Raw genomic sequence first — 57,671 nt, forward strand, 5'->3', positions numbered from 1 at the left:
TAGATGATTGAAAAAACTATGAAAATCAAAGACTTGATGAAATGCAAGGAGTTTTTAATGCATCAACAATTAACGCATGAAAAGAACACTTTGCAAAAATTAATGATGTAAATCAAATTGAAATTCAAGATACACTTTTAACTGATTTATATAATAGTGTGTCAAAACTTAAAAATGCCTTAATTGAAAATGTTGCTATACAAACAACTGATAGTTATTTAAAAGCAACAGATGTGCAAAAACAAGTTTACGATCGTGAAAAAGCACCAGCTGAAACACTTTTAAATAAAATTTTAAATGATGCATTAGTTCCTAGTGCAGACTTTAATACTGTAAGTTTACAAACTTTATTAAATGATACGGTTAATAAAACTTGACAACAAACTTTAATTAATCTAGAAAATGCAGTTAAAGCTTTACCACAAGTAGCTGATACATCACTTAAAGGAAAAGCTAAAACAGTTTTAGAGCAATGAACTACTTTAACAGGTGCAGAAAAAACTAGATATGTTAATAAGCTTGCTTTCTTACCTAGAAATGCCGAACAAGATGCTGTAAATAAAGTAGTTGATAATGCATTTAAAACAGCTAAAGCTGGGTTGCTAGAGTTGTGTTAAAACTTGAAAACCTAAATAATGTTCAAAAACAAGGTGTAATTCAAGACATCAAAGCTGCAGCACTTGCTGATTCATATTCTGATTCTAATTTAGCTAAGATTGAAGAAGTTGCTACTAAAGCAAATGATGAAATCGCTAAAATTATCCAAACAATTAATGCCTCAACAAACTTAACTGAAGCTCAAAAACAATACCAGCTTAAACAACTTAAATTACAACCAGTTAATAAAATTGATGAGTTTGCTAAAAATCTTGCTGAATTAGAAAGTGCGATGGAAGAAGCTCGTACAGCAATTGCTAAAAATAATGAAGAATTAAAACAAAGTACTAACTATCTTTTAGCTTCAAATCAAGCTGCTTATAATAAAGCTGCAACTACTTTGCAAAACTTAGTAGAAGGTAAATTTGGTAAGGATTTAACTGGAGCTCAAGTTAAAGATTTAGTAATTGACTTTAACCGTGCTTTTGAAGGTTTAGATGGTGATAAAAGACTGCAGACAGCTAAAGAAAATGCTGAAAAAGCTTTAAGTGATTTAAATAAATTATCTCCAGATTCAATTAATACTGCTAAAGCTAAAGTGCAAGCTGCCACAACATTAGAAGAAATTGAAGAAGTACTTAATAATGCGGTTGATACAAATACTAGAGCTAACAAATACTGAGATTTAATGGAAGAATACGAAAAAGTTAAAGAATCAGAAGTTTATAAAAATGCTGAGAAAAAATATCAAACAAACTTTGATAATGCTTTAAAAAATGCTAAGTCTATTTTTAGCCCTGAAACTCACTTATTAAATGTTGGATATGGTATTTTCGAAATGCAACAACTTGAACATAGAGTTATTATGGCTTATGAAATGTTGCTTACAGATTTTGAGCAATATAAAAAGAATTATGCAGATAAAATTAAAAACTTAGATTCTTTATCTGAAGGACAAAAACAAGCTTTAATCGATCAAATTAATGCTATTACTGTGGATTCATATGAAAACCGTGTAGCTGTAGCGAATGTTTATTCTCAAGCAGACTTTTTAAACACTGCAATGAAAGATATGAGAGCGCAACTTCCTAAAATGGTTGATAAAAATTCTATTCAATATAAAATTTCATCACCAGATGTTAAAAGTGCATATGACGAAGTTGCTGCTGATGTTGAAAAAGCTTTAGGAAATGATTCAAAAAATACAATTTTAGATCCTGCTAAAATTCAACAACTTACTAAAGATATTCCAACTAAATCTGCTGCTTTAAATGGTGAAGAAAATTACCAAAATAAAGTAATTAACCCAACTCAAGCACTTGAAAATATTTCTTCTGAAACAATGAATAACTTCCTTAAAAAAGCTGATGAACAAGCTGCTAAAAGTGATGCAACATTAGCAAAAATGGAAGAATTAGTTAGTCAATTTAAACAAGCTGATGCTGCAATTGGAAAGCTTAATCCATATCTTGACAAATGAGATGACTTACAAGATGATTTAAACTTTATCAACGCAAGTTCTGACCAAAAACAAGCTGTAACTGATGCAATTAACGCAATCAAAGCACAAATTGTAGCAGCTCAAAATTTACAAATTCCTAATGATGAATTAATTCAACAATTACAAGCTAATTATGATAAAGCAGTTGCTAATTTAGATGGATACCGTAATATGGCTAAAGAAGCGGTTGCTGAAGCTTTATATTTAGGCGAACAACAATCACAATTTGAATCTAAAGCTAACACAATGGACTCAACTGAAACAGCCTTTAATAACTTAATTAAAGAAATGTTTGCTCAATCACAAACTAACGTTAAAGCAATATTAGATACATCATTACTTAGTGATACTGAAAAAGAAGAATTTATTAAGGAAGTTGATGCTGCTCAACCAGCAGAAAGTAATCCAATTGATGAACCGCTTAGTGTCATTTATGATAAATATGCACAAATTGTTGAGGCACGTAAAAAATTAGCAGAAGCAATTCAAAACTCAAGTTTTTCCGATGCTACAAAAGAGCAATTAACTAATGAAGGTAAAACTTTAACTACACCAGCAGAAATTAATGAATTTGCTGATCGTATTTCTGATTTAAATATTGAAAAAATTAAAGCAGAAGAATTGCTTAAACAAGCTCAAGAAAATATTAAAGATCCTTTATTTAATTACTTTAATAAAGATGAAGCTACAAAATTACAAAATGGAGCAACTGATCTCGAACAAAAATTAAACGATCTAGAAAATGGGTTAACAGCTGCTAATATTAATCAAAAATTAAGTGATTTAACTACTTCAAGTACAACAGTTCAGACTCAAAATAACTTGTTTAACGCTCAAAAACAAAAGATTGCCGATGCATTACAAGTGGTAAATAATGCTTTATATTTAACTAATGAAGATAAAGAAACACTTAAAAATGACATTCCAAATATCGATTTTACAAAGGAAAATTGATTAACTGAATGACAAGATAAAGTATTTGCTCAGTCAGTTGCAAATGTAAATAGCTTAATTAATACATCTAAGTCACTTACACAAACAGAAAAAGATGAATTGTTAAATAAAGTAAAACAAGCTCAAGTGTCTCGTGACTTAGCTTTACCAGTTGATCAAAATTTAAAAGAAATAGTTGAATCAATTAAGCAAAAAGAACAAGCAAATGATGAATCATTAAAAGCTGGTCTTGGTAATTTACAAAATATTTCTCAAGCACAAAAAGATGCTTTCCAAGAGGAATTAGATCAAGCTCATACAATGGATGAAAAATTACAAATCATTCAGAATGCAAACAAGCTTGATGAAAAACTTGGACAAATCAATCAAGCTTTAAAAGATTTATCAGCTTTAGAAAAAGACATTAATTATACTAAAGCAGATCAAAACTTACAACAAGCAGTACAAGATGCTAAAAACGAACTTAATAATTTCATTGATAAATTAAATAAAACTCCAATTAAGAGTGCTGATGTCCAAGCTACAGTTGGTAATATTAATGGTTTAGAAACATCATTAAATAATGCTATTAGCAATTTAAATGGTTATAAAAACTTTACAACTCAATTAATTAATGCTTCAAATATTCTTTCTGATGAACAAAAGGCGAGTGCAACTAACTCATATCAAGAAAAATCACCATTTAGTAAATCAGAAATGATTGATGCTTTAAATAATGCAATGCAAGTTTCACGTGAAAATGTTTTAGCAGAACTTGATAAATTGACTAACCTTACTCCAACTCAAGTTGCTGAATATAAAGAACAAATTGTAAAAGCTACAATTTCAACAACCGATGGAGAAGCTTTTGATATCAATTTAGAAAATATTTTAGAAGCTGCTAAAACTACAAATGATGTAATTAACTCAGCTAAGGATCAAATTGATAAGTTACCTAACTTAACTGATTCCGAAAAAGAAACAATTAAAGATCAAATTAATAATGCTAACTCTAAAGAAGAAGTAGATAAGATTGTTGATAATGCAAATGGTTTAGATACTGCATTAGACAATTTAAACAAAGATTTAAATGATTATTTAAATACAGGTGATAAAACAAATGTTAATAAAGATTTAGAAGATATTAAAGATCATTTAATTAAAGATGAAAATGGTAATGTGGTAACTCCAATTGAAGATATTAATAATCTGGTATCAGCTGCTGATCAAGTACTTGATTTACAAAAAGCATTAGAAGAATACAAAGCTTCAAATCCTTCATTACCAAATTACAATCAAACTAAACAAAACTTAGTTGATGCTATCAATAAAGTCCAAACAGCAATTAATAATCTTAAAAATAATAACTTAGTTGGAAATCTTAAGGATACAGCTAATAAAATTATTGATAAACTTAATGATTTATCATCTGAAGGAAATAATCTTTTAGATTTAGTAAATAACATTCAAAACAAAAATGAATTAGGAACTAATTTAGCTTTAACTAATCAATCAGATTCATGAAGCACAGAACTTCAAGAATGATTAACAAAAAACAACTACTTTAACATTGTAAATAAAGTGGATTCAAAAATTACTAAAGCAGAAATTAAAGATTTAATCAATCAACTTAAAGGAATGAATACCCTTCCAAACGTAGTTAAAGAAGCTTTAATTAAAAACTTAGTTGACCTTGATTTAAGTCAAAAATTATGATGATTATTATCATTAATTCCTGTTGGATTATTAATTTTGGTAGGATTTTGATGATTAATTCTTGCAAAACGTAAGAAAAACGACGAAGAAGAACAAAAATAACAACTTTTTGAAAGTGAATAACTGCTAGTCAAGTTATTTGCTTTTTTTATTTATGCGGTTTTTAAAGTTATAAAATATATTTATATAAAAAACATTAAGGAATTTATAGGAGAAGTATGAAAACAAAATTTAAAAACTTGGTAATCGGTGCAGGATTAACAGTTGCTGCATTACCAGGGATGTCAGCCAGTGTAGGGTTGATGGCTACATCAGCACCAATTCATCCAGAAAATAGAATGGAATTACCAGAAGCATTCCAAAACAACTGAATTGGAAGCTCATTAGAAGAAATTGAACAAGAAGCTCAAGCAAAATTATTAGTATTAAAAGGAAATCCTTTTAACTCAGCTACTGTTACAAGTTTCTCAAATTACATTAATGGACTTAAAACTCCAGAAGAAGTTAAGAGTGTATTTAATTCGATTGTTAAATGAGCATGAATGGTAATGGAATTAAAAGAATATATATACGAAGAAGAAGAGTTTAAAGAAAATTCTAAATACTATAAAGAAGCTACAGAAGAACAAAAAGAAAAGTTTGATAAATCACTAGAAGAAGCTAAGAAATTTATTGCAGATAATTACTCAAATAACAACGAATCACAATATCCACCTGTTTTAGGTTCACAAACAATTGAAAACTTTATTTATACAGTGCACACTAAAAAAGTAGAAGATATTTATTTTGATTTATTAGGAGCTACAAATCCAATGCTACCTGAAGATCAAAGAGTTACTGCAAAAAATATTGCTATTAAAGCTTTAAATAAATGAACCACTTTATCAATGCAAGAAAAACAACCATTTATTCAAAAATTACAAGCACTTCAAGATACTGATACATTTGCTCAAACTACACCAATTTTAGAAGATGCATTCCAAAGTGCAATTCAAAGTGTAAAAAAACAAATTAATGGTTTAGCAAATTTAGGACAAACACAAAAAACTACATATGATACAAGTGCTGCACAAAAGAACTTAACTGAAGATTTCTTAGACACTAACTTAGCAGGTGTAATTCAAGATGCAATTACATTTAATGGTAAATTACAACCACTTAGAGACCTTGCACAAAATATCAATTTTAATGAAAAACAAAAACAAGGATTTAATGAAAAAATTGATGAACTTACACCAAGTTCAGATACTCAAGACCTTCAAAGCCAAATGCAAAATGTACAATTAAGTATGCAACAACTTCGTACTGCATTGCAAAATAATAATATTGATACTATTAAAGAATCTGCAGCATATAAATTAGCAACTAATAAAGCTGATTTTGATGCAGCGGCTACTAAGGTTCAAGGTATTGAAAATGGTACAGTTCAAAACTTTGATTTAATGAATTCTACAGATATTGATAATGCTGTTAAAGAATTTACAAACGCTATTGCAGCTTTAAATGGTAAATCAGTTTTTGAACAATATCAAAATGATAAAATTGCAGACGTTCAAAAATTAACTAATTTATCAACAGCTGCTCAACAAACATTCATTGATGCAATTAAAAAAGCTACTACTACAGCAGCAGTTGATGATCAAGTAACAAATGCTACTGCTTTAAATACTGAAGCTGGAAAATTAATTCAAGAATTAAAAAATTACACTACTCAAAAAGCTAACCAAAAATATACACACGCATCAGGTGCTTTAAAACAAGCATTCGATACACAGTATAACGATGCTGAAGCTGCATTAGGAAATACCGCTGAAAATCCTAATGTAAATAAATTAGTTGCTGGTAAAACAGTGGCTGATATTACAAAAATGTTAGATGATTTAAGTACAGCATTTAGCGCTTTAGATGGTGATACATTTGGACAAAAACAAACTGAAGCAACTCAAGCAATTAACAACTTAGGAAGTTTAAGTCCAGAAGCTAAGAAAAAATACTTAGATCAAATTAAAGATGCTACAAGTATTGATCAACTTGCTCAACCAGTTAAAGAAGCTACCGAATTAAATAAAGATGCTGAAAGTTTAATTAACAAAATTAATTCATACAATGAAGCATTAAAATCAGATGATTTTAAAAACGCTACTGAAGCTTCACAAAAAGCATTTACTGATGCAATTAAAGCTGCTCAAGACTTATTAAATAAAGATAATTTATTAAATCCAAATGTAACTTCAGACCAAATTATGCAAGCTATTGGTAATATGGCTAATGCAAAAGCTGGTTTAACAGGACAACCACTTGAAGATGTTCGCAAAGGTGCAAATACAACAATCGACGGATTAAAAGATTTAACTCCAGCTCAAAAAGAAGCTATTAAAGATAAAATTACAGCGAGTGAAAATGCTAAAGATATCGAAAAACTTGTAAATGATGCAAAAGCTTTAGATGTTGCAATGAACACATTAAATAATGCAATTAAAAAAGCAAATGCTGCTAAAAATTCACCAAGTTATACATATGCAACAAAAGATAATCAAGCAGCATTTGATAAAGCATTAACACCTGCTACTGCAATTGCAAATCAACCTAAAAAAGATGTTGTAGTTGATCCTGCTGCAATTACTACAATTACTAAAAACTTAATTGATGCTACAAACGCATTAAATGGAATGAAAAATAAATTAACTGAAACAGTTAACAATTCTCAAATTTTAACCAAAGAACAAAAACAAGAAGTGTTAAAAGGATTTAAAGATAAAGATCTTGTAACAAGTGAAGAAGCTAATACAATTCTTGATAACGCAATGAAACTTTCTAAAGAAGACGCAATTAAAAAATTAGCTGAATACAAAAATTTAACTAAAACACAAGTTGAGGATCTTACAAAGAAAATTAATGAAGCAAAATATGTTTTAACAAACAATAAAGAAGCTTTCGATCAAAATGTTAGTGATATTTTAAACACAGCTAATGTTTTAAATAATAATAAAGTAGATGTTAACCAAAAATTCCCTAACCTTTCAAATAAAGAAAAAACAGAAGTTATTAATCAACTTAATAATGCTAAAACACCTGAACAAGTAGACCAAATTATTAAAAACGCAGAAGCATTAAATGATGCTATTGATAGATTTAATAAAGACTTAAAAGATTACTTAACAACAGGTGATGCTACTAAGGTAGAAAAAGATTTAGCTGATATTAAAGCTCACGCAATTAAAGATAAAAATAATCAATATGTTACACCTGTAAACTCATACGAAAACCTTCTTGAAGCTGCTAAAGCGTTAGTAGCACTTAATAATGCCGGAACAGCTTATGCAAATGGTTCATTTACAGATAAAGATTATGCAACAAAATTAGAAGCACTTAAATCTGCTCTTAAAAATGCTAAAGATACAATTTATGGTGTTTCAGATTTAGGATTTGATAACGCTAATAAAGAAGCTGTTAGAACAGAATTACAAGAAAAAATGGACTACTATGATCAACTTGTTAATTTAGTAGGTGCAATTGCAGATACTAATAAATTATCAGCTCAAATTACATTTGATAAATTTGAACTTGTTTCAAAACAACCATGAATTAAATTATTAAAAACTACACTTGAAGATGATAAATATTTTGATTTAGTAAATAGTTCATCTGCTACAGCAAAACAAATTGCTAAAATTAAAACAGACATTGAAAAATTAGAAAATACACCAACTGTTGTAACTTCTGCATTATTAAGTAATGTTAAAGAAGTTGCACAATCTAAATCTAATTTATTATGATTATTACTTTTAATTCCAGGAGTAGCTCTCCTAGTTGCTGGTGGATATTTTGGATACAAAAAATTCGCTAAAAAAGATAAATAATTTTAGATATAAAAATAGCAAACTGTAAAAAGTTTGCTATTTTTTTCTATTTATTAACTTTAATTTTAATTTTTCCATCTTCGGATTTAATTTGCACTGTTTCATCTTCATCTTCAATTTCAATGTCTAAATTAAGATGTTTTAATGCTTCTAAATCTGAAATGACAGTATTATTACCTTTTAATTTTTTATATGTATAAATTTTCATAAATTCCTTTATTCACTTTCAAATGTGTAAAACTTTTTTATTAATAAAAAGCGAGTTATATAAATTGGATATTTTAATTTGCAAAAAAGTTGCAACAACAAAACTTCAATAAAAAAATATTAAGAAGTTTTGGTTATGTTCCGTTGCTTCTTAATATTTAAATTTTTTTAACTTGTTTTTAAATTACAAAATTTAATTAGAAACAACGCTCAACCTAAAAATTGAACGAATGATCATAAACTTATTCTTGTAATTCTTATTTCTGTTTAACATAACGTAAAAATTATAAGGAAAAATTATTTTAAACAACAAAAATGTATTTAATTTTCGAAATTTTTTTCTAAAAATGAAAATTTTATTCAAAAAACAAGCGAAGTTTTATTTTATATATACTAGTTTGAAAATTTTTGAACAAATTATTGCAAAAAAGTATTTTTACATTTTTTTATATTAAAATTATTTTGTAAGTTATCGAGTTATTAATACAGAAAGGAAAAATGAAATTACTGTGAAAAGTAGATAAAAAGAGTACTTTAACAATGCTGTTTTTCGTTCTACTATCAACTATACTAGCATCTGCAGAAACTTTGTTTTTTGCATATTTAATGCAGCTTTTTTCTAGTGTAGCAGATAAGCTGAGTTTAATTTACCAAGTATTTGGGTATATCTTAGCTATCTCGTTTTTATTATTATTAGTTAAGATCAGCAATGAGTTTTTAGAAAGATTTTTCTTAGTAAAAGCTCAAAAACATATTCAAAACACTTTAACAATTAGCTTATTAAATCAAAAATTAAGTGTTTTAAATGAAGTGGAACAAGATAAAGAATTTTATTTATTAACTACAGCGATTGAGCAGTACTGTAATCAATATTTATTACTATCATTTACACTTTTAAATAAGTTATTTAGCACTTTAGCTATACTAATTACTATTGCAGTGCTATCTCCAATTACATTATCATATACATTGCCTTTATTATTTATTTTAGCTTTCTTACCACTTTTATCAGGTGGACTTCAACAAGCTGTCGGTTCTATAACCAATACATTATTTCAAGAACCAGTGACAAAGAATATGCAATATTTAAATGCTCTTTATACACAGAGTATAAATGGTAATTAAGAAGCATTAAGTAAGTCTTTTGTATCAGACTATAAAAATAATTATTTCCATAAAATTTCTAAAATGGCTAATTTATACACATGAATGATGTTTTTCTTGCATAGTTCATCTGTTTTATATTTCACTTTAGTTACTGCTTTTTCAGTGTTAGTTGCAATTTATCAACCAACTTGATTAGCATTTAGTGTACTGGCAGTTTTAATTATAAAGAGTAATTCATTGATGTCTTCTTGTGCTAGTTTACTTGAAGGATTTTTCGGATTATTATCTCAAAAATACGCATTCAAATCAGCATTACAAGGTGCAGGTTTAGAAAAATTAAATTATCCTGAAAAAGCAAAAGAAGAACCAAAATTTGATTTTGAAAGTTTAGCAGTTGAAGGACTCAAAATTAATTATGATGAAAAAGAAATTAATTTTGGAAATCTTGAAATTAACAAAGGTGATAGAGTCTTATTAATCGGACCATCAGGATGTGGAAAAAGTTCGTTAGTTAAATTACTTAGTGGTTTATTAACATCAGACCAAGAATTTTTATTAAATAATCAAAAAGATGACTTGAATAAGTTATCAAATGAAATCTTTTTAACAGAGTCTCAGCACACATTTTTAAAAGATTCAATTATGAATAATTTAACTTTATTTGACGACAATAAAGTTGCAAAAGCAAAAGAATTAGTTGCTGAATTTAATTTATCAAATCTAGATTTAGAACAAGATTTAACAGAAGTAGAAAATAAATTTTCACAAGGTGAAGGACAAAGATTAATGATTATTCGTGCTTTATTAAGTGATAAAGATTTTCTAATTTTTGATGAAACATTTAGTAACATTGATGATCAAAATACTGAATTATTAATTGAGAAATTAAAAGATCTAAATAAAACATTAATTGTTGTATCACATACATTACAACCTGAATTACATGACAAATTTAATAAGGTTTGAAAATTAGAACAAGGAGGTATTTGTGCACTTTAATTGACATAAATATTATTGAAGAACTATCAGATACTCAATCCCTAACCTTATTATTCAAACAATTATTGTTGGTATTCAAGTTTTTGCAATGTGAGTATCATTTGATGTAATTAATAATTTACACTTAAATGAAATCAGCGGAATATTGGCACTTATTGGTATTTATATTGCTTTAGAAATTTTTAGAGTAATTATTTCTGCAATATCTCAAGGATTATTTGTAAGAACGATTTATGGAATGCATTTTGAGCTCAGGAATTTACTATTTACTGAACTAACTAAAATCCATCCAAAATCATTAAGTAAATATACAAATGAAGAATTAATGAATTGAATGGAAACTGATTTAAATATGGCATCTCAATATTTAGTGATTTGAAATGCTTTAGTTAGCACAGTTTTAAGCTTAGTTGGAGTTACAGTTCTTTATAGTTTTATCGGATGACAACTTATATTAGTATTCTATGGAGCTTCTATCTTACAAATTTTAATTAACACATTCTTTAAATTAAAAACAGCTCAAGTTCGTCCTCAATTAAATACAAATAAAGAGACTTTAATGGTTTACACTAATAATACTTTAGAAAACTTTAAAAACTTCATTTTTGCAAATAAAAAGGAAACAGCTGCTAATTATTTAGCAAGAAAATTAGTTCCATATTATAAAACTGAATTAAAACTTTTAAATAAAATTACAAAATATGAAAGCTATGAATATTTTGTAAACTGATTTTTTAAATTTATTGTTTTTGGTTCTGCTCTAGCTTTATTTACATATGGTTATATTGAAATCGGACTTGTTATTTTAGTATTTTTACACTATGAGACATTTGCAAGTGATATGAATTGATTTACATCAATAGTTGAAGGATTCGGAGTGCTTAGAAATCTTAAAACAAAATTCACCGATTTCTTTGTACAATTAATCTATAAAAATGTGTTACCAAAAGAAAAATTTGATACTTTAAAATTAGAAAATGTGGATTTTGGTTACGATGAAACATTTTTATTTAAAAATAAAAACCTTGTAATTAAACAAGGTGAAAAAGTTTGTTTACAAGGTGAATCTGGTGCTGGTAAAAGTTCATTAATTAAGTTATTACTTAACTTAGAAAATGTAAGTTATGGTCAAGTAGCGTTTAATAATAACATTTATCAAAACGACACTGATTTAAGTTTAAACTTTGGATTCATCGATCCAAATAGCAAGCTCCTAATTTCAAACAATTTAAATGAATTAATTTCAAATTTAGAAACTAAAGAAGAAACTCAAAAAATTAAAGAATTAAAAGAAATGTTTAATATTGATTTTGAAATTAAAGATACAGTTGATAGTTTATCAACAGGACAATACCAAAGATTATTACTTGCAAGTGCATTTTTCCAAGATAAAGATTTTTACATTTTAGATGAGGCACTAAGCAACCTTGATAAAGAAAATAGAATTGATATTTTTAATAAATTAATAAAAAGTGATAAGACCTTATTGTTTGTGTCTCATCACTTTAGTAAAGAACAACTTGAACATTTTGATCAAGTAGTAAAACTTTCAAAGAGTAAGTAATTAAGCTTGCTCTTTTTTGTGCTCTTCAACCACAGTATTAAGTTTTCTTAATCAGTGATTGAGACCACTTTTAGAAATAGTAATATTATGTTCAATTTCTAACATTTCAGATAATTCGCTCATTGAAGCCCATTTATTTTCGATTTTTAAATTAAAAAAGACTAACTGATTTTCATCAAAGTATCCTTCAAGATTATGTTCAAAAACATAATTAATATTTTCAATATGTTTTAATGAACTTTTTGCAATTTTTTGAATATTACTGATATCAATATTATTAATCCTGTTTGAAACGTTTTCAAAATCCTTTTGGATTCTTCAATTTTGTAATTTAAATCAAGCTTTTTTAGCTCCGATAGCAGATAAAAAATCTAATACTTTTTCTTGTTTTTTGACATAAATTATATGTTTATTATTACGTTGGAAATATTGAAAATTAAAGTCATATTCATTTAGCTTGTTCATAATTTGTAAAATATTATTTTGATAATGTGAAGAAATTTCTAAATGATATGATGTGGAAACTTTTGATGATATATTTCCACTACCACAAAAAACACCAGCAAAAAAGAAAGTTAAATAATCCTTGTAATCTAAATTATTACTTAACTTAAAATCTTTTTTTAGAATTTTAAATTTAGTTTTAGCGCGTTTTTCAATTTCAAAAGGAATGTGAGCTTTTGTTAATTTGTTGTAAATTTTATCCAAAATATATGGGTTCTTAATTTGCAATTCATATGTATCATCGAGATAAAGTGCATTAGAATAAATTAATCCATTAATAAAAGCATTTATTTCATTTTTGGTTGATGTATTATTCAAAATTTCACGTTTTATTTCTCAAGAAAAAGTACTTTTTATATTTTTATTCTGCTTCATAGTTTATGAATTATAAACAAAACCAAAAAAATATTGCATTTTTTGAAACTTTTGTTAATTATTAATTAATTTGTCCACCTGGATAGATACTAAAACTATAATTGTATTAGTGTCTTGAAAGGTGGTTTTCTTATGAAAATAGAAACTAGAACAGCGTATGAAGTACAAAGAATGCATAAATACGAAATGATAGGTAGATACTTTGAATTATCAAATCAAAAACTTGCAACAATGCTTAATGTTTCAACTAAAACAATACAAAGAATTAAAAAGGATATTTTAATCAAGAAAGAAACTAAAGAAATCTTTTATTCTTTTGTTCACGGAAATAGATTTAAGACAAAAGAAAATTGCGGAATAACCCAAGAAATTTATAACAACGCAGTCGACAAATATAACCAAATCAAGACTGCTATTTTTCCGCATCAAAATTCTACTTTTTCAGATATTACAGTAAGTGATTTCGTAGACAGATTAAATTTAAGCGAAAGACAGTTCTATTCAAAATCTCATTTTAAAAAGCTTTTACGTAAAAATGGGTTTGCTAATTCTTTTTCTCATAAGAAAACTAAAAGATATGCAAAGAAATTACTTCAAAACAAATTAAAACAAGAAGTGTCAAAACTAACAAAAACAGAAATCAACAGATTAACCAAAATTATCGAGCACATAAATCAAACAGATGAAAAAATAGAAAAGAGACAATATTTAAATATTAAGGAAAATAGAAAATTTGGAGAATTTATTGAATTAGATGCTTGTATCGAAGTGTTTTGAAATAACGAAACTGTGTCTTTATTTCACGCAGTAAATTCTGCAACTGGTAAATTATTAGCTATTCATTGTGAAAAAACCGAAACTGCAATAGGATATCAAAGACTACTAGATAAAGTTTTTAAAAAATATGGTTTTCCACAAAATATTTCAACAGATAGAAGAAGAAATTTTTGAATCAATGGTGAAACAATGACAAATTTTGAAAAAGCTTTAAATAAAAGAGGTATTAAGTTATTAACTTCAAGCAATCCAACGTTCAAACCTAATGTTGAGCGTTCTTTTCTAACAGCACAAATGAACTATCCTTTATTTTTTTACGAAAATCAAATAAATTCTATTAAGTCATTAAATGATAATTGAGAATTTATTGTAGATTTTTACAATAATAAATTCAATAAAAACAACATATCAAAATCAAATGTTTTTGAAAAAGGAAAGTTATTTGATGATAATCCTGATTTTTTAATAGAAATTAAAAGAAAAATTACATCTGGTGTTTTTAAAATGAACGGTAATTATTACGCACCTTTTGATAAAGAAGGGAAAAGAATTTATATCAGAAGTAGTGTCGAAGCAACATTGGTTACTGATATAAATCAAAAAATTTGATTTTTAATAAAAGGTCAAAAGTTTGATGCAAGAATACCAAACGGAAAACAATTAAGTGAACAAGAATTATGATCACTAGCTAAAAATTTAGATATTAATATTCCTTTAGTTCATGTTCTTTCAAATGAAATTAAGAAAACGAGAGAGTTCCATAAATTTTTACATAAAGTTAAAGAACTGTTGCAAAAGAAAAGAGAACTCCCTGACGAAATTCTCTTTAAAATTCAAAGTGTTCTTGAAAGGTTCTCTAGTTCTCTTGATAACATAGAAAACCAAATTAAATTATGCTAGAAATATCTAGCATTAATATGATATTATTTTTTTAATAAAACAGGTGGACAAAATAAATAATAATTCATAAAACAAAACCAAAAAAATATTGCATTTTTTGAAACTTTTCTATATTATATATATAGTAATTTGATAGTCTAAAATTGCTAAAAAAATAAATTAGTGAATTATTATTTAAAAATACGTTGTGTGTTATAATAATAAAGCAATTTAAAAACCAGATACATTTACATAAAATTAACGTAGGAGGATATTGTGAGACAAACTACAATTATTAACAATCAAACTGCTGACAAAAAATGATACGTTATCGACGCAGAAGGACAAGTTTTAGGGCGTTTAGCTGCTTATGTAGCTTCTGTTCTTAGAGGAAAACACAAACCTACTTTTACACCTAACTCAGATATGGGTGACAATGTTATCATCATTAACGCTGAAAAAGTTATTTTAACAGCTAAAAAAGAAGAAAACAAAGTTTACTATTCACACTCAGGGTTCCCTGGTGGATTAAAAAGTATTACAGCTGCTAAATTAAGAGCTAAAAGACCTACAGCTTTAATCGAAAAAGCTGTTAGCGGAATGATTCCTCACACAAAACTTGGAAACAAACAACGTCGTAACTTATTTGTTTACGCAGGCCCAGAACACAAACACGAAGCACAAAATCCAGAAAGATTAGAGGTTAAATAATATGGCAGAACAAGTATTATACCGTGGTTTAGGAAGAAGAAAATCATCTGTAGCACGTGTTAGATTAACACAAGGTACAGGAAAATTCTTAATCAACAATCGTGATGCACGTGACTATTTAACATCAGATATTTACCTTAAAGATGCAAACCAACCATTTGTATTAACAGAAACAGTTGGACAATTCGACGTTTCAGTTAATGTTGTTGGTGGTGGATTAAGTGGACAAGCTGGAGCTATTAGATTAGGTATTGCTCGTGCTTTACTTGAAGCTAGTGCTGACTACCGTGCTGCTTTAAAAGCTGCTGGTATGTTAACAAGAGATGCAAGAGCTAAAGAACGTAAAAAACCAGGTCTTCGTGCTGCACGTCGTGCAAGACAATTCTCAAAACGTTAATTTATTTTAATAATTTTCTTGTCTATTATACTAAATATAGTATAATAGACTTACATATGCGAGCGTAGCTCAGCTGGTTAGAGCACACGACTGATAATCGTGAGGTCGATGGTTCAAGTCCATTCGTTCGCACCATTTCATTAAATTGTCCGAAATCACCTTCTGGTGATTTTTTTGTGCTTTTTGCATAAAATTAATAGTTAGTTTTTGAATTTTTCTACTGAATTAGCATATGGTAATTTTTACATATTTTTATTAATATATTATTAAAATAGATAAATTCAGCAAAGCCTTTCTATATAATCTATATCAAATGAATAAAATACGAAAAAAATGAATTTATGGTTCTATTCTTGGTGCTCTTACTATCCTAACAGCTTCAGTTTCTACATACTTAGTTCTTTCGAAAAATAATGTAAGTAAGAGAATTAATATTCCAAATAAATTAAAAAAGACTCCTTATATGTTACAACAAGTAACTGAATATAACAAAAATGATTATGTTAAATATAAAGAATTAAATTATAGTCATACAACAAAAAGATTTATTGAATTTTCTTTAACTAATGATTTAGATACATTAGCATCTTTTTCTTTATTATTATACGAATCGAAAGATTTCGAGAATGCAAAAAAAATTAATAATCAATTTTTAAAAGCAGAATTAGAAAATTATGATTTTTATGAAATGCCACAAATAATCAAAATGTTATCTAATTATAAAGAAACAAATGCTAGTATAAATAACATTTTAGAAGGATTGTTAGATTCTCACTATGATTCATCATTAGGTTTCTTTAGAAAAGAGAAAAATATAATCACTGACCTAGATTATAGAATAACAACTGATATTCTATATGCTTTAAAAAAATCAGATTTTATTGATCTTTTTAGAAAATATAAGAATGATTATTATTTAATAAATTTTTATTATACTTTTAACAATTCAAAAAATCGTGTTTTAGAAGATACTTCTTTTTACGCCTTGTCATTAATAGATGATAACAATATCAAAAAAGAAAATGTAGAAAAAATTCAGAATTGAAAAACAAAAATATTTCAAGATCTTAATTATTCTAAGTTCAATAAACAGTTAAGAGAATTAAGTATTGCAGAGATAGATTTTATGTATTTTATATATGAAAAATTAAATAATTTGAATGTAGATACAAGTGAGTTTGAGATTTTTCTTAAAAAACCAGAGAATATTGATGAAAATTTGTTTTTGAAATTAATTAGTGCAGAATATCATTCTCAATGATTTGCGACTTTTTGAAAAGAATTAGATAGTCAACTCAAAAATGAGTATTTTAAGGCAATTTCTAATAATTCCAAAATATATGAGAAAACAAATGCAACATACATGTTTTACGCATCATTATTTAGTGGAGTGAATATTGTAGAGATGAGAAATTCTATTTCTAATTTAGTGCATAGTTTTAAAAATTACGATGATGTAACGCTTTTACTCAGAGATATAAAATACGTTTTAAAAACACAGTTTTACAATAAAAATTATAGAAGTTATGATTTAGATATTTTTTTAAAAAGAATTATTGATGAATTAGATTTGAAAAAGTTAAAACAATTACCTTTAACATCTCAGTTAGATTATCTATTTTCTTGTTGTTTGTCGAAATACCTAAATCCAGATTTAGATATTGAAATTAAACCAATTGATATTAATTCATTATTAAATGAATTGTCTTTACAAAAAGATTATCTAGATTTTGAAATATTAATAACTTTATATGATGTGTATATCTTTTTAAATAAAGAAATACCAAATTTATTGAAAGATAAAATTAATTTCGAAAAACACAACAAACAGAAAATTTTAGATATAAAAAATATAATAGACTTTTATTTTATAAATACAAAATAAAGTAGTGGATTCGTTATTGTGTCCACTATTTTATTTTTAATTATTGTCATAAAAATGATTTAGTTCCTGGGTTTCCGAGTTGTAACTAGGTAAAAATAAATACACCTAAAAAATAGGTGTATTCGTAAACCTAAAATAAAATTACTTGTACAAAATTGCATTTACAATATTTGATATTGTTTTGTAATCTTGTACTTGTTTTTTATTATCTTCATTTTCAATGAAAGTTTTTTCTACTTCTTTTGAGTTTATATACTTAACAAAATATTCAGCTGAAACAATAGCTTCAATAAATCTTTTGTTTGTGTAATGTTCATATAAAACTCCACTATTTTCCAAAGTTGAATTTACTAAATAAAGTGAGTATTTTAAAATAACTAACGACATAAAGCATAATGTAAAATGTGCGATGATGTGTTCATCTTTTCACACATACATTGGTCTAACTTCTAAAGCTGTTTTCAATGTTCTAAAGTTTTCTTCTATTTGTCATTGTTGACTGTAAATATCAATTATTTCAAACGGAGATAAATCAAATCTATTTGTCTCGTAAATGTAATAACCGTCATATTTTTCATCTTCTTGAATTTTTTCTACATCTAACTCATAGTAAGATTCACCAATTTGTTTGAAAAAACGACACTTTTTAGAACCGGTTAAGTCATTTGCATTAACATAACCATCTTTATTTTTTCTTTTGTTAAAATTGTTTATTAAAGTTTTTCTATCTTCTCTATCTTTTGCTGCACGACTTTCGCTGAAAGTAATAATTCTTTTTCTAACTTCACCGTTAGGTCTTTTACTTTTAAAAAGCGAAGCATATGTCATTTCTTTAAATTTAATATTATTTTTTTCGATGTAATCACTTTCATCCAAAACATATTCCTTAAACTTTTTACTACTTGTTTTTAGTCTATAAGAAATAATATAGTTAATTTTATGTTGCTCTAAAAAACAAATATTAGAGTTGATACTCATACCTTTATCAGCAATAATTGTGACATTTTGAATTTTGTAAATTGACATTATTTCCAACATAAAAGGTATCATTGTTTTGCAATCTGCAGTAGAACCCTTGAATACTTTAAAATGTATTGGTATTCCATTAATATCAGTCGCCATTCCGATCACAACTTGATCTTCTTTAAATTTTCCATCTTTTGAATAACCAGGATATCTTAAACCATCTCTTACAAAACTTTCAAAGTAAGTTGTGGTTGAATCAAAGAAAAATAAATTCACATTTCTATTTGTTAATTCACCTATTCTTTGGTTTAAATTAATTAATAATTGATCTTTTTTGTCGAAAATATAATCTAATAAACCGTAAAATGACGTTTTCTTAACATCTGGAGTTTCTACAAATTTATGTTTATTTTGAAAAATTCCGATCATACTTGTAGGGTCTAAAATACGTGAAGTAATTGTGTATTTCAACAATTTATCTAAATCTTTATGTTTAGATTTTTGAATGTTTGAAAATAAATTCATACTATCAATTACTTTATAAATAGTTTCAACACCATATTTAACTGTTTTTGTTTCTACGGTTTGACTATTTAATGATTTCAGTAAAATTTCTTTAACTTTTTCCTTGCTTTCAGTAGTAGGGATTTTTTCTGCTTCTTTTTTGAGAACACTAATTGGGTCAGAAACAATTTCCATTAACTTTTCCAACCTACCAATTCCTACTTGATTACTATAACCTTTTCCGTAACCGTTTGAAACTGCTACCGAAACATATGTATGATCTTTTCTTTTATGTTTGATGACAATGAATTTTTCCATATTTTCATTATATCATTTTATACAAGTAATACAAGTAAAAAAATAAGAAAATTAAGTGTTACCTATTATTTACATAGTAAATAATAGAAAAAATTAGAATAAAAAATTGAGCTTCCAACTCGGAAACTCAGGATAAAAATGATTTAGTTTATATAATGATATTTTTTCTGAAAAAAGTTTACTTTTTTATAATAAATGTGATATATAGAAAGCTAAAAACTATATAATTAAGAAACTTATTATATCAATCAAAAATAGGAGGTAAAATGAGCAAAAAAGTTATTATCGGAATGTCTGGTGGTGTTGATTCATCAGTTGCAGCATACTTACTCCAACAACAAGGATATGAAGTTGAAGGATTGTTTATGCGTAATTGAGATTCAATTGTTAACAATGACATTTTAGGAAACGAAAGCATTTCTCAAGATATTTGTCCACAAGAACAAGATTACCAAGATGCTTTAGCAGTTGCTAACAAACTTGGAATTAAGCTGCATCGTGTTGATTTCGTTAAAGAATACTGAGATAACGTGTTTGAAAACTTTATTGAAGAATACAAAAAAGGAAGAACACCAAACCCTGATATTTTATGCAACAAATATATTAAGTTTAATGCTTTTGCAAATTATGCTTTTAACGAATTAAAAGCTGACTACATCGCAATGGGTCATTATGCTAAAGTTGAAAACGGCCATTTATATCGTGCAAAAGATCAAAATAAAGACCAAACTTATTTCCTTGCTCAACTTACACATGAACAACTTTCACGTGTAATTATGCCTCTTGCTGATTTAGAAAAACCAGAAATTAGAAAGATAGCAGAGCAATTAGATTTGATTACTGCAAATAAAAAAGATTCAACAGGAATTTGTTTTATTGGTGAAAGAAACTTCGGACAGTTTTTACAAAACTATATTCCAGCACAAGATGGTGATATTATTGATATTACTACTAATAAAGTGGTTGGTAGACATGTTGGATGTTTCTATTACACAATTGGACAACGTAAAGGACTTAATTTAGGTGGAATGTCTGAACCATATTATGTTTGTGGTCATGATGTTAAACAAAATATTTTATATGTTGCACCTAATTCAAGAATGGATTATCTTGAATCAAATAATTTAATTGCAAGTAATTTAAATTTCAATAATACAGATTATGATGCAAATAATTTAACTGCTAAATTCAGATACCGTCAACAAGATATGAAAGTATCTATTGAACTCTTACCAAATAACCATATTAGAATTTTCTATCCACAAAAAGCTCAAGCAGTTACACCAGGACAACAAGTTGTGCTTTATGATGGAGACAAATGCATTGGTGGAGCGGTAATTGAAGAAATTTATTTTGATGATAAAAAGCTAGATTACATTTAAGGAGAAATATGAACTCAAAAGAAATTAGAGAAAGCTGATTAAAGTTTTTCGAAAGTAAACAACACTTAATTGTTCCTACTAAAAGTTTAGTTCCACATAATGACCCTTCATTATTATGAATTAACTCTGGGGTTGCAACACTTAAAGATTATTTTTCAGGTAAAAAAATACCGCCTGCACGTAGATTAACAAACTCACAAAAAGCAATTCGTACTAACGATATTGAAAACGTTGGAGTTACAGCAAGACACCATACATTCTTTGAAATGTTAGGAAACTTCTCAATCGGAGACTACTTTAAAAAAGAAGCAATCGCATTTGCATATGAATATTTAACAGAAGTATTAAAACTTGATAAAAGCAGACTTTACTTTACATACTACTTTGAAGATTTAGAAACAAAAGAATTATGAATGTCTCATGGTGTTCCTGAAGATCACATGATTCCTGGTTCAAAAGACACAAACTTCTGAGAAGTTGGAAGCGGACCTTGTGGACCTAACACAGAAATTTTCTTTGATCGTGGTGAAAAATATGACAGTCGTGGAATTGAGTTATTGCAAAAAGATATCGAAAATGATAGATACATCGAAATTTGAAACATTGTTTTCTCAACCTATAACTCAAATGGTGAAGGTGAATATACAGAACTTAAACAAAAGAACATCGATACTGGGGCTGGACTTGAAAGAATTGTTTCAATTTTACAAGATGCACCTACAAACTTTGATACTGACTTATTCTTACCAATCATTCACGAAATTGAAAAATTCACAGATAAAAGATATGTAATTGAAAACTACTTTGTTAATGATCCAGAACAAACAGAAATTAACTCATGCTTCAAAGTTATTGCTGACCATATGCGTACTGTTGTAAATGCTATTGCTGATGGTGCTAAACCTTCAAACGTAGGACGTGGATACATTTTAAGAAGATTAATCCGTCGTAGTGTTTATAAAGCAATGCAACTTAATATTTTCGATCCGTTCTTATACAAATTAGTTCAAGTTGTTAAAGATACTTTACCATTTGAATATGATGTAGAACCAATTGCAAAAATCATTAAAGATGAAGAATTAAGCTTTGGAAAAACAATTGAAAACGGTAAAGAAATCTTAAACTCATACTTAAACGAAAACGATAAAGTATTCCCTGGAGATGTTGCTTTCAAATTATTTGAAACATACGGATTCCCTATTGAATTAACTAGTGAAATTCTTGCACAACAAGGAATTGAAATTGATTACGAAGGATTTGAAGCCGCAAAAGAAAAACACGCAGAAGCTTCAAGAAACTCAAAACTTTCAGGAATGGATAAAGTTATTAACTCACTTACAATCCTTAAAGAAAAAGTTGATAAATTTGTTGGATACGAAACAACACATAATCACACAGAAATCCTTTACTTATTAGATACTGAAAACCAAGTAGCTTCAGCTAATGGAATCTCATATGTAGTACTTAAAGAAACTCCTTTCTATGCAACAAGTGGTGGACAAAAACACGATAGAGGGTACATTAAACAAGGAAATAATAAAATTCAAATTTTAGATGTTTTTAAAGATAAATTTGGAAACCACATCCACAAAGTTGAAGGTAAAATTGTTGCTAATGAACCAGTAGAATGCTTTGTTGATGAAGATATTCGTTTAGGACTTGAAAGAAACCACTCAGGAACTCACTTAATGTTCTGTGCTTTAAGAACAGTACTTGGACCACAAATTAAACAATTAGGTTCAGATAACAACGAAGAACGTCTTACATTTGACTTACCAGCTGATACACGTCCTACTGATGAACAAATTAAAGCGGTTGAAAACCTTGTTCGTGAATACATCAAAAAAGATGCAACACGTGCATACTTAAATATGACTACAGAACAAGCTAAAGAAATCGGTGCAATCATGACACTTGAAGAAGCTGAATATATGGATCCAAAAAATGTACGTATCGTACAATTTGATGGAATTACAGCTGACTTATGTGGTGGAACACACCTTTCAAACACAGCTAAACTTGAAAACTTCAAAATTACAGGAGTAGAAAAGAAAGCCGCTGGAGTATACCGTGTACGTGCTATTTCTTCAAATGTTTTAGTTAATGAATACTTAGAAGCTGAAGTAGATAACTTAATTAATGAAGTTAACCGTGCAATTGAAAAGAATGAAAAATTAGATCCAAAATATACTTTTGAGTTAGAAATTCCTACAGATTTAGAAGCAGCAATTGATTACCTTAAAGCTGCTTTAGAACAAATTAAAGAAGACAACAAACAAATTAACAAACGTTTAACAAGCGAATTTGAATTTGACTACGATAATGTTGAATTTAAAGATGTTAATGGTGTTAAAGTATACGTTAATAACGAACTTACAAAACAACACTTAAAAACTGTTGCTTCAACATTAAGAGAAAAATACCAAGATGCAGTTATCGTTTTAGTTTCAAATGATGCAAACCCTATGTTAGTAGTTGCTTCAAAAGTTGTTAACTCAAACGAACTTGCTCAAAAACTATTTAAAGAATTAAATGGTAAAGGTGGAGGAAATGCAATTTTAAGTATGGGTAAAGTTGCAATTCAACCTACTGATTTATTAAACGTTGTTGAAAGTAATTTATAATGCGTAAATTAGGACTTGATTTAGGAACTAAGTCTTGTGGATTTGCAATTACTGATGAATCAGAAATTATTGCAACAGGACTTGAAAACTTTATGATTGCAGAAAATGATTTTGATGCGGTAATCAAAAGAATTCAAGACTATCTAAATGAATATCGTAATAAAATCGATGGAATAGTGCTTGGATATCCACTTAAAATCTCTGGTGAAAAAAGTGAACGCACCTTAATGGTTGAAGCTTTTAAAACTCGGATTGAAAATGAAATTAAACTTCCTGTGCTTTTAGTAAATGAACAATATTCAACCAAAAGAGTTACTGAAGTTATGATTAATGCTGGTTTAACTCGTCAAAAGAGAAAACAACATAAAGATAAATTAGCAGCACAAATTATTCTGCAAGATTATTTAGAGTACTACCGTGATAGATGAGGTAAATAATGGTTACACAAATTCATAATTTGCTCGAAAAAAGTGAACCAACACTTTCAAAAACTACTAGTTTAGCTTTAACTATTTCAGCAATAGTTATTGTTATTCTTGCTTTAGTTGTTTACTTTGGAATCTGATTTTGAGCTCGTAAAACTAGACGTAAATTCGAAAATGAAGCAGTTAGAGAAGCGAAAATCAAAATTGAATCACTCAGAACTGATACAGGTATTCTTCCACAAAACCTTAAAAAATACTACGGTTCAAAAGAAAATGACTATGATGTCGAAGGAACAATTAATACCGTTTACCAAAATGATTATCAAGATGTTTTGGTGCTTTCAAGCAATGACTTATATCCATTTGCTTGTGTAAGCATTAAAACTAAAAATCCAATTTACTATGATGTTAAGGAATTTGACTATCCAAAATTTTCTCAAAGTCAAATTGATAATCCAAATGATTTTCATCTTCCAATTAAAGGATATGATAATCAATCATTAGATTTCATTGCTATTTTTAGCACTAAACAAAATTTAAATGATATTTTTGATGGTTTATATAGTAAGCTTAACCCTAAAGGAATGATTGCAATTAAAATGAACAATTTTCCTAAAAAAGAGCTTAATTTATTAATTACTCATTTAAAATATTCAAAAATAAAATTCGATGCTAGTTACTTTGGTACTAAGTTTCTATTTATTGTCAAAGAATAATTAATTTATAGTAAAATACAAGTAAATAAAAAACCTTAAGGAGTTGTATGTCAAATTTACAAGATAACGATAAAATTTATGTTTCCCAAGAAACATTAGATAAATATAAAAAAGAATATGAACATTTAGTTAGTGTTGAACGTCCAGCTGTGCAAGCTGCCTTAAAAGAAGCTAGAGCACAAGGGGACCTTAGTGAAAACGCTGAGTATGATGCAGCTAGAGATAAGCAAGCAGCCGTTGAAGGTCGTATTGCTGAACTTGAAAAAATCATCGACCAAGCTGTTTTAATTGAAAACACTAATGCAGGAACAGTTGGAATTGGTGCTTCTGTTACATTCAAAAACTTAGAAACAAATGAAGAAGTAACAGTAAGTATCATGGGTACTCACGACTCTAACCCATTCGAAGGAAAAATTTCAAACAAAAGTCCTTTAGCAGTTGCTATGTTAGGACACAAACCTGGTGATGTGGTTGAAGTTGAAGCGCCTAAGAAATTTACAATTCAAATTCTTGATGTACAATTAGCATAATAATTTTAAAAATGAGTTTCTACGGAAACTCTTTTTTAAACTAGGAGAAAACAATGGACTCAAGTTATGGAATGCTTATCTTCTTAATTGTTGCTATGCCTGCAACTAGTTTGGGTTGAGGATATTCAAGTTATAAAAGACGAATGATGAAAACAGCTGAATGAAAAATTCCATTTTTAGAACAAGCAGTTGCTGAAAAAATGGTTTTATCAACTGTTTTTATGGAAATTTTTAAGAAAAGATTTGCGAATTATAAATTAGTGTACTTTTTCCAAATCTTTTCACTTTGAATTTTAATTGCACAAGCAGCGATTATAGCTGTTATATATAGTAACACAGATGTTACAAGTGAAATTTATAGTTATCGTGGTGATACATTAACATACATTGGAGTTGCGTTTTTTGGGTTTGGATTATTTTTTAATTTAATTGCCTTTATTTTACTTCCAACTTGAAAAGTAATAAAAGTTGAGAAAAAATTACAAGCCTTATTAAAAAATATTAAATCTTCAAAAGATGCTCCAAGATTTGTTTTTGGTGATCAAATTTATATACAAGATGAAGAAAATACTTATTTACCACTTACTTTTAGAAGTTTAGTGGATTTAGGTGCACTTGGAAATGCAACAAAAATGTCAAAATTCAAATTAAGATGAATTTTAAGAGTGCAAGGTAACCAAATACAAAACTTTATTTCGGTTGATGATTATCTTTATGTGATTGTCTATGACACATTTAAAGAAAATCGACTTTATAACTATAAAACCAAACAAGAATTTAATTACCGTGGGTTATTACAAAGAGTAACTGACGTACCAGAATCACAATACATTTTTTAAAAGAGTCAGCTTTTGCTACTCTTTTTTAAAACGTTTTATAATAAGGAATAAAATTATTATGATAGGAGAATATGATTAATTTTTGATACAAATTAAATAAAGTTAGGAAAGCTACACTGATAGCTGGACTGAGCTTTTTAATTATTTTATTAATTAGTTTTTTACTATCTTGAGTTGAAGACTCAAAGGAAATTCAAAACAGTTTACTAAAACAACCAGAAAATAATAATTTAACAGAATTATTAAATGATCATTTACTATTTAATGTGAAAGCTAAACTTTGACATCGTTCATGAACATTTACTTATTTAAGTAACTTTACAGTCGGAATTGCATTAGTTTTATTTGCTTGTTTTTATGAAACTAAATGAATTAATCGCTTAGTAACTTGAAGTTCAATTTATATTTCTGTAACCTTTTTAATTTTTTGAAGTTTAATTTTTCCTGGATTATTTTTAGCTGGACAATATAATACTGGTCGGGTAATTGCATCAGTTAATACACACTTTATTAATCCAGTTATTGCTTTAGTTATGGTATTTTTTAACCGTCAAAAATTAGAATATACAAAACGTTGAATATTATTATCAATTATTCCGATGTTTATGTACTACTTTTTTGCAATGACTATTTTCTTTATTGGTAATCCAGCTGTTAAAGAACTTCGCAAATTAACTCCAAGTATTCCGCTTTGAAAATTACAAGATGAAGCTGGACTTACGATTTACCCATTCTTAAACTTTGAATTTCCACTCTTTTATCATGGAGACAAAATTGCTTTAAAAGTAGTTTTTAACCTTTTAATTGTTTTAGTTGGTGTTGTACTTCCAATTGGAATTGGATTTTTATTAAAGTTGATTTGCAAAACTAAAAGGAAAGTATATGAAAAGCAAACAAAAAATTAATTACTTACTAATTGATTTTGAAGCAATCACACCTAACTTCTTCCGTGGTTATCCTAAAAAAGTTGCTACTGAAGTTGTATATTGCTTCACAATTGGTAAAGTACTAAATACAAAAAATCGAGATTTTATTACCAAAACTTACTTTATTAACTTATCAGAGTTTCACTACCGTAATTATGAAAAATTACTGCAAATAGCATTACAGCAAGCAGTAAGTGAATTTATCGGACCAGAACAAAAGATTTCAGCAGAAACAGTTGTCTTTTATGGATGAAACCCTGGACTTGAAAATAAAATCACACAAAAATACTTTAAAATTCCAACCTTACCTATTAACAGTACTACTGTTGCACTTGATGATGTAGTACGTATTATGAAAAATGGTGAAACAGTTGATTTCTTTGCTCGTGTTAGAGATTTAGATGTTAAAACACGTTTTAATGTTAATTTAGCAAAAGAAACAAAAACTGGATTAATTGCATCATACTTAGGATACTTAATGTTTGGATACCAAAATAACTTTTACGAAATCAAAAAACAACTTTCACACGATCAATACCTTTTAATTAACGAAACTTTACATAATTACAATAAAAACGATGTATGTAATCTTGAATACATCATTCGTAATTCAAAATTAGCAAATCAAGCTTTAGATGTTCTTGATGAACTAAACCAAAAAATTCGTGAAGTAACCAGTGACATCCAACGTGAATATCAATTTATATCATTAATTGGTCAACACATAGAAGCTGAAGAGCATCTTGAACTTCCTATCAATCGTTATCAACAAAAACTTAAAATGGCACTCAATCATAAAAATCAAGTAGCTCAAAGCTGAAGAACCGATCAAAAAACAAAAGTGCATCTTTTTAAAGATATTAAACGTACACAATATTTAATTAAAAAATTAGATGCTGCACCTAAAAACAAAACTATCGCTCATTTAATTGTTGAACAAGATGAAAAAATTCAAAAACTTGAAACAATTAAAAATCAATTACGTGAAGAAAAAAAGGTTGCAACTTTACCAAAAACTCAACCTCAAAAACAACAAAACAAACCAAAGAAAAATAAACGTTATTACAAAACAACAAAAACTCAACACAAACAATAAAAAGCACTGTTTTAAGCACTTAAAAACAGACTTTTACCAATATTATGGTAATATTTATTTATTATATTAAGGAGGTACAATATGGCTAAATTCGTAGATGAAGTTAAAATCCTAGTACAAGCAGGTCGTGGTGGAGACGGAATGGTTTCATTCCGTAGAGAAGCACACGTTGATAAAGGTGGACCAGATGGTGGAGACGGTGGTCGTGGTGGAAATATCTACTTTGTAGGTGACCACGGAAAAAACACCTTACTTAGTTTTTACAAAAGCAAACACATTGTTGCTGAAGACGGAGTTAAAGGCGGTCCAAAAAACCTTTATGGAGCAAATGCAAAAGACACATATATTAAGGTTCCAGTTGGTACTTTAGTTTACAATGGTAAAAAATTAGTTGCTGACGTAATTGAAGCTAACGTTCCATATTTAATTGCAAAAGGTGGAAAAGGTGGACGTGGAAACACTAAATTTAAAACTGCCAAAAACACAGCTCCAAGAATTTGTGAAAACGGAATGCCAGGTGAAAAATTTGAAGCACATATTGTACTTAAAATCCTTAGTGATGTTGGTTTAGTAGGTAAACCATCTGCTGGTAAAAGTACTTTCTTAAATGTTATTTCAAATGCTAAAGCTAAAGTTGCAGATTATGAATTCACTACTTTAGTACCACAACTTGGAATGGTTGAATACGAAGGTGATTCATTCACTGTTGCTGACCTTCCTGGGTTAATTAAAGGTGCATCTTTAGGAAAGGGTTTAGGAATTCAATTCTTAAAACACATTGAACGTTGTAGAGTAATTGTTCATATTATTGACTTTGGATCTGAAGAAAAAGACCCAATTGCTGATTATGAAGTAATTAACGAAGAACTTAGAAGTTACAACCTTAAACTTGAAACTAAGCCACAAATAGTTATTGCTAATAAATCTGATATGGATGCGTTTGAAGAGCATTTAGCAAAATTTAAAGCTGCTTACCCAGATGTAAAAGTTATTCCTATTTCAGCTATTTTCCAAGAAAACCTTAAACCAGTTAAAGCTGAACTTTTAAAATTAGTTAAAGAATCAGCTTTAAACCCAATTGAAAATGAAGAAGAAGAGATGAAAGTAATTGAGTTTGAACCTGATTATGAAATCTTCTCTCCATACAAAGGTTACTTTGAAGTTACTGGTAAAAAAGTTGAAGAACTTTACCACAGAATTCCAATTAACAGTTACGATAACCTTCTTAGATTTAATAACATTCTTAAGAAAATCGGTGTTTGAGAAGAACTTGTACGTCGTGGTATTCAACAAGGTGATACTGTTTCTATTTATGGTTTCCAATTTGAGTGAGATAACGAAGCTTAATACAAAAAATAACTTACTGTGTAGTGCAGTAAGTTTTATTTTGCTTTTAGTATTTATCGAAGTTAAGAAGCTCATTAAGGTAGTAGTTAAAACGCTTGTTTTCTAGTTCGATCGCTTTCTCTAAACCGATATTAATATCAGCTCTAGAGTCTTCTATTGTACTTAAACATTCTACTACAAGTCTCTGGTATTCAATAGGTGGAATATCAATTCACATATCTAACACTTTTTTCATTTCTGGATGTTGTAATGCACCACCTCTATAAATGCTTTGGATATAATTTATATTCTTTAAAAAGAAATAATAGATGTATTGAGTTAAAATTACATTTTGATCTTTAGAATAACATAATCTGTTATCTGTTGTTACAAATTCACCATTATAATATTGTATTTTTGCGGAACCACCTCATGGAATTGATACAACTTCTAAATTTTGATATCAATCTAATACTTTATTTTTTGATGTATATCATTTTTTAGGTGAAGTTGCCAATATTTTAATTTCATTACTATCATCTATTAATTCTTTAGCATCAGCAGCTGATAAGTATTTATATCTATGAGTTTTCTCTTGTTTATATTTTTCCACTTCTTTAAATTTCTTATCTCAAACCGAAATTTCTCATATCTGTTTCTCTGAATTTTCGTCATATTCAAAAAATTTGTACCAATTATATGTGGTTAATAGAAAATGATTATAAGCTTTAAACTGTTCATTTCTTAGCGAAAGCTCACGCGAAAGCTCACGCGAAAGCTCATACAACATATCCAATATTTCTACAATCTTATTTTGAATTTCAATTGGTGGTAATTTAACCGAAAATTTTTCAACCATAGGTTTTCTTATTGATTTTACTGTTCCTATTAATGTAATATTGTGAATATAATTTTTAAAATATTGTTTAAAGCAGTAAAAAATGTATTTGCAATTCACTTTTGGATTATTATTAAAATTTATTCTATAGCAACGTTGATGAATTGCGTATTTTCCGTTAACATAATGATAAATTTCACCAATACCACCTTCACCTGGGATAATGATTGATTCATCATCAAAAGTATAATAATCTGTTTTTAATACCTTAGGAGATCTTACATAAAGTGGAAATTCACCGTTTGCAACCTCATCTTGAGCATTAGACTTTCCGTTTGATACTGTTCCTATTTCGGAAATTAAATATTCATTCACTCCATTAGGACAATATTTATCTATCATATCTTGCAATAAATGTCTTCTCATTTTACCACCTACTTTTAATATATAAAATTTTACTTGTTTAATCGTTTCTTGTAAGTAAATGCCAAAATAATTATAAAAGCTCCTAAGAGACTTAGGAACTTCTAATTATTTCTAGTTAAATCACGAATCTTATTTTGTAAAAGCACGATTTGTTTTTCTTTATCTTGTATAGAATTTTTATCTTTAATTAAAGAAAGTTTATTATTTTGTAATAAGTTGCTTTGATATGCAATTTTATCTGAAAGATCTTTAACTTGTTTTTGTAGGGTTTGAACGGAATTTGCTAGTTCAATTGTGTCGTTGTATAATTTGATGAGATTTTCTACTTCTGTTTTAAAACTAGTTTCTTTAATTGAATCTAAAACTACTTTGGTGTTTCCTTGAATAACTTGTGAAACAATGTCTTTATATTCGCTTGCAAGTTTATTATTTTGTAATTCTTTAGCTTTAATTTTAAAAGTAGCTTGATTTTGGCTTAATAAAGCCGTTTTAGAGCTTAATTCTGATTGAGATGAAGTTAGAGTTGTCTTTAAGTTTTGAATATCTGTATCAGCGTTTTTTAAGCTATTTTCAGTTTTTAAAATTTGTTCTTGTTCTTCGTTTATTTTATTACGTAAAATTGCAATTTGATTTTCAAGATTAGTAACTTTAGAGCTAGTCGTATTTTTATTATTTTGATCGTTAATGTTTGAATTAGATACCGAATAACATGATGTTAAGGATAATGGAATTATAGAAAGTGAAGTAAGAGAGAAAAAGAGAGTTTTAATTTTATTCATTCTAATCCTTAAATTTGTATTCTGGATCTAAAGTGCCAGCTCCGTTTTTAAATAATTTAGTTTGATAATTTGAACCATACATTTGAGCTAACTTATCACGGTATGAAGTTCTTTGATTTTTACCTCCACCATAGATTAAGTCATATTGTCCTAATACGTATCTACCGTATTGGTTTTGGTATGTTTCACCTGGACTTCTTAAAGCTTGGACTAATGAAAGGAGTGAAAGACCTTGTGCATCAGCAGTAGCATAGTTAATACCAATGATATTGTTATTAATATCACGGACACTGCTTCCAGAAGCACCTTTCATTGGTTGTCAACTACTTAAAACATATCCAAGTCCATAGTTGATGTAGTAATTACCTTGGTATGGTGAATTAACTTCTTTAAAGTTTCCTAAATCAAACCCTTGGTTTTCAGGTGAGTGAATGAGTGGTGAAGTTAAGGTAATATCTGTAATTCCTGGTTTATCAATAAAGTTTCTAAATCCAAGTGCTTTTGACAGACTATTACCGTAATTAGTTATCCCTTTCGAATTATCACGAGATTTATTTGTTCAGAAACTTGAAGTGTATTTTAATGCTTCTTTTTCAGCATCAGTTAGGATTTTACGGTCAATGGTATCATCTGTATCGGCATTAGGGAAACCTACAGCAATGAAGTCAACATTAATTTTTGGAATGTTGTATTCTTTACCGTCTTCAGTATATGGAACAGTTTCTTTTGATAATTCTTCGTATTTAGTAAGAATATCAAAGTTAGCTGGTTTACTTTGTTTGTCAGCTGGTAAAGTAGCAAAGTTTGAAGTAAATTCCTTAACTAAGTCTTCTAAACTAGCAACTGGTTTAAATTGATATCCTGAACCAACTCTTTTAGTAAATCCGTATTGGTTGTGGAATGGTTCGTATTCTTGTTTACTAAAATCAATTTCTAAGACAGCAAAGTCAGCCATTTCTTGCATTTTACTAAAGTCTTGAGTTGAATTCACATATTCACTTGGACTTTGGGTTAAAAAGTCGGTTCCAGCATAAACAATTTTAATTTGTTTAGGTTGTAAGGTAATAGTGTCAATATTAGGATCTAAAGCTGTAGTTTCAAATCTTGAATCTAAATCAGTTTTTGAGTTAAAGTGTGAAATAGTAATTGAGTTAGTTTGACCAACTACAGCATTTTCTGCTGCTTGCAATTCTTTAGCAGCTTTGTCATATTCAAGTCCAACTGGTCCTGGAACGTTATTGTAGAATAGTTGTTTTTGTAATTCAATTACTTCAGGTGCGTTTGGACCTTTGATTTTTGAAATTTCTTTGATTTTAGCTTCAATAGCGTTATATTTATCTCTTCATTCTTTTTCATTTAAATAAGCTTGATTTAAACGATCGAATTCTTTTTGTAGTTCTGGTTCGTTTGAATATAAATCACCTGATGTGAATTTATTTTTTAATGCACTCGCAACGTGTAAGTTAGTTGCTAAGTATCATTTCATTGGGTATTTACCAGATGGATCAAGTTGGTAATCTAAAATTCAAGCAGTTCCCATTTCGCTTCTTTGGTCAAATAAGTCTGCACCTTTAATGTTTTTAATTAATGGGTTAGAGTTGTTAAAAATAATTGAGTAACTTTCTAAAGCAGCTTGTTTGTAATATTCATTAGGGAACATACGTGTTTTACCACGGTCTCCAGGTGTTGCTTTATCGTATTTACCATATGGAACACCAAGTAAAGGGTTAAGGTTTAAATAATTATTTTCATTTGGTAAAGAGTAATTTTTAAAAAGAGCATCTAAGTAATAAGGTTGATAGGTTGATTTAGAAAGGTTGTCGAATTTATTAATTACAGCAGTAGGAGTATTGCTATATGTTTTTTCAGCACTATCAATTTTGTTTTGTGTTAAATGATCTTTAAGGTTATTAAAATACTTAACTTCATCAGCAACGTAGTTTTCAATTACTTTTTTATTTGCTGCTGTTTGGTTGTATTGTAATTTGTTAGCAGTTAAATCAAACTTACCACCTGGGTTAGGGGTAGGTTTAGGTGTAGGTTCTGGAGTTGGAGTAGGTGTATCAGTACCTGTTTGATTATCACAACTAGCACTAGCTAAAATTCCAAAAGTAGATAAACTACTTACTACCATACCGGCAGTAAGTAAGTTTCTTTTTATCTTTTTTAAATTCATAATTCTCCTTATATATTTATATTAAATCATTTACAGTTTTAATATACATAAATTTTCTTGGAGAAATTTCTAAAAATTCACCAGCAAGAATTCTTTCAACAGAATCGATTGTTTCTTCGATTGTGACATAAACACCAGGTTCATGTGTAAAGTGTTCTGTAGTAAAGAAGTATTGTGAGAAGAAGTTTTGAAGTTGTAATGTCTTTTTAACGATGATTTTTGATTCATCATCAAGTTCATCGATACCAAGAATTAAAATAACATCTTCAAGTTCTTTATATCTTTGAAGCACTTTCTTAACTTCCATAATTGCATTGTAATGTCTTTCACCAATGATTTTTGGATCAACACTACTTGCTACAGATTCAAGTGGATCAAAAGCTGGATAAATGTTTTTAGCAGCTACATCACGTGAAAGCACTAATGAACCATTTAAGTGACTAAATACCGCAACAGCAGAAGGGTCAGTTAAGTCATCCATTGGTAAGAAAACAGTTTGGAAACTAGTAATAGCTCCGTTTTCATTTGAGAATAATCTGTTTTCAACTTGTGAAATATCTGTGTTTAAAGTTGCTTGGTATCCACCAAAAGAAGTTTTCTTATCAAGTGAAGCTGAAGTTTCACTTCCTGCTTGTAAGAATCTGAAAATGTTATCGATGAATAATAAAACATTTTCCTTGTTAGTATCACGGTAGTATTCAGCAGCTGTAATACCAACTGGCACGATACTCATTCTCGCTCCAGCACTTTCGTTCATTTGAGCGATATACATTACTGAATCTTTCATTAAATTTGATTTAGATAAATCGTGGTAAAGTTCAACTCCTTCACGTGAACGTTCACCAGCACCAATGAAAATTGATGATGTACGTTTTTGGTTTTTTGAAAGGTTGAAAATCATTTCTTTCATTAAAACTGTTTTTCCAACTCCAGCTCCACCAAAGATACCGATTTTAGCACCTTTTAAGATTGGAATGAAAAAGTCGATTGCTTTAATTCCTGTTTCAAGAATTTCTGGTTCAAATTTATAATCTTGGTTTGTAATGATTGTTGAATCCATTTCAACAGTTTCAAAGCTTTCACCTTCGTGATTTAATGAACTTCCAAGTACGTTAAAAATATTACCTTTAGCAGCATTTCCAACTGGAACCATAAATGAATGGTTTGTAGCAATAATTTCATCGTTAATTGCAAGTTCAACTTCACTTTTAATAATGATGGCCAATAAGGTGTTTTCATTAACGATCTTTTTAACTAATAAGTAAGCTGTTTCATCTTTGTTTTTAAGAACTTCGTTAATTTTTGGTAAGTGTTCTTCGAATTTAATTTCAATAACGTCAGTTCAAACTTTAGTAATTTTTCCAACCATTATTTAGCCTCCATTACTTGTTGAGAAATTTGTGTCATTTCAGCTTTGTTGAATGGCACAAATTCACCTTCTAATTTAATTTTTCAATCAAGATTATTTAATTTAGCAAACTCTTGTAAAGCGAATGCAAAGAAGTTTTTAGCAAGTTCTTCATCTTTTAAATTGCTATTTAAAATGTTTTCAAAAGTTTGATGTGCAATTTCGTTTTTGTGAATAAATAAGTCGATGAATTTCATTGCAAGAGCAATATCAGTTACTCCATTTAAAATACCTCAACTAGTGATTTTTGATGTAAGTACCATTGCTTTTTCAGTGTATGCTGAAACACCTTTTTGAATAAACATTTTTTCAATCATTGCACCATTGTTGATTAATGCATTTGTTTCTGCGTTTAAATCGTATTTTAAAGCAGCAAGTTTAATTTGTCTTTTGTATGTTTTGTAAATTTTAGCTACTTCAGAAGCTACTTTAGCAATATATGGTTTTTGTACGTTTCCACCAATACGGCTAACTGAAAGTTCAACATCAATAGCTGGAATTTTACCACTAGCAAATAGTTCGCTGTTTGTAACGATTTGTCCATCAGTAATTGAAATAACGTTTGATGCAACTAATGATGTAATGTCGTTTTCAACTGTTTGAATAATTGGTAAAGCTGTAATGCTTTTTCTGTTTTTAAATTTTCCACTTCTTTCAAGTAATCTTGAGTGTGTATAGAACATATCACCAGGGAAAGCTTCTTTACCAACTGGTTTGTTGATTAATAATGCAAGCTCACGAACAACGTTAGCGTGGTTAGTTAAGTTATCAAACACGATTAATACATCATCTTCCATTGAAATGTTTTCTGCGTGAGCCATTGCAATGTATGGTGCTAAATATTGATCATATGGGTTACTTGAAGATGCATCAATAATGAATGTGTAATCTAAAGCACCGTTTTCTTTAAGTAAGTTGTATGCAGCTGCAATTTGAGTTTGTTGTTGTCCGATTGCTACATAGATACATTTAACATTTTTACCTTTTTGGTTAATGATTGTATTTAAAGCAATGTGAGTTTTACCTGTTTTACGGTCACCAATAATTAATTCACGTTGTCCTTTTCCAATTGGAATTAAAAGGTCAATTAAAATATATCCAGTATTAAGTTGTTCTGTTAATGGTTCATAATCAAGTAAAGTATTTTTTGAGTTAAAAATACTGTGTTCTGATTTGTAGAAGTTATTAAATGGTTCGTTTGCACCAAATAAAATTTCATTATTAATGTTTAAAATTTTTCCGTAAATGTTGTTAGGAGTTTTAACTGTTGATGTTTCAGCTAATGGTGTTACTTCCATTCCTGTACGGATGTTTTCAAGGTTTTTATCTGCTAAGCAGTAAGCTTTATTCTTAGTAGCTGAAATAACCATTAATTTGGTGTTTGTTTCAGGTACTAAGAAGCTTTGGTTCTGTGCATAATTTGCTTGACCACTAATTTCAATTACGTAGTCAAAAATAGCACTAATTTTTGGGTTTTTCATTATCATCCTCCTATTCCTAATCCGATTAATACTACAGAGATTAAGAAAATCGTAATCGAAATTACTGCTAATAATATAATTTGAGTTTTGTTCATTCCTTGTTTATTTTGTTTTTTAAGTCGATTAATTGATCCGATAATCAAACTAAATAAAGCACTAAAAGCTAAAAGAATACTTCCGATAGTAATTAGAATAGTTTTCTTTTTCGTTGGAATGGAAATTGCTTGTAAGTTTTCTAAATTCTTATAAGCTTCTTGGAAATTTTTGACTTTTTGTGATTCGTTTTTATTATCTAAAACTTCATTAATTGATAAATAACTTAAGTTGTTTAAAATAAATTGAATTTGACTAATAATATTTGTGTAATGACTGAATTTTGCATTAATATCGAAGTTAGTACTATTTAAAAGTCCTTTAGCAAGAATTAAATCATTTTTAAGTGTTTTAAATCCGTTTTGGTAAATGCTAGTAGCATATCCGAATTTATTAAAGTTGTTTTTAATAACTACTTCACGTTGATTATTACTTGTTTCGGTTTGGAACTTAAACACTAAATCAAAGTAAGTTTGAATTAAGTAATCAAAGTAGTTATATGTAATAGTTCCAATTTTTAAGTCGATTCTTTCTAAAGAACCTAAAAATAGGTTTAATAGTTTTTTACCATAAACACTATTTGGACTAATTTGTAAACTATCGATTTGATCAGCATAATCGCTAACTAAAGCGTTTTCACGTTCGATAAATTCAGGTAGTGATAAGGTTTTAACAGCTTCTACTACTAAGTTGAAAGTAGCGACTGATAAAGAATTATTATTTAATTTTTTAAGATTAATTTGTTCACCGATTCCTAAAGCTGAGTAAAGCTTAGTAAATGTTTTTCTTAATAATAAGTAAGCAGCTTCTTTGCTACGTGTAATGTTTTTTGAATCTAGTTTGGTAATCACTGTTGAATATTCACGTGTGTGAGTTAAATTAACTTGATCAGCAATTTCAACTATCGCTTTAATGTTTTCACCATCTTTTTCTAGTTTTTTAATTGCATATTGATATCTAGTTAAAACTGGGTTATTAAAGAAAAACTTTTGGTTAAAGGCTTTTGCGTTTGATTCGAGTTCTTTAACATATGAATCGTAGTTAGCAACACTAAAAGTATCAAAGTATTCATATTTAACAAACGGTGTTAAATTAGGAACGTTTTGAATTTCACGTTCAATGTCAAATGAATCAGTAGCTGGTTCATTTTGAATGAGTGGTGGAATTGGATCATCTTCTTCTTGTTGTTCTGAGTTAGAGTTTTTCACTAAATCAAAAGTAGCAAAACGTTTGAAGATGTGTTTTTTAATGTAATCATTTCAGTCAGTATAACCTTCAGGAACTGAAATTTCTAATCCTGTGTGAGTTTCATTAAAACTTAAATTTGTCAGTGAAACTTGAGCAGCGTCTTTTTCGTTAGTAATTCTAAGCTGTGGAATATCTACTGGGTTAGTAAAGATATCTTCAAACTGAGCACCAAGATCACTAAAGTAGCTTTCAGTTTTATTTTTAACTGTTTCAGCTGTTTCGCTATTTACAATTGTGCTATAGCTTTGAGATTTTATAAAATCAGGATTATCATAGTTTGATGAGCTTCCGACTTTAATGTTGTTAAAAGTATCGCCATTAAAAGTGATATTTAAAATATTTAAGCTTTTATATTGTGAAATAATGTGTGGAAACTCAATTTCAAGTCCGAATTTTTTTGGATCTTTGAGAATTTCATCTTTATTACTTTCAAGGTAATCAGCGATTTTTTGTAAATAAACTGCATCAACTAACTCTTGACGATCGTTAGGATTATCTTTGTTTGAAAAACTTAGTAGTTGACCAGCTTTTTCACGTAGTTCATCGATTTTTTTAGTGAGTAAGTCACTTAAACTAGTTTTAATTAAATTATCAACTATATCTTTAAATCCGTCGAATTCTTTACTTACGGTATTACTATTTTCATTTGCACTTAGAGCTATTAAAGGTAGCGGTGCAGCTGCTAATAAATAAAGTTTTTTAGATTTTTTAAAGTTCATCTTGCTCCTCTAATGAAAAGTTAGTAATAGCTTGTAAGTCGTATAGTTGGTCTTGTAATTTGTATTTTTTAATTAAATCTAAGCTGTTTAAATTTAATTCATAATAAGCGTCTAAAAGCTTAATTTTTGATTTAAGTTCAGCCAATTCTTTTTCTTGTTCTTGTAATTTAAGTTTTGGATTTTGAACAAAAACACGAATTTTACCGATATAACGAATTTCGACTTCATCGTTAATATTAGTCATAAATGCGTTATTTAAAATTAAATATTTAACTTCATTATTTAAGTTGGTAAATCTTAATAATAAATGTCTATAACTAGCAACTGAGTTATTGTGAAAAGCAATTCATGCATCTTTTAAGTCAGTATTAATTTCAAGTTTTTTAATTTCAACTGTTGAAATATCAAAGTGTTGAGATGTTAATTTTAATGTCATATCTACTCGCTATGTAATAAATCTTTCTTTTTACTTAAAAGTTGCATTTGTTCAACTTCATCTTCACGTTTGCTCCGAAGCATTTGAAGTTTAAGTTGTTTTTGTTTCTTTTCTAAGTCGTTAATTTGTTGGTTTTGAGCTACTAGTTTATATTTGTGATAAATTAAAGCTGATTCACTAAGCAGTGTATAAGTCATATAAGTTAAGTAAGTGTTAATTTCTGATTCAACAAAACTATTTAAATCAGGGAAAACATTAAGTTTTTTAATATTGATTTGTTCTTCAAGTTTGTAATGTTGTACGTTAAGGTTGAAATTAAGTTTTTCAAGTGGAAGAACATTAAGGTACATATTTTTAACTTTAGATGAGTTAATAATGTAATAAAGATTAGCAAAACCATTTTGGTTAATGTCTTTTTGAATAATTAATGGTAGTAAGCTACTTAAATATTCAACATCATTGTTTTCGGTACAAAAAAGAATTTTAAACTGGTTAGCAACCGCAAAATCAATTGCACGTTTTCCAATTGCAATGATGACATCTTGTTTTTTGTATTCTTGTAATAAATTGTTTTCAAATTTTGCGTATGAGTTAGTTGAATATTGCTCTTCTTCAGTTACATAAACTCAAATAGTTCGATTTGGTTTATTTTTATTTTGTTTGGTTTCAAATAAATTAATTTGACTAGGTTTTAAAAATTGTGAATCAAGGTTTTTTTCTTTGGCTAAGGTTAAAATAATATCTTTTGAAAAAACTGCTCTTTCGTAGTAGAAACTAATTTGTTTTGATAGCTTTAAGATATTAATTAAAGTAATGTTTTTATTTGATTCAACGATTTTAATAATCTTTTCAAATGATTCGTATTTACTTTTTATTTTCCGAATGTGCATTTTGGATTAACTCTTGACTAAATAAAATTGTGTATTTATTTGAAACTGAATCAAAACTAATAATAATTCCGTCAAAAAGCTCAACAGCTTTTTGTTCTTCTTTTAAAAGTTTAAATAATAAATTATTAAAAGCATTTAATAACTTAGCTTCTGCTTCGTTATTTGAATTATTAAAGCTTAAGCTTAATAATTTTGCATTTGGTTCTTTTACTAAGTCTGGAACTAATTCTTCAAGACTAAAACGTGGATCACGTGTAAAGGTTAATACAAAATCATCAAAAATTAATTCATTACGTTGAGCTAAATATTCTTCAGCTTTATTTTTAAGAGTTACTCAATTTGTATCTTTTTGACGCAAATTATTAACTAATAAAAACTGATTAATAAATGCTTGATGCTCAAGGAAATTTTGAGCAGTACGAGCATTTTCATAATTTGCAAAAACCATTTGTTGATATTCGTTTAACTGATTAGGGGTATCTTGTTTTTTAGTTTTCTTTCATAATTTGCTCATTTTGAGACTCCTTCTTTTGATGATTTTTAATAATGATAATTGCACGAATTCATTTTCCAATTTGTCAAATTAACGGAATTAAGGCAATTAATAACATTGCTGTAACTAAAACTTCATTAATACTAAATAACACGAAAATAGATGAAAACACTGGGTTGTTTGAAGTAATCATCATTAAGTTAATTACTTCAAAAAGAGCCACGAAGTTAAGCAAGATTAATTTTCAGTTTCAGCAAATAATGTATTTAGTAAGCTGTAATTTTGTTTGTAATCTGAAAATCACATATAAAACAATTGCACTAATTACAAGTAATAATGTATTCAAGTAATTATTAATGTAATCAAAATTAAAGATATAGTAAATCAAGCTACTAATTGCTAAGAATGCAAAGAATAAGTAGAAGTTAAGTTTAATTAATACTTTTGCAAATTGTTTTTTAATAATTAAATAGTTAGTTAATAAGTATCCAAGGATCACTACTAAGTAGATTACTCCAAAGATAATTACACCGTAGTAATTAAAACTACTATTAAATAATGTGTTAGTACTAAAGCTTAAGTTTTTAAGGTTAATTAGTAAGAATACTAACATTGTAAATAAACTTATAATTGCAAATGGTAAAGTGTTTTTTACAAAGTTTTTAAAACTGTATTTACTTGTTTTCTTAGCAACGTATGGATAAAACTTAAATCCAAAAGTAATTGTTAAGTAAACCACTAAAACAATGATTGTAATTCATGATTTATTATTCATTGTGTTAAATCATGAATCTAAAATTTGGTAATTGTTATTTTTCTCACCGTTAAAGATTAAATCAATATCAGTTACGTTTTTAATAGTTACATATGTTATTAAAGTAAATGCAACTACAAAGATTAATAATAATGTTTGTGCGATAAAACTACTTGAGTAAAGTAATTTGTATGATGCGTAATTTTTAACTTGCTTTGCAACAAAGAATAAGTTAAAAATTCATTTAACTAATAACACACCAATAAAAATTAAAAATGGATAAATGAGTGTTACTGCGTTAGTTGTAATATTAATTTTTATTAAGTTTAAATAAACTAAAGCACCAAGAGAAATTATTGTGTATAAAGCAATAAAAATAACAGTTGGCATTTTTTTAATATTTAATAATAAAGTCTGATAGCTAAAATAACAACCTAGGACAAAGCTGCTAAACAGCAAAATAAAGTTTGTTAAAATAGCGAAATTTCTTGCTTTTAAAACTTGATTTGTAAAATCAAATAAGCGTTCAAATCCTAAGTATTTTTCAGTAGAATCTGGAGTGATTGTTTGACTACCGATGTACTGTGAAAGATTTAGGAAGGTAAATAATGAAATTGCTGCAAAAAGAATTAAAATTCCAGCTTTTGGAACTTGAATTCCTTTGAAATTTATTTTTTTAATCAAAGTCAAATCCTCCATTATCTTGAGATTCACCAACTACAATTTTTAAATTGCTTGTATCAGCACTTGTTCAAGCTGGTGATTGTTTAAGGATCTTAAGCACGTTTTCATCATCAACAATGATTGTTCTTACTTCATTGTTGTTGATAATACCAGTTAAGAATCCTTGCAATTCACGAGTTCATCTACCTGAGAAGTCTTTGTAACTTCCTTTAAAATGAACTTTTGTGGTACGTGAGTCACCGAATAATATCATTGGTTTATCACTTGTACCTCAGTTAGCTAAAATAACATTAAATTGACTACCACCTAAATCCTTAATATCAAAGTCAAATGTTGTACCACTTGAAGGTAATTTAATTGTTTTGAATAAGTAGCTTCCTAAATTAATACCTTTTAATGATTTAATATCAGTTAATGATAAGTCGATTTTCATTGGGTAACCTTCATCACCGTGTTGACCATTAAATACTTTTCAGTCTTTGTGAGTGTGAAGTACAAGTTCAATACCTTCTTTAATATCATCAAAAGTACTTCCACGGTCTGGACGAATAATATTGAAGTTAACTGGTCCAGTTTGAACTTCGTAGCTACCAGCAGCTCCTCAACCACGAGTTGCGTTGTAATCAAACGCTACATAATCAGTATTTGAAAAGGCGATTGGGTCAATACCTCAACCATAATTGTAAGTTGCGAGGTTTTCACCTAAGTTATCATCAATGTTGTTAATTGTTGTAAGGATTTCAGCTTGTTTTAAGTGTAAACGTTTAAGAGCTGAAATTCCATACATTTTTTCAGTATCGTATACTAAAGTAATTTTGTTAATTGAGCTTGGCAATGAATCTAAAATACCACTAATATCTTGTTCTTTGTTTGTTAGACCGATGTTATTAATAAATAACCCTGTAATATCTGAATTTTGGTACAACAAGTTAATAATGTTGTTAATTCCCACGGAGTTAGAAGCATCTAAGAATGCCATTTTTTGGTTACCTTGTTTTTGACCTAAATTATTGTTTGCATCTGGAACGTAGTCATAAACTTGAATTCCACCACCTGTAATAAATTTTTTACCTGATGAATCTGGAAATTCACTTGCAGTTCCAATTGTTCCGCTATATTGACTTGAAATATTTGATTTAGTTCAACCAACATAGTCACCATTAAGCATTTGAGCTCCGTTACGATCATATTCATAATCACCAACAGCAAACGCTCTATTTTCATTAGCAATAATATTTGAAACTAATGTAGGGTTTTGATATTTATCTTGGTATCCAAAGTTAAATGAAATTGAACCGCCACTTACACTTACACTAAGTACTCTACCTGCTTGGAATTCACGTTCAGCAATTTCAGCTGCTGCTGCAAATTGTTTTTCAAGTGTTTGACGTTTTTGTTCTTTAGTTTGTTCGACATCATAAATTACAGAAACACCAACATCTTTTCATGTTCCATCAGTATTAAAGTAGTTTGCAAAACTTTGTAAGTACGCATCATTATCATTTGCATTACCAACAATTCCTTTAATATCATCTAAAGTGATATCAGCACCTGTTTGTAATTTATTTAATGCTGTTCTGATTTTTTGTAATCTTTCTCTTTCTTCTTGTAGTTTTGCACCACTTAAAGAAGGGTTGGTAATTTTTGGTAATGTTGAAGGTTTGTAGTATGTTCTACTTGTATTTTCAAGTCCACCACCAGCTGCAACTATTTTAGAAATGTCAACACCATCAATTGCTCCTTCTGTGTGATCAGATGGATTTGGTTCTGGTACTGGTGCTGGAGCAGGTTCAGGTTCAGGTTCAGGAATAGGCTCAGGTTCTGGTGTAGGATCTGGAGCAGGAGTTGGCTCAGGTTCAGGTTGAACTTTTTTCACAACATCAAACACATTGCTATTTCCGTATTGAATATTAGTATCTTGATTATTAACTAATTCATATCCAGAAGGAATTAATGAATTAAGGTCAATTTTTTCATTTTCACCTGTTTCAACAATAATACGTTTAATAACTTCTTTATTATCCTTAAGTTCAAAAATGATTGTAGTTTCGGTTTTTACTTTAATTTTTTGAATTGGAATAATATTAGTTTCATTTAATTTTAAACTTTGCATATTGAAACTTGGAACAAGCTCGTATCCTTTAGGTACGTTTTGCTCAATTTGGGCTTTAGTAATGTTTTGATCACCAATAGTTTTAATTACTGTTTCAAATACTTTTTGATTATCTGCTTGATAAATTAAGGTTGTTAATTTTTCGACCACACTTTTTTCAATGTAGAAAGTGTAAGTTTCACCTGGATTAACATTTGAAATAGGTTGTGGTTGTTTATTCTCAGGTGCAAAAGTATAACCGCTTGGAATGTAATCATATGGATTGATTTGTTCTTCTCCAAATGTGGTAATTTCTTTTTCTAAAATTACAGTATCACTATTTAATAATTTAAATTCGAAAGTTGTGTGATATTCTTTTTTAATTAATTCAACTTCGATTTTATTAAGTTCACCTAATTTTACTTGAACATCTTTATTAACTAGTTGATATCCTTTTGGAATGTATTTTTGCACATCTAACTTATCATTTTCTGTTAACTCAAAAATAAGCGGTTCACCAACTTGTTGACCATTATCCACGAATTGCAAAGTTGTTTTTAAGATCTTTATAATCGGTTTAATGTAAATAATGTTTGTTTTACCAGCTTGGATAACAATAGCTTGATTTTTATGATAAGCTTGATCGATTTCATATCCTTCTGGTATTTCTTTTGTAATATCAAATTCAACTTCTTTATTATTAGGTGTCATATATTCTTTTGAAGCTATGACTTTGTTATCATAAACAAACTGAACAATGGTTTTTACTTCAGTTTCTTTTAGATTGTCATCCGAAAATGAGTTATTTTCTGGTTTTATAATAATATGAACTTGGTTTGTTAATTTTGGTATGGTATTTCTGTGATCTAGTTTTGAGTTTCTTTCTAAGTCGCTTTTTTGTCTAGAAAAATAAACTGTAGCACTAATCCCAGAAATAGCTACCACAGAAGCTCCTAAAAGTAAGGAAGCTTTAATTAATTTCTTTTTTCTTGCTTTTATCATAATGTTCTCTCAAAATTTAAAAAGTTTATTTTTTAATAGTATAAATTATAAAATAAATGTTTTTCAAAAAAAAAAAAAACGCATAGTATGAAAAAAACATATTTGATTTTAATACATAAATTAAAAAAAGTAGTGCAAAATGCACTACTGTACTAGTTTTGAGTTTCTTTTTCTTTTAATTGAATAAATAATTCATCTAATTGAGTTTGATCTACTCCACCTGGAGCTTCTGTTAACATATCATCTGATTTTGAATTTTTAGGGAATGCAATAACATCTCTAATAGTTTTGTGATTTGCTAAAATCATTACAAGACGGTCGATTCCTAAACCAATTCCACAGTGTGGAGGTACTCCGTATTCGAATGCTTTTAAGAAGAAACCAAATTTATTTTGTTGAGTTTTTTCATCCATTCCAATCATTTCGAACATTTTCTTTTGCATTTGTTCGTCGAAGATTCTAGCTGATCCACTACCTAGTTCAAATCCATTTAATACTAAGTCGTAACTTTTTGCACGAATTTGTTCTTTAGGTAATGTATCTAATTCTTCTAATGTATTATCAAATTGAGTAAATGGGTGGTGTGCAGCTGCTCAAGTGTTTGTTTCTTCATCATATTCAAACATTGGTCAGTCAATAATTCATGAAAAGTTATATTCATCTTTAGCTCAGTTGTATCAAGAGTTAAGTTCGACTCTAAGTGCTCCTAAAGCTTGAGATGCATTTTCGAATTTATCAGCACAAATTAAATATGTACCATTTGGATTGTTTTGAGCTTTAATTAAGTTGTTTGCTGCTTCAGAAACTTTGTTTGCAAAGTTTGTTGCAACAATTTCACCATTTTCTACACTCATAAAGAATAATGCTTTAACTTTGTTTTTCTTAGCGATTTCTTCAAGTGTTTTAAATTCTTTTTTAGTAATTGCTTCATCAATTTTTAATAATCTTTTTGAAGGTGCATCTTTAATGATGTTAAATTCAGTGTCATTACAAAATTCTGGAATATCTACAATTTTATTTCCGTATCTTAAGTCTGGTTTGTCTGAACCATAATCTCTAATACAGTCATCAAATCTTAAACGTTGGAATGGAATTTGAACTTCGACATTCATTACTTTTTTCATAAAGTATTGGAACATTTTTTCGATGTATGATTGGAAGTGTTCAACATCCATAAAACTTACTTCCATATCAAGTTGAGTAAATTCAGGTTGTCTGTCTTTACGTGAGTCTTCATCTCTGAAGCAACGTGCAAATTGATAATATTTTTCAAATCCAGCAATCATTAATAATTGTTTAAATAATTGTGGACTTTGAGGTAATGCGTAAAAACTATTGTAGTTACGTGTTGGAACTAAAAAGTCTCTAGCACCTTCTGGTGTAGCTTTACTTAAAATAGGAGTTTCAAGTTCAGTAAACCCTTCGTTTTGTAAATATTCACGAACTGCAAAAATTAAATCATTTCTAAGTTTTAAAGTTTTTTGCATTACTGGTCTACGTAAGTCAAGGAATTTGTGTTTTAATCTAAGTTCTTCTTTAACTTCAATATCATCTCTAATTTGGAATGGTAATTCTTTTGATGTAGAAAGCACTTTAAAATCTTTAACTACAACTTCAATTTGTCCTGTAGGTAAATCATTATTTGGATCTTTACGAGCAACCACTGTACCTGTTACTTCTAATACACTTTCTTTTGAAAAGTGAATTGGTTGGTTGAAAACTAATTGTGTAATTCCGAATTTATCACGTAAATCAACAAAGTTTAATTCACCAAATTTACGTTTGTTAGCAACCCAACCATAAAGAGTTACTTCTTTGTTTACATCAGTTAAACGTAACTGATTGTTATTAATTGTCTTATTCATCTTCGAATACTCCTTCGATTAATTCTTCGATTTGATCTGCATCAATATCATCAACTTCTTTATCTGCTATAAATCTAACTACATCAATTACACCTTGATCTGTTTTAGGGAATGTAATTTTGTCTCCTGAAGGTAGGTGTTTTGCAACTAATAAGTTTTTGCTTTCTAAATTTTTATCATCACAAATTAGAATTTCTGCATTAACTTTTCGTGCTTTATCAAAAATTTTCTTACTTTTTACTAATGTATATTCTGTTTTAACTTTACTGAAAATAACTCTTAAAAAGTTATTAGCAATAGAGTTTAAATATTCTAAGTTGCTTTCGCTTTCGCTAGCAGCTAAATAAATTGTATAACTATCAACAATTTCACTAATGTGGTTTTCTTTGATGAATTTTTCACCGATGATTGAAATTAATCTATCAACACCAAACCCAAAACCAACACTTGAAAGTTCTGGCCCATCTAATTCTTTAATTAAGTTTGAGTATCTACCACCACCAATTAAAGTTGATTGGCTTCCTGTATTTGAATCAGTTGAGACAAATTCAAACACAAACTCATCGTAGTAATCAAGTCCTCTAACAAGTTCATGAGATATTTCAAAATCAATATCTCAGTCTTTTAGAACATTTGTTAATTTTTCAAAATACTCTTTAGAATCATTTGAAAGATAGTCTTTAATTTTAGGAGCATTTTTAACGCATTCTAATTTTGCATCAACTTTATCATCTAAAATTCTTAAAACTCCACCTTTTTCAAGTCTCATTTGTGAATCTTTAGATAATTGATCTTTGAATGGTTCAAAATATTTTTTTAATGCAATTTCGTAATATTTTCTACTTTCTTTATCACCAATTGTGTTGATTTTTAATTTTGTATCAACATCAAGATGATTAAGTAAAATTTGAGCCATTAAAACTACTTCAGCATCTTTAAGATAATTTTTTTCACCAACAAATTCAACACCAGCTTGGTAGAATTGTCTGTAACGACCTTTTTGTGGTTGTTCATAACGGAACATTGGACCAAAATATGCGAATTTGTCTCAAGAAGTTCCGTATCATTTGTTTTCAATTAATGCACGAACAAAGCTTGCAGTTCCTTCTGGCCGTAAGCAGATATCTCTATCTCCTTTATCTTTAAATTCATACATTTCTTTATTTACAATATCACTATCATCACCAACACTTCTTTTAAATAAAGAGCTTGATTCAAAAATAGGTGTTTCAATCATTAAAAATCCAAATTTATTCACAGTTTCTTCAAATACTGTTTGGATGTATTTTTTTACTTCGTAATCAACAGGGTTATAGTCTTTTGTACCCTTTATTTTATTAATCATAAATACTCCTAGTCTTTTAAATAAAATATATTATATATTGTAAATTATTTTATTTTTTTAAAACTGTTTTTGTGGTTTTTTAAGTATAAAAACAAGGTCAGCTTAACTAACCTTGCAAAAAAAGATTATTCTTTAACTTTAATCCAGTTAAAAACAACAGTAATTGCTAAGAAAATCATTCCTAATGACATAAACACAACAGCACATGTGTTGTATTCAGCTTTATTAAAGATAGCAAGTATAACAATTCCATATATTATATCTATAATAGATCAAATAGAGTAGGTCAATTTAGCTCATAATTTTTGATCTACTTTTCAAATGTAAAAAACAATTAATAAAACGCTAGCTGTAGCAAATCCGTATGTTCAAAAACTAGTGAATGAACTTATTGTATTCTTGATATCGAATGTTCATAATGATACTTGTTCTGTTCATATTACATTGTTTGGACCTGAACCAAGAATTTCATTAGTGATTTTACAGAATAAACCGAATATTATAAAGAAGCATAAAAATATAACCAAAAATGCAGAATGCATTAATTTTTTATTTTTGATCATCTTTAATATCCACAAAAGCAACCGAACCAAAAGTTGCATCAATTAAATATGCGTGATTATAACCGGCTCATCCGTAATGACTAATGTAATAATTGTCTGTATAACCATAAATAACTACACCGTGTAAACATCCAGCACCATAATTTCCATCCAACTCTTCATCTGATCTAGGTGGTTCTTTATAGAAATTACCAAAACCTAGTGCAGGTCTACCTCTGTCGATTTCACCTCAAAGATAAGTTTTTAACAAGTAATATCTTGTATAAAATTCTTTGTTTGTATTATCTTTTAAGTATTTAGATAATATATATCTTTGAGGTGCAGCTCAAGAATCTTTTCCATAGCCCATAGATCTACCGATTTTTAATAATTCGTCTTGTAATGTGTATCCTTGGGTTTTAAGAGTTCCATCAGAGTCTAAGAATTTGTCAGGGATAATACCACCAACCCTTTTATGTCAATAATATAATAAAATTGTTGATGCTGTATAACAACAAACACCATCTCTATTTTCAGGGAATTTATCTAGATTTTTTATTATTTCATAATCTTTAATGTAATACTTGTTTCCTACCTTTACTAAGTTGGGACTTGTATTACTAAATCTAGCTGATTTAGATTGGAATTTTGGTTTTCCATCTTCGTAATAGATTCTAATCTTAGATAATAGACTACTAAAGGTTGATGTTTGTTTTATAAGGCTATCTTTGTTAATTATGTCATTGCTGATTACGTGTTTATATGTTTCTTCATTTTCTTTAACATAATAACCCAAAAGACCAGAGTAAATTACTTGATTCTTGTTATTTATAACAACTTGAGCATCTGGAACTTTTTCGAGAAAAACTTTAGAAATAGGATCTAGTATGTACAATCCTTTTCCTTCTTCTTTTTGGATAAGTAATAGTTTTTCTCCACTAATTGTTTGAATTACTGTTAATTTAATTGAGGTCAAATTTAAATTTTCATCTTTATTTATCGTTTCTAATGAATATTTTTTGAGATTTTCAAATTCTAAGTCTTGATTTTGATCTTTATTTATATTCATCGATAAAGAACAAATAGGTACTGCAGATAAGGAAGCTGCACCTATGCTAAAAAATATTTTTTTAAGGCGTGCCATATTGTCCTCTTTTGTTGGGTATTTCTACCCATCTTAATTTTATCACTTTTATAAATACATATTATGAGTTGCTACAAATAATAAATAATTTTCACTAAATTAACTATAAATTGAAAAAAATATTCATTTTTATATTTAGATGATAAATTTATGAAAATTATATTAAGTCTTATTCTATTTAATATTAAAATTATTGAATAAGGAGTTTTTATGGATAATAAAAAGTCAATTTGAAGAAATTTATCAGTCTGAAGTTTTTGAGTTTTAACTATGGTTTCTCTTCTAGTGGTTGGTAACTCAATTTACGGACTAGTTGTTTTTAATGAAGGAACATTAGTGCAAGTTCCAAGAAACTTAGAAATTTATACTTACACAATGATTGCGCTTGAAGCTGCATCATTTGTTTTATGTCAATTAGTTGTTCATAAAATTGAACGTCAACAAAGATTTTTAAGAATTTTAAGCATTAGTTTTTGTTTTTGATTAGTAATGGTTTTAGCTTTAACAGTGGCTACTGCAGCCGACCCATCTAACCATGCAGATTACACAATGTATTTAGTTTTATTTGTAATTTTATTAATGCTTAGTTTAATTGGATTATGTTTTGCATCAGTTGGTTTAGCTTTTGCACTTTATACAATTTCGAAAGGAAACAAGAATGAGCCAGTCAAAAAATCATTCTCAAGTGAAAACTTTTAATAAAATAGTTGCTGCTGTAATTTTAATAGCTGCAATCATCTCTATGGTTTCTAATTTATTTTTATTATTAACAATTAACCGTTGAGATGCAATTGAAGATACTTTAAAATCATTTAACTTTGGGTTATACATTTTTGGTACAGTGTGTTTAGTGCTAGCATCTTTTGTATTATTAGTTAATATTTTTGGCTTCGAACAAACAAAAGTTAAACAAGAAAATAAATGATGATATTTTATATTTTTATTTTTAACAACACTATTATCAATAGTAGACTTATCATTCTTTAGTGTTGGTGTGTTAGAATATCAAACAGCATTATTAGCACTTTGTGGAATAACTGTATTATTATTACCAATGGTAATTTTTACAGCAGTTGCTGAACTAAGAGACTTAAGAGTTTCAACAATTTTCAATTTTAAGAACAAATAAACTGTAATTTTTATTCAAATTATTAAAAATTTTGTGAAAAAAAATTCAAAAAGCTCAAATTTGAGCTTTTTTCTTTACAAATATTTAAATCTTGTTTATAATACTTACATGAATCAAACAACAAACAAACAAGCGATTATTAAAAACTGAACCATGCGTTTTAATATTATTCGTATTAAAATGTGTTTTTAATATTGCTGTCTGTTTGAAATTACATAAACAGATAGTTAGAAATCTGTTTATGTAAATAGCTATAGAGGAGCTTTTAAAATAAGTAAATAAGGGAGTAGGCATACAAAGAACTTATTGAAAGGTTATAAAAGCCGAAGTGCTTAAAATGGCAATTTTAAGTGCTGGTAGGAAAACATAAAAGATTTCTACTCTTTGGTTATGAAACCATTGGTGCTATAGAATTACAAATGTTGATTATGTATTATTTCATTAAATAATCTTAATTTATCTTTGTAGTTGTATAGACTGCAAAGATTTTTTATTTTTTAGAGGCTAAAATGAAAGTTAAGCAGTACGAAAGATATATTGATGTTCCAAAAGAATATCGTTTCGATCTTGAAGCAATTTTAGAAGGTAAACCACTGCAGTGGTGAATTGATAAATTAACCTCAATTGTTAATCAGCGATTAGCGTTGCAAAAAATTAAATACGATAACATTGATAACTTTATAGATGACTTACTAGCAAAAGAGCAACAAACAATCGTTTATTATAAAATTGATGCTTATTTAAAAAATAAACTAGCAGTTGATTTAGTTAATTACGAGCTTAAAGCAGAATTAGAAAGCTTCCAAAATCTTTGAAAAGGTATGTTAGAAAAATTTGGTTCAGAAGATGCTGAATTTGAATTACATAAAGATAAAATAGCTGAATTTATGAAAGATAAACGACTGAAATTCTATCTTTATCAATATAAACGTCAAAAACTTAAAAACCAGCATTATTTAGGAAGAGAAATTGAAGAATATTTATTAAAAACTCAATTAGCTCAGCCTAACTATTTGGATTTATTTAAAACTTTAACTACAAGCGAACTCCATTTTGAGGATATTAAGTTTGCTAATGAGAAATTACCTTTAAATCATAATAATAAAATGCACTATTTTAAAAGTGATGATCTAAAAGTTAGAAAGCAAGCTTATTACAATTATTGAAATGGTTATTTAGAGCATAAAGAAACATTAACGAACTTTTTAAAAGCTCATTTTAAAAAGAAAATGATTGATGCTAAAACTAGAAATTTCAAATATCCAATTGAATGTTTTACCTATTTAGATGGTGTAACACAACCGATAATTGAAAAATTATTTCATAAAGTAAAACAAAATAGAGAAATTTTTAACAAATTTCAAGAAATTAACGAAGAACTTTATCAAACTAAGTTTAATCAGTCGAGAAAAGTTTATGATTTTAATTATGAGATAATAAACCAAAAATTTGACATCGATTTAGAAACAGCACAGCAAATTTGCTTAGCTGCATTAGAACCTTTAGGTGAACAATATCTCAAGAAAGTGAGCGAAGCTTTATATCAAAACTGGATTGATTATCTACCAGTCAAAAATAAAACACTTGGTGGTTATAGCGTTTTAAATTCATTCCAAATTAATAAAAAATATATATTAATGAATTTCAAAAATGAATTACGAACTACTGAAACATTAATTCATGAATTAGGTCATTCAATGCATTCATATTATGCTAGTTTAAATCAAGATTTATTTAATAGTGAATATCCGATTTTATTAGCAGAAGTTGCTTCAATCTTTAATGAGTTGTTACTTTATGATTATCTGTTTAGTAATGTTAAAAATATGGAACAAGAATTTTATTTAACAAATCGATTATTAAATAATTTTAGTTCAACTATTTTAAAACAAACTGAATGAGCTAATTACGAATACAACTTATATGAAGCGATGTGAAATAACCAAAAATTTGACTGTTTTACTGAATATCATAAAAATCACATTGAATATACTAAAGAAGTAGAATTTAATGAAATAGATAATGTTGGAGCTATTTATGTACCACATTATTATTATGATTTTTATATGTATAAGTATGCCTTAGGCCAAATTATTGCGCTATACATATTTAATGAATACAAAAAATATGGTCCAAATTATTTACAGACCTATATTAATGAATTTTTATCAAAAAGTGGAACAGATTTTCCACTAAATGTTTTAAAAAACATTGGTGTGGATTTGTTAGATGACAAACTCTATGACAATGCGTTTAATTATATTAATGAACTACAAAATAAATACACACACTTATCAAATAAGATTTTAAATAAGGGGTAAAAAATGAAAAAACTTAGATTATTATTACTTTCAAGTGGGCTTGTTGCTACAGCAGCTCCATTAGTTGCTCTTTCTGCTGCTTGTGATGGCGAAACTAAACCAAAACCAAATCCAAACCCAACTCCAGAACCTACACCAGAGCCAACTCCGCAACCAACACCTCAGCCTGATCCTACACCAAATCCAAACCCAACTCCAGAACCTACACCGGATCCAACTCCTACACCAAATCCAAACCCAGATACAGGAAATCAAAATTCAAATAAAGAGCTTTTTGACAAAGTAATGAATCAAACATTTCCATTTGAAAACTCAAGTATGAGTTCATATGCGAAAAAAGGTGTTTTCAAAATCCAAGTTAACTCACAACCTGGAATTTCTGATTTCTGATACGACGCATCAAACAAATATGGTGGATGAAGTGGAATTTGACCAGATCAAACAGTTCCTACATTAATTGATTTAGAATCATCAGGTAGACCATTATTTAAATATGTTGAAACAGGAATCGATCCAGTTACTGGATTACCTAAATCAACAAACTATGTAACACAACCATCATTAGAATCATACAAATTAAGATTGGCAGATGCTGTTGTTGTTGAATTTGCTGATGGAACTAAAAAAGTATATGACAATGATGATGCTGATATTGCACCACAACCTGATGTAGAAGGAAAATACTTTGCTAACACATCATACAAATTAACTTCAAATAATCCAAAATCAATTAACTCACAAGCTTTCTTAAATGATTTACAAAAAGCTGTAAAAATGAGTGTAAGAATTCGTAAAAATGTTAAATGAGTTGATCAAACAGGTAAAGAAACTAAATATCCATTACAAGCTGTTGACTTCTGAACAGGATTCCAAAGAACAGTTGCTAACGACACAAACTACCGTCATGAAAATGGTGGTTCTGCAGAAATTGATGCTGCTGTTAACAAAATAATTACAGTAGAACAATTCAAACCAAAAGCTACATATGGAAACGCTTATATCTTTGATTTATATAATGTAGATATGAAAGCAATCTTAGATAAAGAGCAATCAGTTTCAAAAGATAAAGACGGAAATGAATACTTCACACTTAAGAGATTAGATCAAAACGAACCAGCTCAATTCTTAGAAATTATTAAAGAATTCTACGAAAACTATGAATTCGTACCAGCACCACACGCTTACATTAATGCAGATTATGACAACATTAAATTAGATACAAGTAAATCAGTTTCTGCTGATGAACTTAAAAAAGCTGCAGAAACAGCACAAGATGCTGTAGGAACAATGAGAGAAATCGGTGAATACTGATACGGAATGGGAATTAACACAACATTATTCGTTGGTAAATACTATGCGACAGGTTACAACACAAATACATTAGTTGAAGCAAATAAACTTAATAAACATTATGCAGACCAAAGATTTGTAAACGATAAAAGAGTAATTCGTTCATACGAAAAACAATATACAAATGCTCCTTTATCACCAGAAGCATACCAATTAGCTACATTAAACTACTACAAATCAGGAGAACAAGCGTCAATTGGTTTATCAGCTATTGATAAAACAGCTGCTGCTGATTTAGAAAAAGAAGGTGCAAAATTCGGATTAACATATGTACAAGCTAAATCAGCGACAAATTTAGTAAAAGACATTTACAATTCATTTGTGCCAGTCGAAGCATTATCAAGCGATTATGCACATTCAGATGTTTATACAAATAATATTTCTAAAGTTATCTTCGGTCAACCAGCGGATAAAGTTCTTTCAGCACCTAACGTATTATTAGAAGGTATGACAGGACCAGCTGCAGAATTTAGAACAATTTTAAATACTGCAATTAACTGACAAGCTGTAGTAGATTCATACTACCCAGGTAGTCCACGTTCACCATGATTAGTACCACTTGCACCTGATGCACAAATTAAACCAGGTTCAAGCGATAAAACAGTTGGTGATACACCAAGAGATAACTTAAACTTATTACATGAATTATTTGTTTATGACTACAAAACAGGAGAAAAAGTTGATTTAGGTAACGGACTTGGAACAACATTAACAATCGGCGACAGTTCATCAGTTGACAAAAACACAGATGAACAATTCCAATCTGCTGCATATAAAACTTTACAAAAATTAATGACTAGCTTGCTAGATGAGTTATACGAAAAACAAGGATTAAAAGATACAGATAAATTAGATTGAAAAATTGTTGCTCGTTATACAAACATGCAAGAAGTGCAAAAAGTTACAGTACTTAAATTACTTAAAACATGAAACGCTTTAGATACTAAAGGAAGATTAAACTTCTACTACACAATTCCAAATGCTCAAAAAGATGAAGATCCTTCAAAAGGTGGATTCTATGCTAACTGATACGGAAATAGATTAGCAAAACTTAGTGGTTGAGGATATGACTACGACGGAATTGGTTCAGGTTTAGATGGATTTACAAACCAAACAACAAACTTCTTAATTGCTTTTGGTTTATTAACTGAACAACCTGAAACAATGGCTAAATTTGAAAAATCATTCCCTCAAACAGTTAGAGTTGCAAAAGCTTGAATGGAATACTTAAACAAAGTGGAAAAAGAAGGTAAAAAATTAACAATTCCAGTATCACAATGAGCAAAAATGAGCAACTCAAATATTCAAAATGTATACGAAGTAATGGGACAATACACTTACGATGAAGCAAATGAAAAATTTGTTCCATATAAACCAGAAGCAGGTGTTGAAGCACCATCAATGGGAGTGCTTTCATCTAAATTCTGATTAGAATACCAAAATAGAAAAGATGTTACTAAAAAAGACTTATTAGTATTAAGTTCTGAATTATCACAAGTACTTGGATTCTCAGTTGACTTGAGTTTAGGAATTAGTAAAGACAAATTCGTAAAAACATTCGTTAACCCAAGTTACTTATACCCAGCTACATCATCTAAATCAGGTGATTACACAAACGTAAGGTTATCTCAAGACATCGATTTATAGTTAAATAAAACAGTGAAACTAACAATTATATAATTGTTAGTTTTCTTACTTTCGAAAGGAGACAAATGCTAAAGTATATTAGTCAGAGAATTTTGTTCGCATTTATTACACTGATCATTATTATTCTTGTTGTGTTTTTATCTGTGGCAATCTTCGCAGAAAACCCTTATGCTAAGCAAGCTTTAGGAGTTTCTGGTAGTGGTGAATCTGGCGGAATGGCAAATGCTGCAAAGCTGGAAGCCTTGTTTAACGACTCGGTTAAGCATCACTTAACACCTAACTTACCTTATTCTGAAGTTAAAGACACTTGAACAACCTTAACTGTAAATCCATTTGTTCGTTTAGGATATTGATTCCAAGATGTATTTAACTCAGAACACCCTTTTGGTGTGCCTTATAACAATAACTTACTTAAGGATAACGGAGTTACTACAATTCCTGCTTACTTCTTTAAGTACTTAAAATTCTCAATTATTATTACATTACCTGCCTTTGTAATTAGTGCAATTGCTGGAGTGTTTTTAGGAATAGTAGCTGGATACAAACGTGGAACAGCTTTTGACGTGGTGGTAAACTTCTTCTCATTAATTTTCGTAGCATTACCTACATTCGTTTTAGCACCGATTTTAATTACTATGCTTTTATCCGTTAATGTTACACCACTATTTTTAAACCCTATGGACCCGACAGTCGTAGCGTCACAAGGTTGAAGTAAAATTATAGTTTCTTGATTACCTCCAATTTTTGTTATCGTACTTGGATCATTATCAGGATACATTTCATATACAAGAAACCAAGTGGTTTCAGTTCTTACTTCAAACTACGTTTTAATTGCTCGTTCAAAAGGATTAAGTACTACACAAATTTTCTTTAAATATGTGTTTAGAAATATTTCAATTCCTCTTGCTGCAATTATTATCCCTTCATATATCGGATTACTTTCAGGTGGAATTATTATTGAAACATATTGAAGAGTACCAGGGACATCAGCTGTGCTTACACAAGCGTTCCCTAATGGTGAAATTAACTTAATTATGTTCTCAACAGTATTGTTTACTGCTCTTAGCTTATTTACAACAATTATTGTTGATGTTGTGTTTGCTTTCTTAGATCCTAGAATTAAATATGGTTCAGCATCTAAATAC

At 28.4% G+C, this 57,671-nt stretch carries 42 protein-coding genes, 1 tRNA gene and 1 riboswitch (2 of these 44 only partly in view); of the genes, 25 read left to right on the plus strand and 18 right to left on the minus strand.

All coding sequences use genetic code 4. The features are described from left to right. The 3 genes from ACPYPZ_RS00740 to ACPYPZ_RS00750 all read left to right on the plus strand — a co-directional run. Nucleotides 1-617, plus strand: the 3' portion of a protein-coding gene (locus ACPYPZ_RS00740; RefSeq protein ID WP_426461424.1) for a hypothetical protein. 100 nt of this gene lie to the left of the window's left edge; 617 of the gene's 717 nt are visible here — the last part of the coding sequence; its start codon lies beyond the left edge, outside the window; its stop codon occupies nt 615-617. Beyond that, on the plus strand, nt 611-4,849 hold the full coding sequence (locus ACPYPZ_RS00745; protein ID WP_426461425.1) for a hypothetical protein: 4,239 nt from the start codon (nt 611-613) through the stop codon (nt 4,847-4,849). The genes ACPYPZ_RS00740 and ACPYPZ_RS00745 overlap by 7 nt, the downstream gene beginning before the upstream one ends. A 116-nt stretch (nt 4,850-4,965) precedes the next feature. Beyond that, complete coding sequence (locus tag ACPYPZ_RS00750; RefSeq protein ID WP_426461426.1) at nt 4,966-8,607, plus strand: hypothetical protein; 3,642 nt, start codon at nt 4,966-4,968, stop codon at nt 8,605-8,607. Between the two features lie 46 nt (nt 8,608-8,653). On the opposite strand, the gene ACPYPZ_RS00755 is transcribed toward ACPYPZ_RS00750, so the two are convergent. Beyond that, a complete protein-coding gene (locus ACPYPZ_RS00755; protein ID WP_426461427.1) occupies nt 8,654-8,815 on the minus strand; it encodes a hypothetical protein in 162 nt (53 codons plus the stop codon). A gap of 497 nt (nt 8,816-9,312) precedes the next feature. Between ACPYPZ_RS00755 and ACPYPZ_RS00760 the strand changes: the two genes are divergently transcribed. The 3 genes from ACPYPZ_RS00760 (at nt 9,313) to ACPYPZ_RS00770 (ending at nt 12,484) form a co-directional block, all read left to right on the plus strand. Continuing rightward, nucleotides 9,313-9,939 carry a hypothetical protein gene (locus tag ACPYPZ_RS00760; protein ID WP_426461428.1) on the plus strand — a complete coding sequence of 209 codons (627 nt, stop codon included), beginning with the start codon at nt 9,313-9,315 and terminating at the stop codon, nt 9,937-9,939. A gap of 63 nt (nt 9,940-10,002) precedes the next feature. Then, nucleotides 10,003-10,920 carry an ATP-binding cassette domain-containing protein gene (locus ACPYPZ_RS00765; RefSeq protein ID WP_426461429.1) on the plus strand — a complete coding sequence of 306 codons (918 nt, stop codon included), beginning with the start codon at nt 10,003-10,005 and terminating at the stop codon, nt 10,918-10,920. Further along, the gene (locus ACPYPZ_RS00770; protein WP_426461430.1) at nt 10,910-12,484 is read left to right on the plus strand and encodes an ATP-binding cassette domain-containing protein; all 1,575 of its coding nucleotides are present in this window, start codon (nt 10,910-10,912) and stop codon (nt 12,482-12,484) included. The genes ACPYPZ_RS00765 and ACPYPZ_RS00770 overlap by 11 nt, the downstream gene beginning before the upstream one ends. Here the strand turns inward: ACPYPZ_RS00770 and whiA are convergent, their stop codons facing one another. Next, nucleotides 12,485-13,363 (minus strand): DNA-binding protein WhiA, encoded by an 879-nt coding sequence (whiA, locus tag ACPYPZ_RS00775; protein ID WP_426461431.1) that lies wholly within the window; start codon nt 13,361-13,363, stop codon nt 12,485-12,487. Between the two features lie 132 nt (nt 13,364-13,495). Between whiA and ACPYPZ_RS00780 the strand changes: the two genes are divergently transcribed. The 5 genes from ACPYPZ_RS00780 (at nt 13,496) to ACPYPZ_RS00800 (ending at nt 18,012) form a co-directional block, all read left to right on the plus strand. Further along, the gene (locus ACPYPZ_RS00780) at nt 13,496-15,040 is read left to right on the plus strand and encodes a hypothetical protein (RefSeq protein WP_426461432.1); all 1,545 of its coding nucleotides are present in this window, start codon (nt 13,496-13,498) and stop codon (nt 15,038-15,040) included. A gap of 255 nt (nt 15,041-15,295) precedes the next feature. Next, nucleotides 15,296-15,730, plus strand: coding sequence for a 50S ribosomal protein L13 (rplM, locus tag ACPYPZ_RS00785; protein ID WP_426461433.1), 435 nt, complete (start codon nt 15,296-15,298; stop codon nt 15,728-15,730). 1 nt (nt 15,731) lies between these two features. After that, on the plus strand, nt 15,732-16,127 hold the full coding sequence (rpsI, locus tag ACPYPZ_RS00790; RefSeq protein ID WP_426461434.1) for a 30S ribosomal protein S9: 396 nt from the start codon (nt 15,732-15,734) through the stop codon (nt 16,125-16,127). A gap of 58 nt (nt 16,128-16,185) precedes the next feature. Continuing rightward, nucleotides 16,186-16,262, plus strand: a tRNA-Ile gene (locus ACPYPZ_RS00795). A gap of 178 nt (nt 16,263-16,440) precedes the next feature. Continuing rightward, nucleotides 16,441-18,012 (plus strand): hypothetical protein, encoded by a 1,572-nt coding sequence (locus tag ACPYPZ_RS00800; protein ID WP_426461435.1) that lies wholly within the window; start codon nt 16,441-16,443, stop codon nt 18,010-18,012. A gap of 141 nt (nt 18,013-18,153) precedes the next feature. Here the strand turns inward: ACPYPZ_RS00800 and ACPYPZ_RS00805 are convergent, their stop codons facing one another. Continuing rightward, nucleotides 18,154-19,800: an IS1634 family transposase gene (locus ACPYPZ_RS00805; RefSeq protein WP_426461436.1), complete on the minus strand. Its 1,647-nt coding sequence runs from the start codon at nt 19,798-19,800 to the stop codon at nt 18,154-18,156. 266 nt (nt 19,801-20,066) lie between these two features. On the opposite strand from ACPYPZ_RS00805, the gene mnmA reads away from it, so the two are divergent. The 9 genes from mnmA to obgE all read left to right on the plus strand — a co-directional run bounded on the left by mnmA (nt 20,067) and on the right by obgE (nt 29,685). After that, on the plus strand, nt 20,067-21,182 hold the full coding sequence (mnmA, locus tag ACPYPZ_RS00810) for a tRNA 2-thiouridine(34) synthase MnmA (RefSeq protein ID WP_426461437.1): 1,116 nt from the start codon (nt 20,067-20,069) through the stop codon (nt 21,180-21,182). Nucleotides 21,183-21,190: 8 nt separating this feature from the next. Continuing rightward, nucleotides 21,191-23,806 (plus strand): alanine--tRNA ligase, encoded by a 2,616-nt coding sequence (gene alaS, locus ACPYPZ_RS00815; protein WP_426461438.1) that lies wholly within the window; start codon nt 21,191-21,193, stop codon nt 23,804-23,806. Continuing rightward, entirely contained in the window at nt 23,806-24,243 is a 438-nt protein-coding gene (gene ruvX / locus ACPYPZ_RS00820) for a Holliday junction resolvase RuvX (protein WP_426461439.1), read from the plus strand. Before alaS ends, ruvX begins: the two co-directional genes overlap by 1 nt. After that, entirely contained in the window at nt 24,243-24,947 is a 705-nt protein-coding gene (locus ACPYPZ_RS00825) for a BC85_0335 family putative methyltransferase (protein WP_426461440.1), read from the plus strand. The genes ruvX and ACPYPZ_RS00825 overlap by 1 nt, the downstream gene beginning before the upstream one ends. A gap of 47 nt (nt 24,948-24,994) precedes the next feature. Then, nucleotides 24,995-25,477, plus strand: coding sequence for a transcription elongation factor GreA (gene greA / locus ACPYPZ_RS00830; RefSeq protein ID WP_426461441.1), 483 nt, complete (start codon nt 24,995-24,997; stop codon nt 25,475-25,477). A gap of 53 nt (nt 25,478-25,530) precedes the next feature. Beyond that, nucleotides 25,531-26,316 carry a hypothetical protein gene (locus ACPYPZ_RS00835; RefSeq protein WP_426461442.1) on the plus strand — a complete coding sequence of 262 codons (786 nt, stop codon included), beginning with the start codon at nt 25,531-25,533 and terminating at the stop codon, nt 26,314-26,316. A gap of 71 nt (nt 26,317-26,387) precedes the next feature. Further along, nucleotides 26,388-27,221 (plus strand): MAGa3780 family membrane protein, encoded by an 834-nt coding sequence (locus ACPYPZ_RS00840; RefSeq protein ID WP_426461443.1) that lies wholly within the window; start codon nt 26,388-26,390, stop codon nt 27,219-27,221. Continuing rightward, nucleotides 27,199-28,338, plus strand: a complete 1,140-nt coding sequence (locus tag ACPYPZ_RS00845) for a hypothetical protein (protein WP_426461444.1) — start codon at nt 27,199-27,201, stop codon at nt 28,336-28,338. Before ACPYPZ_RS00840 ends, ACPYPZ_RS00845 begins: the two co-directional genes overlap by 23 nt. 81 nt (nt 28,339-28,419) lie before the next feature. Further along, on the plus strand, nt 28,420-29,685 hold the full coding sequence (gene obgE, locus ACPYPZ_RS00850; RefSeq protein WP_426461445.1) for a GTPase ObgE: 1,266 nt from the start codon (nt 28,420-28,422) through the stop codon (nt 29,683-29,685). A gap of 46 nt (nt 29,686-29,731) precedes the next feature. Here obgE and ACPYPZ_RS00855 read toward each other — a convergent pair whose 3' ends face one another. From ACPYPZ_RS00855 to ACPYPZ_RS00925, 15 genes are all read right to left on the minus strand, one after another. Continuing rightward, complete coding sequence (locus tag ACPYPZ_RS00855; RefSeq protein WP_426461446.1) at nt 29,732-30,928, minus strand: restriction endonuclease subunit S; 1,197 nt, start codon at nt 30,926-30,928, stop codon at nt 29,732-29,734. A 101-nt stretch (nt 30,929-31,029) separates the two neighbouring features. After that, complete coding sequence (locus ACPYPZ_RS00860) at nt 31,030-31,707, minus strand: hypothetical protein (RefSeq protein ID WP_426461447.1); 678 nt, start codon at nt 31,705-31,707, stop codon at nt 31,030-31,032. Between the two features lies 1 nt (nt 31,708). Beyond that, nucleotides 31,709-33,883 (minus strand): Ig-specific serine endopeptidase MIP, encoded by a 2,175-nt coding sequence (gene mip / locus ACPYPZ_RS00865; protein WP_426461448.1) that lies wholly within the window; start codon nt 33,881-33,883, stop codon nt 31,709-31,711. 16 nt (nt 33,884-33,899) lie between these two features. Then, the gene (locus tag ACPYPZ_RS00870; RefSeq protein ID WP_426461449.1) at nt 33,900-35,252 is read right to left on the minus strand and encodes an MSC_0618 family F1-like ATPase beta subunit; all 1,353 of its coding nucleotides are present in this window, start codon (nt 35,250-35,252) and stop codon (nt 33,900-33,902) included. After that, the gene (locus tag ACPYPZ_RS00875; RefSeq protein ID WP_426461450.1) at nt 35,252-36,772 is read right to left on the minus strand and encodes an MSC_0619 family F1-like ATPase alpha subunit; all 1,521 of its coding nucleotides are present in this window, start codon (nt 36,770-36,772) and stop codon (nt 35,252-35,254) included. The genes ACPYPZ_RS00870 and ACPYPZ_RS00875 overlap by 1 nt, the downstream gene beginning before the upstream one ends. Beyond that, nucleotides 36,772-38,832 (minus strand): MSC_0620 family F1-like ATPase-associated subunit, encoded by a 2,061-nt coding sequence (locus tag ACPYPZ_RS00880; protein WP_426461451.1) that lies wholly within the window; start codon nt 38,830-38,832, stop codon nt 36,772-36,774. The genes ACPYPZ_RS00875 and ACPYPZ_RS00880 overlap by 1 nt, the downstream gene beginning before the upstream one ends. After that, nucleotides 38,822-39,268 carry an MSC_0621 family F1-like ATPase epsilon subunit gene (locus ACPYPZ_RS00885; protein ID WP_426461452.1) on the minus strand — a complete coding sequence of 149 codons (447 nt, stop codon included), beginning with the start codon at nt 39,266-39,268 and terminating at the stop codon, nt 38,822-38,824. Before ACPYPZ_RS00885 ends, ACPYPZ_RS00880 begins: the two co-directional genes overlap by 11 nt. 2 nt (nt 39,269-39,270) lie before the next feature. Continuing rightward, on the minus strand, nt 39,271-40,158 hold the full coding sequence (locus tag ACPYPZ_RS00890; protein ID WP_426461453.1) for an MSC_0622 family F1-like ATPase gamma subunit: 888 nt from the start codon (nt 40,156-40,158) through the stop codon (nt 39,271-39,273). Further along, a complete protein-coding gene (locus tag ACPYPZ_RS00895; RefSeq protein ID WP_426461454.1) occupies nt 40,133-40,672 on the minus strand; it encodes an MSC_0623 family F1-like ATPase-associated protein in 540 nt (179 codons plus the stop codon). Before ACPYPZ_RS00895 ends, ACPYPZ_RS00890 begins: the two co-directional genes overlap by 26 nt. Continuing rightward, entirely contained in the window at nt 40,647-42,089 is a 1,443-nt protein-coding gene (locus tag ACPYPZ_RS00900; RefSeq protein ID WP_426461455.1) for an MSC_0624 family F1-like ATPase-associated membrane protein, read from the minus strand. Before ACPYPZ_RS00900 ends, ACPYPZ_RS00895 begins: the two co-directional genes overlap by 26 nt. Next, nucleotides 42,082-45,183: a putative immunoglobulin-blocking virulence protein gene (locus ACPYPZ_RS00905; protein WP_426461456.1), complete on the minus strand. Its 3,102-nt coding sequence runs from the start codon at nt 45,181-45,183 to the stop codon at nt 42,082-42,084. Before ACPYPZ_RS00905 ends, ACPYPZ_RS00900 begins: the two co-directional genes overlap by 8 nt. 152 nt (nt 45,184-45,335) lie before the next feature. Next, nucleotides 45,336-47,048: an aspartate--tRNA ligase gene (gene aspS, locus ACPYPZ_RS00910; RefSeq protein ID WP_426461457.1), complete on the minus strand. Its 1,713-nt coding sequence runs from the start codon at nt 47,046-47,048 to the stop codon at nt 45,336-45,338. Next, complete coding sequence (gene hisS / locus ACPYPZ_RS00915) at nt 47,041-48,393, minus strand: histidine--tRNA ligase (protein WP_426461458.1); 1,353 nt, start codon at nt 48,391-48,393, stop codon at nt 47,041-47,043. The genes aspS and hisS overlap by 8 nt, the downstream gene beginning before the upstream one ends. Before the next feature lie 125 nt (nt 48,394-48,518). Beyond that, nucleotides 48,519-48,956, minus strand: a complete 438-nt coding sequence (locus ACPYPZ_RS00920) for a hypothetical protein (protein ID WP_426461459.1) — start codon at nt 48,954-48,956, stop codon at nt 48,519-48,521. After that, nucleotides 48,943-50,004, minus strand: a complete 1,062-nt coding sequence (locus tag ACPYPZ_RS00925) for a hypothetical protein (RefSeq protein WP_426461460.1) — start codon at nt 50,002-50,004, stop codon at nt 48,943-48,945. Before ACPYPZ_RS00925 ends, ACPYPZ_RS00920 begins: the two co-directional genes overlap by 14 nt. A gap of 285 nt (nt 50,005-50,289) precedes the next feature. On the opposite strand from ACPYPZ_RS00925, the gene ACPYPZ_RS00930 reads away from it, so the two are divergent. From ACPYPZ_RS00930 to ACPYPZ_RS00950, 5 genes are all read left to right on the plus strand, one after another. Beyond that, a complete protein-coding gene (locus ACPYPZ_RS00930) occupies nt 50,290-50,778 on the plus strand; it encodes a hypothetical protein (RefSeq protein ID WP_426461461.1) in 489 nt (162 codons plus the stop codon). Continuing rightward, complete coding sequence (locus ACPYPZ_RS00935) at nt 50,738-51,208, plus strand: hypothetical protein (protein ID WP_426461462.1); 471 nt, start codon at nt 50,738-50,740, stop codon at nt 51,206-51,208. The genes ACPYPZ_RS00930 and ACPYPZ_RS00935 overlap by 41 nt, the downstream gene beginning before the upstream one ends. Nucleotides 51,209-51,454: 246 nt before the next feature. Beyond that, a riboswitch (Lysine riboswitch) is annotated at nt 51,455-51,624 on the plus strand. Between the two features lie 93 nt (nt 51,625-51,717). Continuing rightward, nucleotides 51,718-53,529 (plus strand): M3 family metallopeptidase, encoded by a 1,812-nt coding sequence (locus ACPYPZ_RS00940; protein WP_426461463.1) that lies wholly within the window; start codon nt 51,718-51,720, stop codon nt 53,527-53,529. 3 nt (nt 53,530-53,532) lie between these two features. Next, on the plus strand, nt 53,533-56,526 hold the full coding sequence (locus ACPYPZ_RS00945) for an OppA family ABC transporter substrate-binding lipoprotein (protein WP_426461464.1): 2,994 nt from the start codon (nt 53,533-53,535) through the stop codon (nt 56,524-56,526). A gap of 65 nt (nt 56,527-56,591) precedes the next feature. Next, a protein-coding gene (locus ACPYPZ_RS00950) for an ABC transporter permease (RefSeq protein WP_426461465.1) crosses the window boundary here: on the plus strand, nt 56,592-57,671 show its 5' portion. The gene runs 81 nt beyond the window's last position; 1,080 of the gene's 1,161 nt are visible here — the first part of the coding sequence; it begins with the start codon at nt 56,592-56,594; its stop codon lies off the right edge, out of view.

It is taken from the genome of Mycoplasma hafezii, assembly GCF_049942695.1.
GTDB lineage: Bacteria > Bacillota_I > Bacilli_A > Mycoplasmatales > Metamycoplasmataceae > Mycoplasmopsis > Mycoplasmopsis hafezii.